The organism is Ruegeria sp. CI8, assembly GCF_056536865.1.
Window position 1 is genome coordinate 2,073,896 of record NZ_JBQFQL010000001.1, and the last position, 55,185, is coordinate 2,129,080.

Sequence of the window (55,185 nt, forward strand, 5' to 3'; positions counted from 1 at the left end):
GTAGACGTCCAGCCCGGCACCGGCGATCTCGCCCGCCCGGATCATCCGCGTCAACGCGTTTTCGTCCAACACCTCGCCCCGCGACGTGTTCACGATGACCGCCGTCGGCTTCATCAGCTTTAGACGTCGCGCGTTCATCAGATGAAATGACGACGGCGTTGATGGGCAGTTGATCGAGATCACGTCCATACGCGCCACCATCTGATCGAGGCTTTCCCAATAGGTCGCCTCAAGATCCTGTTCTATTTCGGGACGCAACCGGCGGCGGTTGTGGTAGTGGACCTGCATTCCGAAGGCCCGGGCGCGGCGCGCGACGGCCTGTCCGATCCGCCCCATACCCAGAATGCCCAGACGCCGGCCTCCTATCCGCCCGCCAAGGAATGCCGTCGGCGCCCAGCCGGTCCAGTCCCCCTTTTGCATAACCGACAGACCCTCGGGAATCCGACGGGTTACGGCAAGGATCAGCGCCATCGTCATGTCGGCGGTATCGTCGGTCAGAACACCCGGCGTGTTCGAGACCAGGATGCCGCGCTGACGGGCCGTCGCGACATCGATATGGTCGACACCGGCGCCATAATTCGCAATCAGCCTCAGCCGCTCTCCGGCTTGGCCCAAAACACCCGCGTCGATCGTGTCCGTGATCGTTGGAACCAGCACATCGGCCTGTTTGACCGCCTCGACCAACTCGTCGCGCGTCATCGGTGTGTCGGTGTCCCGCAAACGGACGTCGAACAACTCGCTCAAACGTGTCTCGACCACTTCGGGCAACCGTCGCGTTACAACAACACTCAGACGTTCTCTTGGCACTTCAGCCCTCCTACCGCTTTGCATTCCGATGCGCGTCATGGCATCGTGGCGCAGGATCAGCCGGGGCACAAGAACCCCATGGGCATCGCTCCAACCTTTTTTGAAACACGGCAGACAGGCAAATCAGCGGGCAGGCAGTGAGTGCTTTCTTGAGGGCGAAACGCCCAGTTCTGGCATTTCTAATCACGCTTCTGTTCCTGACAGGCGCAATCGCGCACGCGCAGGAAAAACGCGGGCAGGTGACGAACCTGCCTTTGCCGCGCTACGTGTCGATGAAGGCGGCCGAGGCGAACGTACGCCGCGGTCCTTCGCTGACTCATCGTGTTGACTGGGTGTTCAAGCGACGCGGCATGCCACTTCAGGTGACGGCCGAATATGGCAACTGGCGCAAGGTTCAGGATCGCGACGGGGCCGGCGGATGGGTCCACTACGCTCTGTTGTCAGGTGTCCGCACGGTTCTGATTGAATCGGACATGCTGCCGGTCTACGCCAGCCCCGATCCCAAATCCCCGGTCAACGCTCATTTCGAAACAGGCGTCGTGGCCCGCTTGGGTACCTGCACGGTGGATTGGTGCCGCATTTCGGCCGGTGGCTATCGCGGCTGGACCCTCAAAAGCAATCTTTGGGGCGTGGAGCCCGACGAAATCCGGGAATGAGACCCCTGCTCAGGCCGTCTCACGGATGAAGGCAAGAACCGTTTCCGCAAGTTCCTGGGGCACGTCCTCCTGAAGGAAGTGACCGGCTTTCGGCAGCACAACATGGTTCTGTCCCGCCGCACCAGGGCAAAGTTTCTGAAAAACCCCGTTCACCCCGGCCATGACCCTGTCCTCAGCGCCAAAAGCCGTCAGGACAGGAGTTTGCAGACCGCGGATAACGTTCCAAGCCTGTCGGTTCGGTTCAGACTCGGGATCGTCGGGGCGGTCAGGCACCAACATCGGAAACTGTCGCGCCCCGGCCTTGTAACGATCGTCAGGGAACGGCGCATCATAGGCGGCGACCTCGGCCTCGGTCAGCTTTGAAACCGTTCCACCGTAGACGATGCGCCCGGCGCGGAAATCCGGCACCTCCTGGCTGAACTGTCGCCAGGCGGCAAACGCCTCGCCCAAGGGCTGGTCCCCGGTTGGCAAGGCCGTGTTGGCAACAACGACCCGGGCGAACCTGTCTGGCATCTCGGCCCACAGGCGCAACCCGATCAATCCGCCCCAGTCCTGACAGACCAGGGTGATGTCCCGCAGATCGAGTTGACGCAGAACCTCACCCATCCAGAAGACATGCCGTGCATAGGTATAGTCGTCGCGGTCGACGGGTTTGTCGGATCTGCCGAAACCCACAAGGTCCGAAGCGATGACCCGGTGACCCGCGGCAGCGACTGGCGGGATCATGTGACGGTACAGATAAGACCAACTGGGCTCGCCGTGCATCATCAGTACTGGCGCTGCCGCGCGCGGCCCCTCGTCCAGATAGTGGACCCGCAACGCGCCGCCTTCAGTATCATCCACCTCAAGGTAGTTGGGTGCGAAATCATAGTCGGGCAAATTTTGGAACCTTTCGTCCGGTGTACGCAACGCCTTCATACTCTGATCTCCCATGGTTTTTTGACAGGCTAGCATTCCTGGCCCGCGACGATAGGGTGAACGTCACGACGCGACAAACCGGAGCCGCCATGAAAGCCGTCACCTACCAGACATTTGGGCCCGCCGCCGATGTTCTGTCCATTCAAGAACTACCGGATACACCCCCGGGCCCGGGCGAAGTGACCGTTGCGCTGGCCTATTCCGGAGTGAACCCTTCGGACGTGAAGGCACGTGCGGGGGCACGGCCCGGGATCACCAAACCGCCTTTCCCGGTGATTGTGCCGCACAGCGACGGATCAGGTGTCATCTCGGCTGTCGGGCCTGGGGTTCCGGACTCGCGGGTGGGTCAAAGGGTCTGGATCTGGAACGGCCAGTGGGGTCGTGCGTTCGGGACGGCCGCAACCCAAATCACCCTGCCCTCGGAACAGGCTGTTCACATGCCCGACACGGTCGCGCTGCAAACCGGTGCCGTCCTCGGCATTCCCGGCCTGACCGCCAGCCACACCGTGTTTTCCGGAGGCCCGGTATCGGGTAAAACCCTGCTTGTTCACGGCGGTGCAGGAACGGTCGGATTCCTTGCCGTCCAGTTGGCCAAATGGGGCGGAGCAAAGGTGATGGCAACAGCCGGTCCACGCAACTTCGAACGTGTGACAAAGGCCGGAGCCGATGCGGTACTGGATTACACGGCGCCCGATTTGCCCACACAGATCCTGGACGCCAATCAAGGGCTTCCGGTCGATCGCATCGTCGATGTGGAGTTTGGCCAAAACGTCGAAACCAACGTTGCAGTTATCGCCGAAAGCGGAAGAATCAATGCGTATGGCTCGGCCCAGAATATGACGCCGACGCTTCCGTTTTACCCGCTCATGTTCAAATCGGTGACGTTGGAAATGGTTCTGGTGTATCTGCTGCCGGCCGAACTGCGCAACGAAGCGGTCGCGAACCTGCACCAAGCGCTGACCGATGGCGCGCTGAACTGCCCGATCCAAAAGGTCTACTTGATGGAAGAATGCGCCGCCGCACACCGCGCGGTCGAGGCCGGAAACCGAACCGGAGCGGTGCTGTTGGAGACCAAATAGATCGCCCGCAAAAAAATTTTCACGTGTTTCGATTTTTTGCGGGAAAGCACTTGAACACCGTCACCAACAATCGTAGATAGCCGCTCACCGTTGGGGTGTAGCCAAGTGGTAAGGCAGCGGTTTTTGGTACCGTGTATCGTAGGTTCGAATCCTACCACCCCAGCCACTAAATCTTTGAAATTGCAGATATACTGATATGGCTTCTGAGAGCTTTACAGCGTCAGCGGTGGCTTGATCAGTGCATGACATCGAAGACCCAAGCTCGGCGGCAGTTCCCATCCTCAGGAGATGCTTGCCCGGTAGGTCTACGTTTTGGATGCGTAGGTGGTACCAGTGTTCATCGAGTTGCTGAGAAGCTCTTTGCGCTCGGGACTTTGCGACCGCCGCTGATCTTGTCCGTAGCGAGAATTATGTTTTTCCGGTGGTATTGTGGTGATCGAGGTCTTTCGGGACCCGTCGTGTGAAGTAGAAAACCCCTGCTTTCACAAATGAGAATGGGACGGTTTTGTTCTCCAGTATGTACTTCGCCCTTGGCCAGCTCCAGTTAAAGCTGAAGGGAAACAGTAGCTTACCTGTTGGGAATGGTGCCCGGGGGCGGAATCGAACCACCGACACGAGGATTTTCAATCCACTGCTCTACCCCTGAGCTACCCGGGCACGGGAACGGCGTTTGCCGTTGGGTGCAGGCCTTCTATGACTTGCCAAACGCGGTGTCCAGAGGCTTTTTCAGATTTTTTCAGTGCGGGCGATCCTTGATTTCGACGGCATCCTGAATCTCATCATCAAGGTCATCCTCGCGCTGCGACGGAACCGCATAGGAGCCGTTCAGCCACTTGGCCAGATCGATATCGGCGCAGCGTTTCGAACAAAACGGACGAAACTGTTTGACCGAATCTTCTCCGCAGATCGGGCAGCTCATCTCAGGACCTCCGACAAAGGGATGCGGCCGCGTTTACGTTGCAACTCGTAGTGGCCCAGCGGCGTCCAGCCGGCAAGGATCGTTTCTTCGCTGTCAGCCCTGAAGGCAGCGCGGAGTGCGGATTCGAACCCGCGCCGGTCCTTTTTGGGCATTGGCGCAAGGTCCAGCGTGATCTGCCCGCCCAGCCCGCGCACGCGAAGGGCGCGCGGCAGTTCCTTGGCGCAGGCGAAATTGGCCTTTGTCCCCGCAGCCAGCGAGCCATCCGAACCGGTGTTCACATCCACGGCCACCAAAGCCCGGGTTAGTTCGACATACATATGCGCCCCACCCGCCAAAGGATGGGATGCGCCACGTGCGGCGTCCAGCGCCTCGAGCACGCCATGGTCCGCGAAACCGCCCGCCTGGGTCGAGACCTCGGCCGGCTCCACCCATTCGCGCCAGGCGAGGACATGCGGTCCGTCGCCCTCGGACAGCGTTTCCGGCGCGTTTCCGGTGTCGTTCACGACCTGCTCGGCCAGCGCTCGCATGGCGGCGATGTCTTCGGCGATCTCATCGGCATCCGCGCCCTGGCAACCGGAGCGCAGGATCAGACCGAAGGGGCTGCCGTCCATCTGCTCATGCGCGATCACCAGCAGCCGGTCGCGCTCCTCATCATCGCGGATCGAGCGGGAGATGTTCAGCCCGGGCGCGTCCGGCGTGACGATGGCATAGCGGCTTTTGAACAGGATGCGGTTCGTCACCGGCAGGGCTTTGCCCGGTTCGGCATAGCCCGTGACCTGCACCAACAGCATCTCACCCGGCGCCAGTCCCTTGACCTGCCGAAGGAAAGCCGGACCATCCGGCGTTGTCAGGAACATCCCGCCCTGCCCTTTGATCGCCCGCTCGGCCCGGGCCCGGTAGATCGTACCCGGGGCAGGCGCATCGGCAGCGATCAGGAAATCATCCAGTTTGCCATCCACCATCAGGGCCGCGGCTTCGCGGCCTTGAATGTGATCCAGAATGATCGTTCGACCTTTCATGATGCCTCGCAATACAGGGGGTAACCGATGCCTTGCAACAGTCCTGCGGTTTCAGACAAAGGCAGCCCGACGATACCGGTGAACGAGCCCGAGATCCAAGGAATGAAGGCGCCCGCGGGCCCTTGGATGGCATAGGCACCGGCTTTGCCCTGCCAATCGTCGGTAGCGAGATAGGCGTTGATTTCCACGTCCGAAAGACGCTTGACCTTGACCTGGCTGACGACGTCACGCTGCAATACCCGATCGCCGCGACGCACCGCGACCGAGGTGATCACACGGTGGCGACGTCCTGAAAGGGCATGCAGAAATTCGGCTGCCTGTCCCGCATCTTCGGGCTTGCCCAATATGCGTCGACCCAGCGCAACCGTCGTGTCGGCGCACAGGACGATATCGTCCGGGGCCGCCTTCACGGCATGCACCTTCTCGCGGGTGATGCGCGCGCAATACGGCAGCGGAAGCTCGCCCCTTTGGGGGTCTTCGTCGATGTCGGGGGCAGAAATGGCGTCGGGCTGCACGCCAAGCTGAGCCAGCAGGTCCAGCCGTCTGGGGCTGCCCGATCCTAGAATGAACGCCATTGCGGCAGGCGTTACTTGAAGCGGTAGTTGATCCGACCCTTGGTCAGATCATAGGGGGTCATCTCGACCTGAACCTTGTCGCCGGCCAGAACACGGATGCGGTTTTTGCGCATCTTGCCTGCCGTATGTGCGATGATCTCATGGCCGTTTTCCAGCTCGACCCGAAACGTCGCATTAGGCAGGAGTTCCTTCACGACACCGGGAAATTCGAGCGTATCTTCCTTGGCCATGTTGTCTCCATCTTTGCGTTGCCCTGCAGAATCCGCAGGTGGCGCTTAAATGAGCCTATTTCGGCCTTATTTCAAGGGTGGAATCACTTAAAGGCGCGACATTGTGACCGATTCGACTCGGGGCGTCTGCTCGTTCCAGTGGGATCGGTTCAGGACATGGCCATCCGCCCGAACCTCGGCGATCGCCGACAGATCGACGTCTGCGTAGGTCCAGCCGGGCTGGTTGAGCACGCCTTCCGACAGCACGCCGGTTTGTGGAAAGCCCTTGTCCGGCGGGCCGAAAACGCCTCCGGTCCCAGTGTTTGCGTCTACGGACTGAGACCATTCATTGTTACCCACCAGCGACGCCATGACCGTAACGCATTGATTCTCCAATGCACGCGCCATCGCGCCGATACGGACCCGCCAATAGCCCGACAGGGCCTCGGTGCAGGACGGCACAAGGATCACGTCGGCCTCTGACAGGGCGCGGCCCAGCAGAGGAAACTCGCTGTCATAGCAGATCAGAACGCCGATCCGGCCCAGCGCCGTCTCGAAGATCTTCGACGGTCCGCCCGGCGCGATGTCCCAATCTTCGCGCTCGAACCGGGTCATGATCTGCTTGTCCTGATGATCCTGCGCGCCTGAGGGGGCGTAGAATTCGGCGCGGTTCACCGGGCGGCCTGGGCCGGCCCGAACCGGGGCGGACGCACCCAGAATGTACACATTGTATTCGGCCGAGAGGCGTCGATGCAGGATTTGTACATCTTCCATCCGCTCGGATACCGCCTGGATCGAGCGTTCGAGATCCCCCGCAACCTCGGCCCCGGCCAGCGTCGAAAGCTCCATCGCGCCGTACTCGGGAAACACCAGCAGTTCAGCCCCCTGCCCTGCGGCCTGCGAAACCCAAGCGTCCAGCTTGTCTTCGTACTGCGCCCAGCTGTCCAGCCAGTCGAGATTGTAGGCGGCGGTGGCGATTTTCATGATGCGTGTTCCAATGCTGTTCTTGCGAAGAAGTAAATAGCCGTTGTTGACCGGTGTACAGGCCAATCGGGCTGCGCCCTGCAACAGAAACTTTTGGTTCGATGCATAGCCTTGCAAAGCGAGGGTCCGGGCCGGGAGAGCGCCGGACCCGCACCCAATCTGGACATTGCCGATCGGCCATGCGCACTGTGACCCATGTCGCTGATCGATGACCTGGAGCTCATTCTGGAGACTGTCCTGCCAAACGACCCCAGCTTTTGGCGGATCGAAAGGGCGGCGATAGACAGCTGTGTCAGCGACAGTCGGCGATACGCACTTGAGGGCTCGGTCGAGGCATTTCTGCTGTCGGCGATGCGCCTTGTGGCACTTCCCAACAACGGGCACACAAGGCTGATCCCAAATGATGCCATCTCGGTGTTGCCTCTGCGGTTCGTGAGCGTGGGGCGTTCCGTCCAAGTCCTTGGATCGGCATCAAGGGTGATCGCCCCACAAGGCAAGCTGCTGGCAGTCAATGGCGCAGCTGTAAGCGAAATCGAGGCCGCGGCGGACAAATTTCTGGCGGGAACGCGCCAGAGGAAGCGGGTCATCGGTCCGATTATCCTGGCTTGGCCGCACGCGTTGGAACGGCTGGGATTTTCGTCCGACGACGGTATGACCGAGTATCACGTGCAGGACGAAAACGGGCAGACAACCAATCTGAAAGTAGCAAATGGAAACACCGTTCCTGCGTCGACGCTCTACCCGAGAAACGAGCACGGCAAAGCCGATCCAGCATGGGAACCCGAGAGCTTTGTGGAGATTGAGGATTGGCAGGCACTTGGGCTTTCAATTCAACTGCCGAGCTTCTTTGACCCAGGCAAAGATGCGCTGCGCAAAGCCATATCCGAGGCAGCGGATCGCGTGCGCGCTTGCTCTGACAAAACACTCTTTTTTGACGTTCGCGGAAACACCGGCGGTGATTTTCTTCTGACGATGCCTTTGATCGACGCAATCGCGCAAAGCGCAAGTCAGCGGGTCGTCGTACTTGTCGATAAATTCACGTTCTCCGCCGCGATCGTGTTTGTCGCCATCCTCAAGCATCGCTTGGGTGACAGGCTCAAACTCATCGGGGAAGAAATGGGAGACGGACTGACGTTCTTTGCCGAAGGTGGGTTGCTTGACTTGCCAGCGAGCGGAGCGGTCGTTCGATACTCCTCCGCATTTCACGATTGGAGGACGGGAACGTCTGACGAAACGACACCGCCCGAAATCGCGCGGCAAATCGTGCCCGTGGGAGAATTGAACCTGGATCGGGAATGTGTCGCAGGACCATTGGGCGCTGGAGCACGAGGAGCGTTCTATCGACGGATCCTCGAAGATTGTCGCGGCTAGACGAACGGCTGTCGGCGCGCGTGCCAGCGGGCACACACAACGCGTTGCGGCGGGTTCACAAATCCCTGATCCAGAACTGCAACGGTTTGAGGGTTTCCGAGTCCTCGCCCAGGTCCTTCCACGAAAATCGGGCGATCACGCCGGGCAGGGGCGCATAGCCCCGCGCGCGCCAGAACGGGTCGAGCGGCCGATAGTCGGCCGGCTGCATCGGGTGGTCGCCCGGACGCTGCACGCCGCAAAAGGCACATTTGGCAAAGCCCAAGTCCCTCGCGTGACCCTCGCGCAGGTCAAAGAACGCATGTCCGACGCCCTGCCCCCGATAGGCGGGCAGCAGTACGGATTCGGCGCAATAGAAGATCTGCGAAAGGTCCAGCCCGGTGCCGTCGAAAGCGGCAGCGAAATCCTCGGCATGGTCAGCCAGCGGCGCGCCGGTCGCGGCTCCGACCAGCCGGTCGCCGTCAAAGGCGCCGACGACGATCGCCTGGTCGCTGTCGCGGTAGGATTGCAGGTATTCGCGCTCGTAGTCCAGATCGCCGTCATAGAGATAGGGCCAGTCCCGGAACACCGCGATGCGTAGGCGCGCCACGTCGTCCAGCGCCGCCTCGAGCGCCGGCCCCGTCAGCGCGCGGACCTTCGTGACCTCAGCCACCCGACACCTGTTTCACCCAGTCAGCAAGATTGTAATAGGTGGTCACGCGGGTGATCTTGCCGTCCTTGAGGTCAAAGAACGACCCGGCGGGCAGGCGGTAGGACTGGCCCGAGGCCGCGGGCAGGCCGGCATCGGTTTCCAGATAGGTGCCGTTAACGATGTATTCAGCGGCCGCGCGGGTGCTGCCCTGGGCCTCGAAGATCACCATGTCGGTCAGGGTCTCGCGATAGCAGCGGTTCATATGCGCGCAGAATTCGGCGAATTTCTCTTTGCCTACGCGGATCTTGCCTTCGTTCACGTGATGGGCCACGTCATCGGACAGGCAGGCCAGCATGCCGGTGACATCCCCGGCGTTGAAGGCATCGAAATAGGCTTGTACGGTCTGGGTCATGCGATCTCCGTAGGTTCCCCCCAACGATCCTTCAGGTGTTTGATGATCTGATCGCGGGTCTGGCGATAGTGGTGTAGCTTTTCCTCGCGCGTCTCGCCCAGTCCGGTAGGGTCCATTATTGGCCAATAATCGACATCGAGGTGAAAAACCCGCGTCAGCTCCAGCGCTTTGCGCTGGCTGGCAGGCGACAGGGCCACGATCAGGTCGAATGATCCCAGGTCATCCCCCCATTCCTGCATCTCGTCGAACGACCGCGACCGGTGGCGTGACAGTTCCACGTCGATCTCTTGGCAGACGGCGATGCTGAACCCGTCGATTTCCAGGTCGTTGTGTACCCCGGCCGACTGCACATATGTGCCCGTGCCGTAGAATTTCTTCATGATGCCTTCGGCCATGGGCGAGCGCACCGCGTTGTGGTCGCAGCAGAACAGGACCGAATGCGGCAGAGGCTTCACCCGTCAGCCTCCGAAATGAAGCACGCAGATCAGCGTGAACAGGCGGCGGGCGGTGTCTGTGTCGATCTCGGCCTTGCCCTCGAGCCGTTCCTGCAGAACCCGGCTGCCTTCGTTATGGATGCCGCGCCGGGCCATATCGATGGTTTCGATCTGGCTGGGCGGCAGGGTCTTGACCGCATCGAAATAGCTTTCGCAGATCTGGAAGTAGTCCTTGACCACCTGCCGGAACGGACCCAGTGACAGGTGGAACTCGGCGGCTTTCTGACTGTCTTCGGTGGTGACGTCGAACACCAGCCGCTTGTCGCGGATCGACAGTTGCACATGATAGGGGCCGTCGGGCACCAGCCGGTCGTCACGTTTGGGCAGGGCAAACGAGTTTTCCTCGAGCAGGTCATAGATCGCAACCTTGCGCTCCTGCTCGATCTCGGGCGTGGGCGGTGGCAGGTTTCGATCGTCCAGTTCGATATGCGAAATGCGGGTCATGGTCATCGACTTCCGTTCAGGTCAGGCCAGACCTAGCGCACCTATGCCCGAGGGACAACGCGGGAAACGGGCCGGACGCAAGGTCAGATGGCCGTCAACCGTTCAGCCGCTTGAGCCGCGCGCCCACGGATAACCCGTGCGCCTCCAGGCTTTCCGACCGCGCCAGTTGCTCGGCCGCCGGCCCGATAGCACGGAGGGCCTCGGGGGTCATGTGGCTGAGCGTGGTGCGTTTGAGGAAATCCATCACGCTGAGCCCCGACGAAAACCGGGCCGAGCGTGCGGTGGGCAGCACATGGTTCGGCCCGCCGACATAGTCGCCGATGGCCTCGGGCGTGTACTGACCCAGGAAAATAGCGCCGGCGTGGATGGTCTTGCGGCTCAGCGCCGCCGGATCGGCCACGCACAGTTCCAGGTGTTCAGGAGCGATGCGGTTCGACAGCGCGGCGGCCTCGTTCAAGTCGCGCACGGTGATCACCGCACCATAGTCGCGCCAGCTGGCCCCGGCGATCGCGCGTCGTTCGAGCGTCTCCAGCCGTTTTTCCACCGCCTCGGCCACCGCGCGGCCGAAACCGGCATCATTGGTGATCAGGATCGACTGGGCGCTTTCGTCATGCTCGGCCTGGCTGAGCAGGTCCAGCGCGATCCAGTCGGGGTCGTTGTCCTTGTCCGCGATCACCAGGATCTCGGAGGGGCCGGCGATCATGTCGATGCCCACCTTGCCGAACACCCGCCTTTTGGCCGCCGCCACGAAGGCGTTGCCCGGTCCAGTGATCTTGTCCACCGGCGCGATCGTGTCGGTGCCATAGGCCAGAGCGGCAATCGCCTGAGCGCCGCCGATGCGATAGATCTCGTCGACGCCAGACAGGCGCGCGGCCAGCAGCACCAGCGGGTTGACCTGCCCGTCCGGCGTGGGCACCGCGATGGCCAGCCGCTCGACCCCGGCCACCTTTGCGGGAATGGCATTCATCAGCACCGAGGACGGATAGGAGGCCAACCCGCCCGGCACGTAAAGCCCCGCGGCAGAGACCGCCGACCAGCGCCAGCCCAAGGTCGCGCCCGCCTCGTCGGTCCATTCCTGATCCTGCGGCATCTGGCGCTCGTGATAGGCGCGGATGCGCGCGGCGGCCAGTTCCAGCGCCGCGCGGTCATCGTCGCTGACGGTCGCGATGGCCTGCGTCACCTCGGCGGCGCTGAAGGCCAGCGTGTCCGGCGACAGCTCCAGCCGGTCGAATTTCGCGGTCAGCTCGATCACGGCGGCATCGCCACGCGACCGCACATCGGCGATGATCTGCGCCACGACGGCGTCGACATCGGGGCTGTCTTCGCGTTTGGCGGACAGAAGGGCTTGGAAACCGGTTTCGAAATCGGCGGATGTCGTGTCGAGGAAAACGGGCATTTGCGTACTCCGGGGCGTTTGAACGGGTCTTATCGCCCGCCGGGGCGGGCCTCAACCCTCAGCCCGAGGGGTGCAGCGATTTGCGCAGGGGAAATTGGGGAATGCCGTTCCAGTCCGCGGGCTCCCCCGCCGTGACCCAACCGTTCCGGCGATAGAAGCCCAGCGCGGTCTTGGTTGACATCAAATGAACAGTGGTGGCCCCGGACAGGGCCAGTTCAGACTCGAGCCGGGACAGCAGCGCGGCACCGACTCTCTGCCCTGCGTGGTCAGGATCGACATAAAGCAGCGAAATCTCGGCCGGTGCGCGCAGCCCACCGACGGCGGCCACATGCCCGTTCCGCTCGGCCAGCCAGATCTGGGCGCCCGACGTGATCCAGTTGCGAACGGTCTGCGGGTCCTTGTTGGCAGTCCACGCTGCGATCTTGTCTGGCTGATTTCCGTGGTCGGCCTCACACAGTCGGGTGATGGAGCGGACCAGAACCTGACTCACCCCAAACACGTCGAACACGGTGGCCCGGCGCAGCGACACGCCGGCCTGCCCCGGAGACAGCGCCTGCGAAATGCCACGCTTGTTCTGCATGTCAGTCCGGGTGCCGAGGGGCCTTGCCCGAAGGCGCACGATAGGGGCGGGTCACATCTTTGAGCTTTGCCTCTACAGCTTCCACCGTCAAACGGATCGCGCCATCTCCGGCCAGCACAAGCAGCACGTCGCCCGTGCCATCTTCCGAAGGGTGGAACTCGATATCAAGAACCGAGAGGATCAGGTCCTTGTCGGATCGATCAACCCCTTGGCTGGACACCGACAGGACCGAGTCGAATACCAGCAGCGACTGCACCCGCTCGAATTCCCGACCACGGCGCTCGGCTGCTTCCTTGTCCTCCCACCGGAACCGGTTGAGCAGCAAGGCAAAGCGGCGGCGGGTTGGTTGCCAGGTCATTTCGCTGACCGGAAAAACCGCATCCTGCGTCAGCGTTGCGATCACCTTGAGGTCCTCGGCATCCAATGCGCCAAGGTTCAGCGGCGCCTCGCGCCCGTCTTCGAATGTTGCGTCTGCCATCAGCCCTTGATCCGTTCTATTTTCGCGCCCACGCCTTCCAGCTTGCGGACCACATGCTCATATCCGCGGTCCAGATGATAGACCCGGCTGACGGTTGTTTCGCCCTCGGCCGCCAACCCGGCCAGGATCAGCGAGACCGAGGCCCGCAGATCGGTGGCCATGACTGGCGCACCCTTAAGACGCTCGACCCCGGTCACCGTCGCGGTGCCGCCATGCACCTCGATCTGCGCGCCCATGCGCACCAGTTCAGGGGCGTGCATGAAGCGGTTCTCGAAAATCCGCTCCTCCAGCACCGAGGTTCCCTCGGCCGTGCACATCAGCGCCATCATTTGCGCCTGCAGATCGGTAGGAAAGCCCGGGAACGGCTCGGTCACCACGTCCACGGCGCGCACCCGGCCATTCCTGCGAGAGACCTTCAGACCCTGTTTCGTCTCGGCGACATCCACCCCGGCGGCCGTCAGCTTCTCGACGAAGGATTCGACCAGTGACAGGCGGCCGCCCAGCAGTTCGACCTCACCGCCGCAAACGGCGGGGGCCAGCATGTAGGTACCCAGCTCGATCCGATCGGTGACCACCTGGTGCGTGGCCCCGTGCAGGCGGTCGACACCCTGGATCTCAATGGTCGAGGTGCCCTCGCCGTCAATCTGCGCGCCCATGCTGCGCAGGCATTGAATCAGATCCACGATCTCGGGCTCGCGTGCGGCGTTTTTCAGAACCGTGGTGCCCTTGGCCAGCGTCGCGGCCATGACGATGTTCTCGGTGGCACCCACTGAGGCAAAGCGCATTTCATGCACGGCGCCCTTCAATCCACCTGGCGCCTTGGCGTGCAGGTAGCCGTCCTTCAACTCGATTTCGGCACCCAGTGCTTCCAGCCCCTCGACATGCAGGTCCATCGGCCGCGCCCCGATGGCACAGCCGCCCGGCAGCGACACCACGGCCTGCCCGAAACGCGCCAATAGCGGCCCCAGAACAAGGTTCGAGGCCCGCATTTTGCGCACGATCTCGTAATCGGCCGTGTGACTGGTCAGATCATGGCTGGACATCGCCAGAACCTGCCCGTCCTGCAGGGCCGACACCTCGGCCCCCAGCGACTGCAGCAGCGCGGTCATGGTCTTGATGTCACTCAGACGCGGCGCGTTGGTCAGCGTCAGCGGATCTTCGCTGAGCAACGTGGCCGGCATCAGCGTCAGACAGGCATTCTTGGCCCCCGCGATCGGAATTTGGCCGTGAAGCGGCCCGTTGCCCGTTACCAGAATCGAATCCATCTGCTCTTAGTCCTTGTGCTGTCCCAGCCGGTCATCCTGTGCGCTGCGCGCCTTGGCCTGCGCCTTGCGCCGCGCCAGGTTTGCCTTGAGGGCAGCCTTGAGCCGATCTTCGCGCGCGGATCCGGATTGTCCGTGTTTTTTGGGTGATTTTTTCTCTGCCATGATCTTTCTCTACAGGAGGCGAAAAAAACCGTCCAGAGACCCTTGCGCCCCGTTTCGTTTGAGTCTAATCACCCGCCCACAGCGCTGCTGTAGCTCAGAGGTAGAGCACTCCCTTGGTAAGGGAGAGGTCGAGAGTTCAATTCTCTCCAGCAGCACCATCCAAACCCCAAAACTCACCCAAAAATCCCTTACAAAACAAGGACTTTGGCTTTCCCCCTGATCCCGGTTTTTCCGAAAATCCGCTTTCACCGTATTTTGTGAAACGCATAAAAGCGCGGTGAAGTGCGCGAAACTGCACGGAAAATGCGTGCAAAATCCGTGCACATTTCACTCGTGAAATACGTACTGTTTATTATACAGAATCAATGAATTGTGGATCCGATGCAAAGCAAAGCGCCCAAAAAAGGGGTAGGCCTTATTGGGTGTCAGCTTCAAAAAAGTGTTTGCGAATTAGATCTTTCAGTCTCGCATGAAGAGCGATAACTCTCGCGATGAACATACTTTATTGATTGGAAAAGAAAATCGATGGTCCTGCATGTCAAAGCTATGGCGCAGTACTTGACTGACGAAGTCGAAAAAATGCGAGACAGAGACTACACCGCTATACAAATCGTGAAATCTGTCAAAGGGCGCCCGCCCGGCGGATACTCAAAACGGCTGACGTACAAAGGGCGCACCTACACAATTGGCCCCGACACACCCGAGCAAGGTTGTGCTCTTTGGTCGGCATGGGCTGCAAACTTCATACGAAGCAGTCTGGATCATCCTGAAGAGGAAGTTGTCTTAGTTCCGGTTCCCAATTCTTCGGCAGTGTTCGATGGTGAAGGGTTTCGAACTTTTGAACTAGCCGCCCAAGTCGCGGAGGCGGTCGGTGGTAACGTTCAAGCCTATGACGAGCTTCGCTGGAAAGAGCAAAAAACTCCCTCGAGCAAAGGTGGTTCTCGCCTAGCTTACGACTTGTATCCTAATTTGACCTTCGAACAAAAAGGGGCAGCGGGAGCCGACCGAATCTTGATCGATGATGTTCTCACCAGCGGTGGCCACCTTCAAGCCTGTGCTGCAAGACTTCGCGAAAAATCTTTAAAAGTTAAAGGGGCTCTAGTTTGTGGACGCACAACGCATGCACAACTAACCAACCCGTACAATGTCCCAGTTGAACAACTTCCAGACTTTGACCCCAAAGACCCTTTTGGCTTCGGAGGTATTTCCGATGATTTTGAGATTTGATTTCTATCAGCGATAAGATCAGTCAGGGAATATTCGTCTAGCTACGAATAAGCCTATTATGGGCACGCCCGGGAATCGCTTTGACAAAACTTCGTGCATTGCTCGGAAATGCGTTCCGGTCGTCAGCATGTCGTCAACCACTCCAATTTGTTTGGGCGCTGGGTTCGTTAGTTCTTCGGCTATCGAATATGCAGAAGACAGCTCTTCCACTGTGACACGCGCGCCTGCACCGCGTGCGTGATTTGCCACCATCGACCCAGTTTGCACGACGAGGTTGCGCACATCTTGTCCCTGCCTAATCAACCGGCAGATTCTCTCCATACGATCGTCGTAAGCAGGATCTGCAACGTCCTTGGATGGCGGCACTGGGACAAGCGTGGCCTCATCCAGCCATTCTGGATTCAGCGAACCACGAAATTCTGCAGCACACTGAATAATCGCTCGCTCCTTGTACTGCTTGACGGCCGGGCTGCTAGTAACCGGCTTTTTCAAATTGGAAATAAGGTTGTTAGTATCACTGAAATCGTAGTTTCGACCCGAAGTCTTTTCTCGCAAATAGAGACACCTGTCGCCTATACGAATACGAGAATGAGCGTCTCTTGTTGCGTCATCGATTTCTGAAAGACGAATAGGTGGGTTAGTCAATTGCGTTCCATATGTCGTCTGGCGTTTTGACGCGGATGGCGCCTTGTGCTTCAAATCTGGCGGGCCAGTTAATGTCTTCTCGTTGGAAGCAGCTTTCCAGAATGAATAGTTTGCGCCCTTGATGTAACGCCGCCCTAGCTTGTGTCAGCGTACCCGAAGTTTCCCCTGCCTCGACAATGATTGTTCCAATAGTCAAGGCAGACATAGTGGCGTTTCGTTCCGGGAAGTACTGCCTCTTGTTGCGGAAAGGCTCTTCCGAGTATCGTACAACTGGTACCTGTGAAATAAGCAGATGCTCTCTGGCAATACGATCTTGAAGAGCTCTATTTTCCTTAGGATAATACTCTCCAAGAGGTGTGCCTATCACGCCGATAGTAGTACCCCCCGCTTCGATCGCTGCACTGTGCGCAGCTTGATCAATACCGGTTGCGAGACCCGATACCACGGCATAGTCTCTCTTGACCAATTCTCTTGCCAAACGTGCGGCTCTTTTTTGGCCGTTTTCGGAAGCTTTTCGGCTTCCAACGACGCAAAATCCAGGCTTTTCTGAAAGCTCCCAGGTGCCTTGATAATAAAGCATTTCTACTGGATTTCGAGCATCTCGCAGTTTTAGCGGATACTCTCCCGCGTGATGAATCCGTACTCCGAACGGGTTTACGCCACGATCCTTGAGCATACTCATAACTCGGCGCGCCATATCGTCTGCTTCGGCACGGGGAACAAAGTCAGACGGGAGCGCCGTTTTGTCATTCCGGAAAAGATCGGCCATCTTCTTCCACGACATCCCTTGTCGCGTCCAAAGGGCCTCGTATGCGCCCATTTCTCGCATCGGTGAAATAGAGTTGAGGCTTACCTCGCTGGTATCTAAGGCAAGCCTATTCATAGCTTACGTGCACCGAGACGCATTACACTGCTTCTTCCCATTTTTTTTCTGTTCTCCTGTATCGTTGTACGCGGGGTTTGCTCAGCAATGCAACTCTGACGGAGTGAATAACGATAAGCCTGTCCCTTCTTATGCGCATGCGACCTGTCCGAGGACATCGCTGCTCTTCTTCAGAACAAATTTACACACATTTCAGCGGCAAGTTCGCGTCGGTTGATTGAAAACCTCGAAAAAGTCAGACGGTTAAAATCACCGCATTTTGCTCGATCTAACCTAAAAGGGTTGACGAGATCCGTGCAAAATCCGTGCAGCCCACCCAACCTTTTCAATTAAGTATTTGTAATATAAAGATAATTTTCCGTTCGGTCTTTCCATTGGTAAGGGAGAGGTCGAGAGTTCAATTCTCTCCAGCAGCACCATATTCCAGTTTTTACCCGGATTCCGCTGCACGACGCCTCGATATCTTTGCAGGCGCAACTTCCCCGACGTCAACCACGCATGGCCGGAAATCACACACATCTGACACCTTCCCGCAATACTAATGCCAATATTGCAATACATAGCGGATCAATCCTGCCGATCCGTTTGATGGTGTTTTTTTAACGAGGGGGTACTTCGGTAGGACCAGGGGTGAGGCCGAAGCGCCGAATTCAAGACCGGGGCTTCCGGTCCTCCCCCGCCGATTTCACAATTCTACCCGCCCCGCAGTCGCTGCATCAGATAGACTTCGGCACCTTCGGGAATAGGTTCGGACAGACCCGCTGCAATGATCCTGCCATTGACGGCAACGGACACGCCCGCGTCGATCGGGGCCTGCAGTTGCGGATGAAGGCGCACCAGTTCGCGCAGCAGCTCGCCGGTTGTCGCAGCCTGAACCTGCACCACTTCCTGGCCCCCGGTCAGCGACCGGAGACCGGACCAGAGATGGACCTCAACCATTGCCCTTGAGCGCAGCCAGAATGCGCGGCGGCGACATCGGCAGTCGCCGCATCCGCACGCCCGCTGCGTTCGAAACCGCATTCGCGATGGCCGCCAGCGGTGGCACGATGCCGGTTTCACCCACGCCACGCACGCCGAACGGGTGGCCCGGGTTGGGCACCTCGACGATCACCGTGTCGATCATCGGCAGGTCGCTGGCCACAGGGATACGGTAGTCGAGGAACACCGGATTCTGCAGCCGGCCATCCTCGCCGTAGATGTATTCCTCGTTCAGCGCCCAGCCGATGCCCTGCGCCGCGCCGCCCTGGAACTGGCCCTCGACATAAGCCGGGTGGATCGCCTTGCCTGCGTCCTGGATGACCGTGTAGCGGGTGATCGAGGTCTTGCCGGTTTCGGGATCGACCTCGGCATCGACGATATGGGTGCCGAAGGACACGCCGGCGCCTTCGGGGGTCGCCTCGAAATGGCCCGAGATCGGCCCACCTGTGCGCCCCATGTCGGCGGTGATCTCGGCCAGCGGCAGCGGGTCGAAATCGCCCGCGTTGGGGCCGGACGGCACCGCGCAGCCGTTTTCCCATTTCACCGCGTCCACGGGGATGCCCCATTTGGCCGCCGCGCGTTCGCACAGTTTCTCGACCGCGTGCTGCGCCGCCTTGATCGTGGCCAGACCGCTGGCATAGGTCACGCGCGAGCCGTGGCTGACGTCGTTGTAACCCAGCGTGGCGGTGTCGGCGATGGTCACGCGGATGTTCTCGTATGGGATGCCCAGCACCTCGGCCGCCATCAGCGCCATCGATGCGCGCGAGCCGCCGATATCGGGCGTGCCGACCATCAGCTGCGCCGAGCCGTCCTCGGACAGGGCCAGGGACACCGAGGTCTCGCCCCCGTGGTTGAACCAGAACCCGCAGGCGACGCCCCGCCCCTGCCCCGGCTTCAGCGGCGCGGAATAATGCGGGTGGCCCTTGGCGGCCTCGAGCGTCTCGACCAGGCCGATCCGGTCATAGGTGGGGCCATAGCTGGCCTTGGTGCCCTCGCGCGCGGCGTTCTTCAGGCGAACCTCGATCGGGTCGAGGACCAGTTTCTTGCAAAGTTCGTCGATGACGGACTCCACCGCAAACGCCCCCATCGGCGCGCCGGGCGCGCGATAGGCGGCCTGTTTCGGGCGGTTGGACATGACGTCATACCCCACCTGCCGCACGTTGGTCAGGTTGTAGGGCGCAAAGGCGCACATCGCGGTCATGTCGCCCGGCGCGCCCGGAAAGGCACCGCCCTGCAGGCGGAACACGCCCTGGGCGGCGGTGATGGTGCCGTCTTTCTTCATGCCAATCTTGACGTCCATCGAGGCCGAGGCGGTCGGCCCCGTGGCCCGCAGAACCTCGGACCGGGACATCACGATCTTGACCGGACGGTTGGCCTTGCGCGACAGCGCCAGCGCCACCGGTTCGATGAACACGGTGGTCTTGCCGCCGAACCCGCCGCCGATTTCCGATGCGGTCACGCGCAGCTGCGCGGTTTCGATCCCCAGCAATGCCGCGCAGGTTTTCTGCACGATCCAGTGGCCCTGGGTACAGCACCACAGCTCGCCCTTGCCGTCAGCACCCAGCGAGGCAAGGCAGGCGTGCGGTTCGATATAGCCTTGGTGGGTGGCCTCGGTGACGAAGTGATCCTCGATCACCAGATCGGCCTCGGCAAAGCCCGGCTCGACATCGCCGTGGCCGCTTTCGTGATAGCGCACCACGTTGGGGTGCATGCCCTCGGGCACCGAATAATCGGCCGCGCCCTCGCGGATCACCGGAGCGCCGGGCGCCATCGCCTTGTCCACGTCGGTGACGTGGGGCAGCACTTCGTATTCGACCTCGATCAGCTTGAGCGCATCCCGCGCCGCCAGCGCCGAACTGGCCGCAACCGCCGCCACCGCGTGCCCGTCATAGAGCGCCTTTTCCCCGGCCATGACGTTTTCCAGAACGTTCCAGAACTCGCCCTCGAGCCCGGGCTTGAACGGGACATCGGCAAAATCGGCGCGGGTGACCACGGCTTTAACGTCCCGATGCGCCTCGGCCTTCGAGGTGTCGATCCGAACGATCCGCGCATGGGCGTGGGGCGAGCGCAGGATGGCGCCGAACAGCATGCCCGGCGCGGTCACGTCAGCCCCGAACCGGGCGCGGCCGGTGACCTTGTCCAACCCGTCGGGACGGTTCGGGCGGGTGCCCACGAAGGTGAAATGCGACTTGCGATCGTCGAGTGCCATTACGAAGCCTCCCGCAGCTCGGCGGCCGTCTCCAGAACGGCGCGGATGATCTTGTCATAACCCGTGCAGCGGCACAGGTTGCCGGCCAGCCAATAGCGGGCCTCTTCCTCGGTCGGGTCGGGGTTCTTTTCCAGCAGCGCCTTGGCGGCGACCAGAACGCCCGGTGTGCAGACCCCGCATTGCAGCGCGGCATGGTCGATGAACTTGCGCTGCAACGGGTGCAGGGTTTCACCCTCGGCCATGCCTTCGATGGTTTCGATCTGCTTGCCCTCGGCCTCGACCCCCAGCACCAGGCAGGAACAGACGAGCCGCCCGTCCAGCGTGACCGAGCAGGCCCCGCAATCGCCGGTGCCGCAGCCCTCCTTGGCCCCGGTCAGGTTCAGCTTGTCGCGCAGACAGTCCAGCAGGGTTTCGCGCGCGTCGCACAGGTATTCGACCGTGTCGCCGTTGACGGTGGTGGTGACGTGATGTTTGGTCATGCGGTCTCTCCCTTGGCGCGGGTATAGGCGATTTTCGCGGCGCGTTTTGCCAGAACGCCGGCCACTTCGGTGCGGAATTCGATCGTGCCGCGCTTGTCGTCGATGGGTTTACAGGCGGCCGAAGCGGCGGCGGCCAGCGCCGCCAGCGCGGTATCGTCCAGCGTGGTGCCGATGATCGCTTTGGCGCAGTCTTCGACCAGCAGGACGGTGGGTGCCACGGCCCCCAGCGCAACGCGGGCCTCGGTGATCGTGTCGCCATCGACGCGCAGGTTCACGCCCACGCCGACCACGGCGATGTCCATCTCGGTGCGCGGAATGAAGCGCAGATAGGCGTCGCCGCCACTCGCGCCCCGCGCCGGGATGTGCAGAGCCGAGATCAGCTCGCCCTGCGCCAGCGAGGTCTTGCCGGGGCCGGTCGGGATGCCCTCGACCGCTACGACCCGATCGCCATTCGGGCCGGTCACCGTCGCCGTAACCCCTGCGGCCACCATGGCCGGAACCGAGTCGGCGGCGGGCGAGCCGTTGCACAAGTTGCCAACCGGCGTGGCACGGCCCTGGATCTGGGTCGAGCCGATCAGGTCCATTGCCTCGACCACACCGGGCCACTCTCGGCCCAACTGGGGGTGTTCGCTCATCTCGGCACCGGTGACGGCCACGCCCAGCGTCCAGCTGCCATCGGCGTGGCGGGTGATGGCGTGTACGCCGTCGATGGTCTTGATGTCGATCAGGGTGTCGGGGGTCACGATCTCGGACCGCAGTTGCACCAGAACGTCGGTGCCGCCGGCCAGAAACCGCGTGATGCCCGTAGCATGGGCAGCCAGATCCGAAGCTTCGGCAAAGCTGGCGGGGCGGTGATATTGCATGATTGTACCTCGCGCCTGTTGGTCAGGGTTCACTGGGTTTGGGGCGACGTTAGAGCAGCCGCGCGGCGGCGTCCATGGCCCGCGCGACCTATTTTTTCGCCTGAAAATGTCGCTTTCCGACCGGGGTCAGAGGTCGATCTCGACCACCCCGCCCGGCTCGGCCGCGCGGCTCTGGCACAGAATCAGTGCCGATTCCCGCTGTTTGCGCGACAGGACGAAATCGCGATGCTCGACCTCGCCCGCAATCAGCCCGCATTTGCAGACGCCGCAGATGCCGTCGGCGCATTTCACGTCGACATGGATGCCGGCCTCGTTCAGCACCTGCGCCGCGTCTTTGTCGACGGGCACCTCAAGGTCACGCCCTGACCGTGCCAGCCGCAGGGTGAACGGGTGGTTTTCAAAATCGGGCTGCTCGGGCACCGAGAAATACTCCAGATGCCGGGCCTCCTCGGGCCAGCCCTGACATTCGGCAGCCTGCATCACCGCCTCCATGTAGCGGTCCGGACCACAGGTATAGACATGCCGGCCGTCGCGATAGCCCGCCAGGATCGCGTCCAGATCGGCGCGGGTGCCCTCATCCGAGACATGCAGATGCACGCGGTCCGCCCAGGGCGCTGCGGCCAGATCGGCCAGATACCCGGCCTTTTCCCGTGAGGGGACGGAATAATGCAGGTCGAAATCACGGCCCAGCGCGTGCAGGCGATGCGCGAAGGCGATCATCGGGGTGATGCCGATGCCGCCGCCCATCAACAGAGTGCGGGAGGCGGTCTCATCCAGTTCGAAATGGTTGATCGGCTTTGACACGAACACCTTGCGGCCCAGCGTGAAGATCCGGTGCAGCAGGGCCGATCCGCCGCGGCCCTGATCCTCGCGCAGGACCCCGATCTGATAGGTCATGCGGTCGGCCGGGTCTCCGGACATCGAGTATTGCCGCAGGAATTCCGGCGCCACCAGCACATCCAGATGCGCGCCGGCCGTCCAATCCGGCAAGGGCGTACTATCTGGTGTGGAGAACTCGTATTTGGTGACGTCTGCCGTCATCTTCTCAACCTTCGTCACCTCGACCCGGATGACCGGGGCGTCGCCGGCAATCGTGTAGCGATGCACCACCGACACATCGCCCGCAGCCAGACGGGCCTTGTATTCGTCGGCGGTGACCATGGCCTGATAGGCGGCGATCCCGGCCTCGCGGTCCATCGCGAAGGGATAGGGCCAGGGGTGCGGGGCCAGTGGGGCCGGATAGACGGCCAGCGTCTGATCCTCGTATTTCAGGTCCATATCCTTTTGCAGATCGCGCCGGTTCAGCGGGTGCGTGGTGGGGCGATAGCCGCCGTCGGGCTGCAGCTCCAGATCCCACCACCATTTCTTGGTGTCGTTCAGCCCGCCATTGCCCAGCGCATCGTCCAGTTTCGCCAGCGCGGGCGCGGCGACGGGAATGGTCATCGCAGCCCAGCGGAACGGGCGTTCGGCGAACAGCCCTTCCAGGTTCCACGGGCAGGTCTTCATGCAGCGCCCGCACATCGCCCCGCCCGGCGTGGTGATCCGGTAGGTGGCGCATTTCTGGCTGTCGGATTTCCAGATCTCGTAGCCGTTGAACATCAGCTTGGGCCCGGCGGTGATCGCCCCCGAGGGGCATTCGCGGGCGCATTTGTTGCAGCTTTCGCAGAATCGCTGCAGGCCAAAATCGATGGGCTTGTCATGCGCCATCGGCATGTCGGTGGTCACCACGCCCGATTTCAGGCGCGGGCCCAGGAACGGGTTCAGAATGACTTCGCCGATGCGGCTGACCTCGCCCAGCCCCGACAGCAACAGCAGCGGCGGCTGCAGCACTTCGCCATCCATCACCGTATGCGCCTTGGCCTTGTAGCCCAGATTGCGGATCTGACGGGCCAATACCCCACCCAGCAGCGAGAACCGCAGATAGGCGCGCATCGACTGGGCAACGCTGATCCAGTCGTCACCGGATGCGCCCTCCATCGTCTCATAACCCTGGTCGATGATCATGCTGACGGCCTGATCGTGGGGCGGCACGATCTCCTCGCCGGTGGCGTCGTGGGAATACCACGCCCATTCGGGGCAGCGGCTGAGGCCTAAGGCATCGACGCCCAGGAAATAGCTGGCCGCCTTGATGTTCGCCGCGTTGCGCTCGGCATCGGTGGGTCTGGCGACCTCGGCGCTGTCACCGTCCTGCAGCAGGACGAACGCCCCCAGCGCGCGCCGTTGGGCAAAGCTGGGCGCGGATTTTCGGACGTAGTGCCCGCCCTTCGCCGCGTCCTGCAGCGGTTTGCCCATGTCGCCGAACTGCGCCCGCGCAAACATGTCGGCGCGTTTGGGCACGCGGGGCACGTTCGCTTCGTCGATATAGGTGGTCGGGCTGTCCACGCGTTTGAGCGTCTCGAACGGGTGCGCGCCATCGACATAGCGGCGGCGGGCGAAAGGGTCGCGGTTCAGCGCGCTTTTGGCAAAACCCGCGCCCAGCCACCACGCGGGGCCTTGGGTTCTGAACCACGGCTGCCGGTCGCGCGGGGCCAGCGGTCGATCATGGGCGATTTCCAACTCGGTGGTCACGGCGGCCAGCCCGAACCGACGCCCCAGCCAGGGGGCCACGGCGGTTCCATCCTCGGCCCAGACCAACCCGGCTGCGGCGGCAAGGCGCGGCAGATCCACGTCCGAGGACATCACCGAATGCGCCCGCGCGTCATACCCCAACAAGCGGATGTAGTTGGCGATCACCACCGCGTTTTCGGTGGCCAGCAGGCAGGCGCGGTGATCCTGCGCATCCAGGATCCACTCGGCGCCGGGCTCGGCCGGATCGGGGTCGCGGTGATGTTCGTACAGGAACACGATGGCATGGAGATGGGCGGTGATCGGCCCCGGCTGGGCCGCGACGCTGTCGCGCAGGTCGGCCATGATCACGTCGATCCCCGAGGCCAGGGTCTTTGTCTGCCGGGTCTGCAGCGCATGGGCCAGCCGGTCGATATCGGGGTTGCGCCGGGGCTGGTCCAGCAGCGCCTGCGGCGGCAGAGGCCCGCAACCCATCATCGATGCATCGTTGAAATAGCCAAATGCCTTCAGGTGGTTGGCGCGCTCGACCAGATCGCCGGGCATCTCAGCCCGGGCCGGATTGACGAAGCCATCGCGGATGGTGTCCAGCATCGCCTGAAACTCGCCCATCGCGTTGACGATGCTGTCGGGCTGCTCGGGGCGGTCGAAACTCAGCACCGGCATGGGCGCTAGCGCCGACAGATCGGGCAGCGCATCCTGTCGCCGCAGCCGTTCCAGCGGAAAAGGCCCCATGTGAACGGGTCGGTTCTTGTCCGAGAAAAAGCGGATCCCCATCGCGTGCCTCCTGTTGCCAAGCTTCCCCTAGCGCGGCATGAACAGCAATACCATTCATGGCGGATCATAAACGGTATGAAGAAAATTGATTTCACGGATCTGGACGGCAAGGTCCTGCGCACCTTTCTGACGATCCTCGAGGAAAACTCAGTGTCCAAGGCCGCCGACCGCCTGGGCGTCACGCAATCGGCCATCAGCCACACGTTGGCCAAGCTGCGGCAGGTGCTGGGCGATCCGCTGTTCGTGCGGTCGGGCCAGGGGCTGCGCGCGACCGAGCGGGCGCTGGCGCTGAAAGACCCGGTGCAGAGGGTGCTGGACGGTATGCGTGCCCTGACCGACGAGCGGCCCTTTGACCCGCTGTCCGAAGAGATCACCGTCCAGATCGCCACCAACGACATGCCGCGCGAGCTGATCTTTCCGCACTTGCTGCGCGCAGCGCGGGCCGATGGGGTGCGGCTGCGGCTGGGGTTCATGCCCTCGGGCGTGCCCGACCCTGAACTGCTGCGCAGCGACCGGTGCCAGCTGATGCTGACCCCGCTGCCGCCGGACGGCCCCGACATCTTTCAAAAGCTGCTGATGAGCAGCCCGCTGATGGTGTTCTACGACGCCGAACGCCGCGACCCGCCCGCCGACTGGGCCGCCTATTGCACCTCGGACCATGTCGAGGTGCGGTTTCCCGACGGGCGCAACGCGCGGGCGGTGATGCGCGGCGTGGATCAAAGCCAGATCCGCCCGCCCACCGTGACGCTGCCGCATTTCAACGCGATCCCGGCCTTCGTGAAGGGCAGCGACCTGATCTCGACCGACACGGCGCTGATGAAACAGGGGCCTTTGGCGGCACTGGACTGTGCGCCCCTGCCCTTCGATTGTCAGCCGGTGTCGATCTACATGGTCTGGCACCAGCGGTTCGCCAACGATCCCGCCCATCGCTGGCTGCGGGGCCAGATCGCGGCGATTGCCGCCACGCTTCAGGCCTGAGCCCGCAGCCAGTCGCGCATCAGCGCCACCAGATCCGGCTGCCGTGGCTTGCGCGGGGTGACGATATGGAACCCCAGATCATCCAGCAGCACCTGCGCCAGCGGTTGCACCAACCGTCCCGCCGTCAGCTCGGCCGCGACCAGTGGCGCATTGGCCAGCGCAAAGCCCTGCCCGGCCACGGCGGCGTCGATGGCCAGGCTGGTCTGGCTGAAATTCATCATCCTCGGGCGCCCCTGAACGCCGGCGCGTTCCAGAAACAGGGGCCACAGGCCGTGTGAATCGCTCAGCATTACATGCGCCAGCAGGTCCTGCGCCGATGTCACTTGCGCGGCCAGGTCAGGGCTGCCGACGACGACGAATTCGGTGGGGAACAGCGGCTCGGCCACCAGACCGTCGCCAAATGGCGCGCGGCCCTGCCGCACCGCGATGTCCACCCCGTCCGTCTGGAAATCGGCCAGCCGCTCGCGCGCATCGACCTGCACCGAGACATCCGGGTGGTGCGCGGTGAAATCGCCCAGCCGAGGCACCAGCCATTTCGAAGCAAAGCTGGGTGTGACCGACAGGGTGATCTGACGCTGGCCGGACAGGTCTTCGACCGCCTCTTCGATCAGACGGAAAGCGCGGCGCAGGGGCGCGTGGAACCGCCGACCGGCCTCGGTCAGGCGCAGGCCGCGTGGCAGACGGTCGAACAACAGGGTGCCCAGCCGCGCCTCGAGGCCCCGGACCTGCTGGGCAACCGCCCCTTGGGTGACGCCCAGTTCCTGCGCCGCCAGCCTGAAGTTCAGGTGACGGGCTGACGCCTCGAAGGCGCGCAGGGCGTTCAGCGGGGGAAGGGCAGCCATGGAGTCCACACAGTAGATTTTCTACAGCCATAAGGCAGAAGAACTGTTTGGTCAAACGGCCTGCCACGCTTCATCTTAGCGGCAGATTGAAACGGAGAACAAAGATGACGGAAAAAGTGGCTCTGATCACCGCCGGCGGCAGCGGCATGGGCGCGGATGCGGCGCGGCGGCTGGCGGCGGACGGGTTCAAGGTGGGCATCCTGTCCTCGTCCGGCAAAGGCGAGGCGCTGGCCGCCGAGCTGGGCGGCGTGGGCGTGACCGGCTCGAACCAGTCGAATGACGACCTGCAGCGGTTGGTCGATGCGGCGATGTCCCATTGGGGGCGGATCGACGTGCTGGTGAACTCGGCCGGGCATGGCCCGCGCGCGCCGGTGCTGGAGCTGACCGACGAAGACTGGCACCAGGGGATGGACGTCTATTTCCTGAACGCGGTGCGCCCCACAAGGCTGGTGACGCCGATCATGCAGGCGCAGGGCGGCGGGGCGATCATCAACATCTCAACCTTCGCGGCGTTTGAGCCGGACCCGGTATTTCCAACCTCGGGCGTGTTCCGGGCGGGGCTGGCGGCGTTCACCAAGCTGTTCGCCGACAGATATGCCGCCGAGAACATCCGCATGAACAACGTCTTGCCCGGCTTCATCGACAGTCTGCCGGAAAAGGAGGAGTTCAAGGCCAAGATCCCCATGGGCCGCTACGGGCGCAGCTATGACGAAATCGCCTCGCTCATCGCGTTCCTGGCCTCCGAGGGCGGCGGCTACATCACCGGGCAGAACATCCGGGTGGATGGCGGGATCACCCGCTCGGTCTGATTGGTCAGACCCTTGCCTTGACCAGATGCGTCAGCGTCGCGCCGGTCTCAAAGAAGGCGCGGCGCAGGCCTGTCCAGCTTTCGCTGTGCTCAGGCACCGGCGGCAGCGGCAGGCGGGCGGGGTCGCCCGACAGCAGGCTGTCGGCCATCATGCGGCCGAACACCGTGCCCGGCCCGATCCCGCGCCCGGAATAGCCATGCGCCGACAGCGCGTTTGGCCCGATCTGCACCAGCTTCGGGATATGGTCCGAGGTCATGGCGATGCGCCCGTGCCAGCCGTCCTTCAGCGGTTGGTCGGCCAGCGCAGGGAAAATCTGCGCCAGTTTCCACGTGATCCAGCCGCGATGTGCAAAGCTGCCCGCATGGCCCAGATCGCCCATCGCCCCGATCACCAGCCGCCCGACCTGATCCATGCGGAACGAGGTCATGATCAGCCCGCTATCCCAGCAGCCCTCGCCCCCCGGCAGCAGGGTGGCGCGGATGTCCTCGGGCAGTGGGTCGGTGGCGTATTGGAAGTAGTAGACCGGCACATAATCCTGACGGGTGTCGGGCAGTCCTGCATGATAGGCGTTGGTGGCCTGGATCAGCGCCTTGGCCCGCACCAAGCCTTGCGGCGTCTCCAGATGCCATAGCTCGCCATCGCGGCGCAGGGTCTGCACCAGGCTGTTGGCGTGGATCGCCGCCCCGGCCTGCCGCGCTGCGCGGGCGAGGCCTTGCACGTAGGCCAGCGGCTGGATCGTCCCGGCGCGCGGATCGAAGATAGCGCCGTGAAACGCCTTGCTGCCAGTGCGGCGGGCGGTTTCCTGCTCGGACAGCAGTTCGACCGGCGCGCCGTCGGCGGACAGTTGTTGGTGGCGGGTCTGCAGGTCGCGCAGACCTTTTGGCGAATGGGCTAGGTGCAGGGTTCCGGCCTGCACCGGCTCGCAGTCGATGGCGTGGTCACGGATCAGGCGGAACACCTCGGCCGGGGCCTGCGCCAGCAGGGCGATCAACCGGTCGCCCACCTCGCGGCCCAGATGGGCGCGGATCTCGGCCGGCGGAAGCCACAGCCCGGCATTGGCCAGCCCGACATTGCGGCCCGACCCGCCATGGCCGATCTGGTGCGCCTCGAGCAGACAGACCGAGGCCCCCGCCTGCGCCGCGTGCAGCGCCGCCGAGCAACCCGTGTAGCCGCCGCCGATCACGGCGAGGTCCACCGTGGCGGACCCAGTCAGGGGCGGGGCATCCACCCGCTCGCGGCTGGTCTTGGTCCACAGGCTGATTTCCGGATCGGTGGTCATGGGCGGGATGTCCTTGAATGCGCGTGCAGATTTCCCGAGGGCTCAGCCGATGGCAAGAGGTCTTTGATCCTCGCGCCCCAGCGCGATCAGGAACGGGTCCTGTGCCTGCAGGGCCTGAAAGCTGTCCTTGTCGGACATGCCGCGCCAATTGGCCAGCACCAGTGACTGCGCCACCGCGCCGCCCAGCGTGGCGCCGGGGCCGGCAACGATGAACAGGTCGGGCGCGAATTCGCGGGCGGCGGTCTGCACGGCGCGGGTGAAGTCGTAGGGCTCGGTCACCTGATGGCCCAGTGTGTAATCCCACAGGGCGCCCGTGTCGGTGGCCCCCGGCCACCAGATCTTGCCGCGCCCGTCGATCATCGGCAGGTCGGGTTGGGTGAACAACGTGGCGGGCAGTTGGCGGCGGCCCTCCTGCGCCACCGGGGCCTGAAGACGCGTGTGAAAGGCCGCGTGATTGGCCAGCCGCATCGGGAACCGCTCTAGCACCACGGGCTGCGCCGCCTCGAACGCTTTGAGACCGGCCTCGTTGCCGGCCAGAACCAGCATCCCGCCCAAGTCGATCGACAGGGCGAGGTCATGCTCCGGCAGGGCGTTGATGCGCGCCACTTCGGCCAACAGCTCGGCCTTTCGGGCCGGGTCGTCGCGCCAGTCGTCGCCGGTGAAGGGATAGACCAGTTGCCCGCCGATCAGGTGGGTTTGCATCAGCGTGCCCATGGTGTTGACCACCCGGAACCCGTTTTCGGGCGACAGCGCCCCCGCGGCGGCCAGCGCGATATACCAGCCCATCGAGTTGCCGGTGACGGCCACCACCTCGATATCCTCGGACAGCGCCTGCGCATCGGCCAGCGCCGCGGCGTAGATCAGCGGCGAGGCCACGTCGCCGCGCGAATATTTGCTGACCGAGAATCGCTGCGCGCCGTCCAGCGCGGTCACCGCCTCTTGGCCCGTTTCGGCGCGGATGGCGTCGAATTCGCGGAACAACTCCATCCGGTTCGAATGGTGACGGTGCAGATAGCCCAGCTCGGGCTTGTTGTAGGTGCCCCGGCCGGGGCAGATCACGACGGCGGTACGGGTCATTTTGCGGCTCCGGTCAAGGTCAGGGCGGCGGCCACGATCCCCTCGCGCGAGGGCAGCGGCGCGGCATAGGCGGGGCCGGTGGCGATGAAGCAATCCTCGGCCACCACGCGGGCGGTGGGCAGGTCGGTTTGTTCGGCAATGAGCGTCATCAGGGCCTCGGACTGGCTGCCGGTGCGGCGGCATTCATCGACGATCAGGACGTGCTTGCAGCCCCTGGTGGCCTCCAGCAGCGCCTGTTCCGGTAGCGGCGCCAGCCAGCGCATGTCGATGATGCGGGTCTTGAGGCCCGCCGCTGCCAGTTCGGGCAGCGCCTGTTTCGACAGGTAATGGCCGTTGCCGTAAGTCACGATCGCCAGATCGGTGCCGTCGCCATGCACGCCGACCTCGCCCAGCGCGATGCGTTCGTCGGACGCGGGATAGCGGGTCATCCACGCGCCGTCCTGCGCCTGATGCAGGTCGCGCATCGGGTAGAGCGCGATGGGTTCCAGGAACACCACCACCCGCTGCTCCTCGCGCGCACGGCGCACGCATTCGCGCAGCATCCGCGCCGCGTCCGCCCCGGTCGAGGGGCAGGCGATGATGACGCCCGGAATGTCGCGCAGCACCGCCAGCGAGTTGTCGTTGTGGAAATGCCCGCCAAAGCCTTTCTGGTAGCCCAGCCCCGCGATCCGCACGACCATCGGGTTGGTGAACTGCCCGTTCGAGAAGAAGGGCAGCGTGGCGGCCTCGCCCCGGATCTGGTCCTCGGCATTGTGCAGATAGGCGAGGAACTGGATCTCGGGGATCGGGACAAAGCCGTTGTGGGCCATGCCGATGGCAAGGCCAAGGATGGACTGTTCGTCCAGCAGCGTGTCGATCACCCGGTCGGGGCCGAAACGCGCCTGCAGCTTCTGCGTCACGCCATAGACGCCGCCCTTGCGGCCCACATCCTCGCCCATGCAGACGATCTCGCCATGTTCCAGCATCAGGTCGGTCAGCGCCCAGTTGATCAGGCGGGCCATCGGCTGCGGGTCGTCCATCGCGCGCAGGTCGCTGCCGAAGGCGGCGGCGCGGGCCTCGGCGCTGGGACCGTTGGTAGGCTTGCAGGGGCGTTTCGGCGGGATCAGGCTGGCCGCGACCTCGGCGGCAGTGGCCAGATGCGGGCGGGTGGCGGCCTTGGCCGCGATGCGGTCAGTGCGGGCGCAGGTCTGCTCATAGATCGTCAGCGCCTGATCGGGCGGCAGCGCCCCGGCCTGATCCAGCAGGCGCACCGAATGCAGCAGCGGATCGTTGGCCTCGTCGGCCTCGACCTCGGCGCGGCTGAGATAGGTGGTGGGCACATCCGCCCCCGCGTGGCCGTAAAGGCGCACGGTTTTCAGGTGCAGGAAGGCCGGTTTGCGCCGGGTGCGGACATAGTCGGCCGCCTGCTGCGCCACCGCGAAGGTTTCGTAGATGTCCAGCCCGTTGGCCTGGAAATACCTGATGCCCGGACGATGCTCCATCGATGCCTGGATCCAGCCCTTGGGCGTCTTGACCGAGATTCCAATGCCGTTGTCCTCGCAGACAAAGAGCAGCGGCAGCGGGATCGACTGCACGCTGGTCCAGCCGGCGGTGTTGATCGCCCCCTGTGCGGTGGAGTGGTTGGCCGAAGCGTCGCCAAAGGAACACATGGCGATGCCGTCCTCGGGCAGTTGCCGGTGCTCGGGGTCGTGCCGCCGCGCCGCGCCCAGGCTATAGGCCGCGCCTACCGCCTTGGGCAGGTGGCTGGCGATGGTCGAAGTCTGCGGCGGGATCATCAGCGCCTTGGAGCCCAGCACCTTGTGTCGCCCGCCCGAGGTCGGGTCCTCCTCGGAACAGGCGAAACTCAGCAGCATGTCCCAGGCGATCTGCTGGCCGGGCACCTGCTCGGCCCGGGCGATCTGAAAGGCGGCGTCGCGATAGTGCAGAAAGGCGATGTCGGTCGGGCGCAGGGCATGGGCCACGGCGGCCATGCCTTCGTGCCCCGACGAGCCGATGGTGTAGAACCCCTGCCCCGCCTTCTGCATCGCCCGGCTGGTGCGGTCCAGCGCGCGGCTGAGGACCTGAGAGCGGAACAGCGAGACCGCCTCGGGCGCAGTCAGGCCCGGGCGCGGCGACGCGCCTGCGGGCAGGTCGCGGTTGGCGACGCGGGTCAGGAAGTTTTCGTGAACGATCTGGGCGCGATCCATCTGGGGTCCCCGGTCAGGTCAGAGTTGGGCCGTGGCGTCGGTGATCCGCCGCAGGCCTTGGGTCAGGCTATCGGTGTCATAGGCAAAGGAAAGCCGAAAATGCCCCGGCATGCCGAAGGCCCGCCCCGGTACCACCGCGACGCCCTCGTGATCCAGCAGATGGCGGCAGAACTCGGGGTCCGACGGCATCGCAGCGGGCGTCTGCGGAAAGACGTAGAAGGCGCCGCCGGGCACCGGGCAGTCCAACCCGGCGGCGTTCAGGCCCGCCACGACCAGATCACGGCGCGTGCGCATGGCCTCGCGGCGTTCGGCCAACAGATCCTGCGGGCCGGTCAGCGCGGCCAGTGCTGCCGCCTGCGCGATGGAACAGGCACCCGAGGTGATCTGCCCCTGCACCGCCGCCATCGCCTTGATCAGCGGCGCGGGGCCGATCCCCCAGCCGATGCGCCAGCCGGTCATCGAATAGGCCTTGGACACGCCATTCACCGTCAGCGTGCGGTCGGCCAGCGCCGGAACCGCCTGGGTAAAGGGCGTGAAGGGCACATAGGCGAGGTGCTGATAGATCTCGTCCGAGGTTACCCAGACCTGCGGGTGCTGTTCCAACACAACGCCCAGCGCCTGCAATTCGGCCTCAGAGTAAACCGCCCCGGTCGGGTTCGACGGTGTGTTCAACAGCAGCCAGCGGGTACGCGGGGTGATCGCCGCCTCCAACTGTTCGGGGGTCAGCTTGAAGGCCTGATCGCGCGGACAATCCAGCACGACCGGCACACCGCCCGCCAGTTTCACCATGTCGGCATAGCTGGTCCAGAAAGGCGCGTTGGTGATGACCTCATCGCCCGAATCGAGCGTCGCGAGGAACGCGCCGGCCAGCACCTGCTTGGCCCCGGTCGAGACGATGACCTGCGCCGGCTCGACCCCGGCCTGTTCCGCGATAGCGGCACGCAGGGCCGGCGTTCCGGCGGTGGCGGGGTATCGGGTCTGGCCTTCCAGCGCCGCCTTGTGGGCGGCCTCGACCACGTGCGGCGGCGTGGGAAAGTCGGGCTCACCGGTGCTGAGCGCGATCACGTCCACACCCTGCGCACGCAACTGCGCGGCCCGTTCCGAGATTTGGACGATCTCGGACAATTCGATCCCGTCGAGTCTCCCTGCCCGCCGAAATCCGCTCGAACTGTTCTGAATGGTCATGATCGCCCCGCTGCACTTTTCTACCGCCGCGCCTTTTTGCTATTGGATTGGGGGATCCACCAGTGATATTCCCTCCAGAAGCCATGAGGAAAAGTCATATGCTGGCGCCGCGTCGATTTCTGCCGTCCATTTCTTCCCTGTTGGCGCTCGAAGCCGTCGACCGCCTGGGCAGCGCCTCAGCAGCTGCCGATGAACTCTCGCTCACCCAAAGCGCAGTCAGTCGCCAGTTGAAGGCCGTCGAAGAACAACTGGGCGTCGCGCTGATCCAGCGCGACCAAATGCGCCTGCAGCTCACACCCGCTGGCAAGGAATACGTGGAAACCGCCCGAACAGCGCTGCAGCAACTGGCGCAGGCCTCACTGAAGCTGAAGGCCAACCCTTCCGGCGGTTCTTTGCAACTGTCGATCCTGCCCGCCTTCGGTATGCACTGGCTGGCGCCACGGCTTCAGGATTTCGCGCAACGCCACCCCGAAGTGACGATGAACCTCAGCACACGGCTCAAGCCATTCGACTTCGGCACCGAACCCTTCGACGCAGCCATCCACTTCGGCCAGCGCGACTGGGCCGGGGTGAACTATCTGCCGATCATGTGCGAAGAGGTTCTGCCGGTCTGCGCGCCAGCCCTGCTGCCAGCCGAAGCCCCGAACGCTAAATGGCTGGTCGACGCACCACTGCTGCATCTGGATACCCGGCCCGATGCGTGGGAACGCTGGTTCGCCGCGCAAAGCACCCCTGTCGAGGGCGTCCGAGGCATGCTGTTCGACCAGTTCTCGACCATGATCCAGGCTACGATCCATGGGTTGGGCGTAGCACTGCTGCCCAGCTACCTGATTTCATCCGAGCTCGAGGCCGGCCGGTTGGTTCCGGCCTGTGCAGCTCCGCCGGTCAGCCTGGGCGACTACTATCTTGTCTGGCCGCAAAATCGCACGGAACCGGCCCCTCTTGTCTCGTTTCGCGCATGGCTGCAGGGGCAGCTGCCTTAGCCGATCCGCCTCCGCCGCGGCCGAGCATCGCTCGGGCGCGGCCGGCCCCAACCGGAGGAGGCGGCCCGCAAGGGCCGTTGACGACGGGCGGGAGCGCCCGGTCAGACGTCGATCGAGCGGGCGATGAGTTCCTTCATCACCTCGTTGGTGCCGCCATAGATCATCTGCACCCGCGCATCCGCGTAAAGCCGCGCGATCGGGTATTCCATCATGAAGCCATAGCCGCCGAACAGCTGCAGGCATTCGTGCATGATCTCGTTTTGCACCTCGGAGCCCCAGTATTTCACCATCGAGGCCGTGGCCGCGTCCAGCTGACCGGCCTCCAGCTTGCCGATGCAGTCATTGACGAAGCTGCGCAGCACCTCGGCCTTGGTCTTGCATTCCGCCAGCTTGAAGCGAGTGTTCTGGAAATCCATGACCCGTTGGCCGAACGCCTTGCGCTCTCGAGTGTATTTGACCGTTTCAGCGATGGCGAAGTCGATCGCGCCCAGCGCCATGATGCCGATGGTCAGACGTTCCCACGGCAGTTGCTTCATCAGCTGATAGAAGCCCTGCCCCTCCTCGGAGCCCAGCAGGTTGGTCATCGGCACCTTCACGTCCTCGAAGAACAGCTCAGCCGTGTCATTGGCCTTCATGCCCAGCTTCTTGAGGTTGCGGCCTCGGCGGAAGCCCTCGGCCCCTTCGGTCTCGACCGCGATCAGCGACACGCCCTTGGAACCCAGCGACTTGTCTGTCTTGGCAGCCACGATGATCAGGTCGGCGGTCTGGCCGTTGGTGATGAAGATCTTGGACCCGTTCATCCGGTAGGAATTGCCATCCTTTTCGGCTGTGGTGCGGATCGCCTGGACGTCCGAGCCGGTGCCCGGTTCGGTCATGGCCAGCGCGCCGACCATCTCGCCCGAGGCCAGTTTGGGCAGCCATTTGCTCTTTTGATCCTCGCTGCCATAGGCGGTGATGTAGTGGGTCACGATCGACTGGATGCCATAGCCCCAGCCCGCATCCCCGCGCGAGGTCTGCTCATAGATCGTGACCGCATCAAAACCCATGCCGCCGCCGACGCCACCGAATTCCTCGGGGATGGCCCCGGCCATCAGCCCGGTTTCCCCTGCCTTCCGCCAGAAATCACGATCGACCACGCCCTGCTCGGCCCAGGCTTCGATGTTGTGCACCAACTCATCATCCATGAACCGTCCGGCCATTTCGGCAAACATGCGGTGTTCGTCAGTGACCCAGGAAGCGGTCGAGGTAAAAAGCGACATGATTGGTTCTCCGGAATTCTGTTGGCGAAAAGGGTAGCTTTCGCCGCCGATTCCGCCAATCCGGGTGACGCCGCGTCGGTTTGCGCTGCTACGCAACGTCCTTTGGCGTCAATGCCCTACGCGGTGCCGGGCGCCGGGCGGCGGCGGCGTTTCCGGGGCGCCGGCGAAACACTGGGCGATGGCCATCCACTCCTGCGTGACCGACCCCTGCACCGACAGGCCGGTGTCAGCCACGTTCCGGGTCTGGGTCACCACGCGGGCGAAATCGATGGCCAGCCCTTCGATCAGGTCGGGACCGGGCGCGCCGAATTCCCACAGCGCCCCCGACGGCGCGATCAGGCGCAGATGGGGTGCCACCGGTGGCACCGGGCGGCCATGTACCGTGTAGGTCCAGCCAAAGGTGTTCACCCCCAGCACGACGATGTTGCGGATCCGATCGGTCTCGGGCCGGGTCAGGCCAAGAATGTCGAATACCTCCTGCCCATGCGCCCAGGTCTCCATCTGCCGGGCGGTCATCGAGGACCGCACCGACATGTCCGGCCCTACCCATTTGACCCGCGCCTTGGGGTCCAGAAGGGCCCAGTCATAGGCCATGCGGGTGTACAGATCGCGCCAGGCCAGCCGCAGGTCATGGCCCCGCTCGGGGATCACGGCGTTTTCCGTGGCGCGAAAGCCTTCGGCCTGAATGCGCGGCATCACCTGCTGCACCCTTGCGCCGAACGCATCAGGGTCACGCTGCGACAGGTCGGCCATCTGGTTCCAGAAATGCAGGTGCACCAGCACGTCGTCGATGGTCCAGGCCTTGAATTGGGTCACGGTGCCCCAATCGACGGCACCAAGACCCTCAAGGGCATGGTCGAGAACTTGGCATTCTTCAAAGAAATCCGCAGCTTGATCCATGACACTCCTGCTCTCTGCGCATGGATCCACTAAAGCGGGTTTCGGCCGGTCAGGCCAGTGCGTTCTGCAAAAGGACCTGCGCGGCCTCTTTCGCATCGCGCGCCGGATCGCAGCTGTGCAGCAGCACGGCGGTGACGATCGCACCCTCTTTCAACAGCAGCAGCTGGCAGGCCAGCTTGTCCGGGTCCCGCGCGCCGGCCTTGCGACACAGGTCGGTGAAATATTCCAGCAGCAGGCGCTTGTGCTCTCCGGCCTGCACATGGATCGGGTGGTCGGGATCCTGGTATTCGGCCCCCGCCTTGATGAACATGCAGCCGCGGAAATTGTCCTCGCGGAACCATTCGCCCAGCGCATCGAACGCGGCCAGCAATTGATCGGCGGGGGTGTCGGCCAGCTCCTCGATCCGGCGCACGAACCAGTTGCGGAAATTCTCGTCCCGCAGGCGCAGCACCGCCAGGATCAGCTCCTCCTTGGTGCGGAAATGCTTGTACATCGAGGTCTTGGACACGCCGGTTTCGACCACCAGCCGGTCCATTCCGGTGGCGTGAAACCCGTCGCGGTAAAACACCTGCAGTGCTTTGCGGACCAGCTCGTCCCGTTTGTTCGGACGCATGATTCGGCTCCCTCATGTACAGATCAGTACATAATGCCTTTGCCGCGCAGGCGCAATTCACACCGATGAAGACACTGTTTTTAGGTCTTATTTTCCATGACAAAGGCCAGAACGAAAAACTTTTTTTGACCCAAGGGTTGAAAAAATTAACCGATCTGTACACCTTATCAGCACAGTTTACTGATCTGTACACCCAAAGGATTTGACCGATGCGACGCCGCGCCAGCCCATTTCCCGCAAGCTATGTTCCCTTCCTTCTGACCGTGGCCCTACTGGCCGCCACCCTCGCCTGAAGGCCCTGACCATGCCGCGCCCTCCCCTGCCCCCGTTCACGACGCAGACCGCCATCGAAAAGGTCCGCCAGGCCGAAGACGCCTGGAACAGCCGCAACCCCGACATCGTGACCCCGGCCTATACCGAGGACAGCCAGTGGCGGAACCGGTCCGAGTTCCTGACCGGCCACGCCCAGATCCACGCCTTTCTGACCCGCAAATGGCGCACGGAACTGGACTATCGCCTGATCAAGGAGCTGTGGGCCTGTGACGGGAACCGCATCGCGGTGCGCTATGCCTATGAGTGGCATGACGACAGCGGCCAGTGGTTCCGCTCCTACGGTAACGAGAACTGGGAGTTCGCCGCCGATGGCCGGATGGCCTAGCGACATACGTCCTTGAACGATCTGCCGATCACCGACGCCCAGCGCCTGTTTCACTGGCCCCTGGGGCCACGGCCCGCCGACCATCCCGGCCTGTCCGATCTGAACCTGTGAAAGGAGGCACCCCATGCCCCGCGCCTTTTCCGAACTGACCTTCACTCCCGCCGTCCGCGCCCATCAAGAGCGGATGGGGTCCGCCGCCTCCTACGCCAAGTTCATCGACGGCGGCCCGCAGCAGGGTCACCTGATCGGCCCCACCGAGCAGGCCTTCATCGAGGCGCGCGACTGGTTCTATCAATCCACCGTGTCCGAGACCGGATGGCCCTATGTCCAGTATCGCGGCGGCCCGGCGGGGTTTCTGAAGGTGCTGGACGACCGGACCATCGGCTATGCCGATTTCACGGGCAACAAACAGTATATCTCGCGCGGGAATCTGGACGGCAATGACCGGATCGCGCTGATCCTTATGGACTATGCCAACCAGCGCAGGCTCAAGATCCTGGGCCGCGTGGACTTTCGCGAAGGGGCCGAGGCCGCGCGCGACCTTTTCCCTGACGCGGCCGAGGCCGAACGCGCGGCGATCATCCATGTCGCGGCGCTGGACTGGAACTGCCCGCGCCACATCACCCCTCGCTTCACCGAGGCCGAGCTGCGCCCGCATCTGAACGCGCTTGGCCGCCAATTGGCCCAGCTGCAGGCCGAGAACGACCAACTGAAGCAGGCCCTGGCCCGAAAGGCCTGAGCCACCCCCAAGACCCCGAACCCGTCAGCAACAGGAGTATCAATGCCATGCTACGCGCGATTACCAACACCCTCGCCACCCTGACCGCCGGATCGGTCTTTGCCGTTTCGGTCGTGACCGTCGGCTTCTACCTCTCGCCCGAGGCCGTGCGCGCCGCCGAGCCCGACCCGTTTCAGACCCAGTTCCGGGCACAGACCATCGAAGCGATGCAGAGCGCTTATCCCGTGCTCACCCCCTACACAGAATCCAAGGCGCAACCAAAGCCCGAGTCTTCACCCAAGCTGCCGACAAACTGACAATTGAGGACCGAAATCTTGAATCCCCGCGCGTCTCGGGCACCGCCCGCGCTATCGACTGAGCCGAGCGCGGCCCGAGTGCACCATTGCCTCGATCCCCGCGGCGCAGAATTCGACCAATTGGTCGATCCCGGACAGATCGCCCCCCTGTGACAGTGCCTGCACCCGCCAGGCGCTGTTGAGATGCGCCAGCATCGCCGAGACCGAATAGACCTGGCCAGTGGCCAAAAGCGCCGGGACGGCCTGCGGATACAGTGCGGCGATCTCACGGATGAAGAGCTGAGCGGTGGGGTCGAAACACTCGGCCGCAATATGGCGCCAGCGCGGATCGACCGACACATGCGCCACCAGCCGCCCGTAGGCCATCCAGCCCGGGCCGCCGGATTCGGCAAGACTGACATAGGGGCGGATGAAACAGTCCAAAATACCTCGCAGGGTCAGAGGGCCTTGCGCACGTTGATCCTCCAGCGCCTGCATCCGGATCCGGGCAAGCTCGTCGGCTCGGCGTGCGACGGTCTGGAAGAACAGCTCTTCCTTGCCGCCGCCATGGTGGTGGACCAAACTCACCTGCACCCCGGCGCGCGTGGCGATGTCGCGGATCGAGGCGCCCTCGAATCCCCGTTCGGCAAACAGCGCCTCGGCCGCGTCCAAAATCCGCGCCTTGGTTTCCAGCGACCGGGCCGACGGCGCCCTTTGCCTATGTTTTTCAATGTATTTCGCGCTCATGTTTTTCATCTTGCCTTATTTTGGACGATCGTTCAAGTTAAGCGCCACGAGCAGGGGAGGGTTCATGACACAAGCGCGCAAGGCATATGCCTTGATCGGCGCAGGTCCGATGGGGCTGGCGGCGGCCAAGGTGCTGAAGGAACAGGGCATCCCGTTCCAGGGGTTCGAGCTGCATTCCGATGTGGGCGGGTTGTGGGATATCGATGCGCCACGGTCGACCATGTACGAATCCGCGCATCTGATCTCATCCAAGTCGATGACCGAATTTGCCGATTTCCCGATGGGCGACGACGTGGCCGAATACCCGTCGCACCGGCAGATGCGCGACTATTTCCGGGCCTTTGCCGATCATTTCGGACTGCGCGATCACTACAGGTTCAATGCCGAGGTGATCGACGCGTCGCCGCTGGGTACGCCGGGCGATGGTTGGCGGCTGACCTGGCGGGACGACCAGGGAACGCATAGCGGTGAGTTTGCCGGGGTGCTGATCGCGAACGGTACCCTGTCGGAGCCCAACATGCCCGATTTTCCCGGCAAGTTCGACGGCGAGTTGATCCACGCCTCGCAGTACCGCTATCCCAGCCAGTTCGACGGCAAGCGGGTGCTGGTCGTGGGCGCGGGCAATTCCGGGTGCGACATTGCGGTGGACGCCATCCATCACGCCGCGCAGTGCGACCTTTCGATGCGGCGGGGATACTATTTCGTGCCGAAATACGTCTTTGGCAAACCCGCCGACACGCTGGGCGGGATGATCCGCCTGCCGATGTGGCTAAAGCGCCGGATCGACGGGATGATCCTGCGCTGGTTCGTGGGCGACCCGCAGAAATACGGCTTTCCCAAGCCCGACTACAAACTGTACGAAAGCCACCCGGTGGTGAATTCACTGGTGCTCTATCACGCGGGCCACGGCGATCTGCGCATTCGCCCCGATATCGACCGGATCGAGGGCCGCACCGTTCACTTCAAGGACGGCAGCGCCAGCGACTATGACATGATCCTGGCCGCGACCGGGTACAAGCTGCATTACCCGTTCATCGACCCGAACCTGCTGAACTGGCAGGGCGATGCGCCGCATCTGTACCTGAACGCCATGCATCCCGAACGCGACGATCTGTTCGTTCTGGGCATGATCGAGGCCACCGGGCTGGGCTGGCAAGGACGCCACGAGCAGGCCGAAATGGTGGCGCGCTATATCAAGGGTCTTCAGTCCGGCTGCCCCGTGGCCGCGGCGCTGAAGGCGGAGAAACAAAAAGACTATCAGCGCGCCACCGGAGGCATGCAGTACCTGAACCTGCCCCGCATGGCCTATTACGTGGACAAGGCGACCTATCGCAAGGCGGTGACGGATTGGATCGCGCGGTTTCGGAAAGCCCGCGCATGACCGGAATCGACGAGATCACGCTGAATTTCAGCCCCGGCTCGCTGACCCTGCTGAATGCGATCCTGGCGATCGTGATGTTTTCGATCGCCATCGACCTGTCGCCACGCGACTTCGACCGGCTGCGGCGCGCGCCCAAGCCTGTGGTGGTGGGGCTGGCCTCGCAATTCCTGGTGCTACCGGCGCTGACCTTCCTGCTGGTCTGGCTGACCGAGCCGCGCCCCTCGATCGCATTGGGGCTGATCCTGGTGGCGGCCTGTCCGGGGGGCAATATCTCGAATTTCATCACCCATCGGGCGGGCGGAAACGCGGCGCTTTCGGTGTCGATGACCGCCTTCGCCACCATCGGGGCCATCGTGATGACCCCGTTCAACATCGCACTGTGGGGCGGGCTGTACCCGCCGACCCGCGCGATTCTGCAGCAGACCCAGATCGACCCGGTGCAAATCGCCATCATCGTCGGGCTGATGCTGATCCTGCCGCTGGTGCTGGGGGTGACCCTGAACCAGAAGCGCCCCGCCCTGACGGCGCGGCTGCGCGGGCCGCTGCAGATCCTGTCCATGGCCATTTTCGTGGCTTTCATCGTGCTCGCCCTGGCGGCCAACTGGAGTTTCTTCCTGGGCTACGCCGGGGCGGTCGCCGGGCTTGTGATCGCTCACAACGCACTGGCACTGGGGGGCGGTTGGGTTGTGGCCACTCTGACCCGGCTGTCCCCCTTTGACCGGCGTGCAATCACGATCGAGACCGGCATCCAGAATTCGGGCCTTGGACTGGTGCTGATCTTCGCCTTTTTCAACGGCTTGGGCGGCATGGCCGTGGTGGCCGCCTTCTGGGGGATCTGGCATGCCATCTCGGGGCTGGCGCTGGCGCAGCTGATGGCCCGGACCGAGGCTGCCCGATGACCCGCATCCTGATCACCGGCGCTGCGGGTTTGGTCGGCCGCGCCCTGCTGGACGAGTTGAGCGACCATGAGGTGTTTGCCACCGACCTGCGCCGCCCGGACACGCTGCCGGACGAGGTTCCGTTTCTGCAAATGGATGTCACCACGGGCGACCCGGCCCGGGTGATCGCCAAGGTGAAGCCCGAGGTGATCGTGCATCTGGCCTCGATCGTCACGCCGCCGCCGGGCATGCCACGGGCCGAGGCCCATGCGGTGGATGTGGGCGGCACGCGCAAGGTGGTCGATGCCGCGCTGGCCCATGGCGTACGGCGGCTTGTCGTCACCTCATCGGGTGCGGCCTATGGCTATCACGCGGACAACCCGGTGCCGCTGCGCGAAACCGATCCGGTGCGCGGCAACCCCGAGTTTCCCTATTCCGACCACAAGCGGCAGGTCGAGGAATTGCTGGCCGAGGTCCGAACCGCCGCGCCGCAGCTGGAACAGGTGGTGCTTCGGGTGGGCACGGTGCTGGGCGACGGCACCGACAACCAGATCACCGCCCTGTTCCGCAAGCCCCGCCTGCTGGCGGTGGCGGGCAGCGACAGCCCCTTCGTGTTCATCTGGACCCGCGATCTGGCCCGCATCCTGAAACGCGCGGCCACCGACGGGCCGCCGGGAGTGTACAACGTGGCCGGGGATGGCGCGCTGGGCGTCGACGATCTGGCCCGCGCGTTGGACAAACCCGTGCTGCGCCTGCCGGCCTGGGCACTCAAGGCGGCGCTGGCCGTGGCCCGCCCCCTAGGCCTGTCGCGCTACGGGCCCGAACAGGTGCGGTTCCTGCAATACCGACCGGTTCTTGACAATACCGCGCTGAAAACCGTGTTCGGCTATGTCCCGCAGAAGACCAGCGCCGAGGTGTTCGACCTTTGGAAAAGGAGTGTGGGCCTGTGAAGACTGCGGTGATCTCGGGCGGGGCCGGCGGGCTGGGTCAGGCGCTCTCGGCCGCGCTGCAAGAGCGTGGATGGCGCGTGGTCCTGCTGGATCTGAAGGTGGATGGGGTGCAGAACACCGCCAATCAGATGGCGATTGCCTGTGATCTGACCGATCCGGATCAACTGGCGCGCGCCGTCAACGATACGCTTGCGCATTGCGGCAGCATCGATCTGGTCGTCTACAACGCCGGGATCACCCAGATCTGCGGGTTCGATCAGTCCGACGACACCAGCCACCGCAAGGTGTTCGAGATCAACTATTTCGCGGCCGTCTCGATGGCCCGCGCCTTTCTGCCCGCGCTGCGCCGGTCGCGCGGGGCGCATCTGGCGATCTCGTCGGTGGCGGGATTTGCGCCCCTGTATCACCGCACGGCCTATGCGGCCTCGAAACACGCGCTGGAAGGTTTCTTCAAATCACTGCGGTCCGAAGAACGGCCCCATGGCGTGCGGGTGCATATCGCGGCGCCCTCATTCGTGGCGACCAACCCGGGCCGGGCCGAGCGGCAGCCCGATGGCACCGCACGCCCCGGATCGGCCAGCGACGGCATGGACGAGATGACCCCCGAGGCGGCCGCCCGCGTGATCCTGCAAGGGCTGGATCGCGGGCGGCCCGTCATCCCGGTGGGCCGGGTGGCGCGGCTGGCCTGGTGGCTGAACCGGCTGGCCCCACGCCTGTACCAACGCTTGATGGAGCGCAATATCAGCGGCGCGTGACGCGCGGCCATTATTTGCGGCCTGTCTCCCGGTGCGGGGTTGCCCTTTGGGCGCGGCTTTGCTTTGTCTCTGGCAAGCATTCCGGCCAGTGGGCGTTTTCTGCCTTGGACCGGTCACAGGGAGGATCTCGAAAATGGCGAAAGTTGCATTCCTTGGCCTGGGCGTCATGGGCTATCCGATGGCCGGGCATCTGCAGGCGGCTGGGCATGAGGTGACCGTCTACAACCGCACCGCGGCCAAGGCGGAGAAATGGGTATCGCAGCATGGTGGCCAGATGGCGACCACGCCGCGCGCTGCCGCCGAAGGGGCCGCGTTCGTGATGGCCTGCGTCGGCAACGACGACGATCTGCGCATGGTCTGCACCGGCGAGGACGGCGCGTTCGACGGCATGGCGGAAGGCTCGGTTTTCGTTGACCACACCACCGTTTCGGCCAAGGTCACGCGTGAGCTGTATGCGGAGGCCAAGGCGCGCGGGATCTCTTTTGTCGATGCGCCGATCTCGGGCGGTCAGGCCGGGGCCGAGAATGGGGTTCTGTCGATTATGTGCGGCGGCGATAAGGCCACCTATGACCGGGCCGAGCCGGTCATGCAGGTCTATGCCAAGATCTGCCGCCGCATCGGAGACAGCGGCGCGGGCCAGATGACCAAAATGTGCAACCAGATCGCCATCGCAGGGCTGGTGCAGGGCCTGAGCGAAGCGCTGCATTTTGCCGAGAATGCCGGGCTGGACGGGCGCGCGGTGGTCGAGGTGATCAGCCAGGGCGCCGCCGGAAGCTGGCAGATGTCGAACCGGTACGAGACCATGCTGGACGACCATTTCGACCATGGTTTTGCAGTGGACTGGATGCGCAAGGACCTTGGCATCTGCCTGGATACGGCGGACGAGACCGGGGCCTCGCTGCCGGTGACCGCGCTGGTCGATCAGTTCTACAAAGATGTTCAGAAGATGGGCGGCGCCCGCTGGGACACCTCGTCACTGATCAAACGCCTGCGGGCATTGGGATAAAACGGGGGGGCCGTCTGCCCCCCATCGCGCCGCGGCGCGATTCCTCCCGAGGATATTTTTGGCCAGATGAAAAGGGCTCCGGCGCGCACGGGGCGGAAGTTGGAATGAATGATGTCAGTGCATTTTGGGCGGCCGCGCTGCGGCAGGTCTGGGGGCTGGACGCCCGGCTCTCGCGGCTGGATGGCGAGTATGACCTGAATTTCCTGGTGCAAGCCACCAATGGGCAGGATTATGTTCTGAAGGTCATGCGGGCCGGGTGTGACCCGCAATTGGTGGATCTGCAGATCAAGGCGTTGGAGCATATCGCGGCCGAGGCCCCCGGGCTGCCGTTTCCCAAGGTGATCCCCGGGCTGGACGGCGGTTTGCTGCCGCAGATCGACGACGACGCGGGACGGCCGCGGCTGGCGTGGCTGTTGGAGCGGCTGCCGGGCCGCTGCTATGCCAAGACGGCGCCGAAATCCGAGGACCTGATCCTGAAACTGGGCCGGGTATTGGGGGCGACCGATCGGGCGCTGGAGCGGTTTTCGCATCCCGGCCTGGAGCGCCCGGGTTTCAAATGGGACCTGACCCGGGCCGGCTGGATCGCTGACAAGCTGGATGCGGTTGCCGACCCCGATCGTGCGGCCCTTCTGCGCGAGATTTGTGCACAGTTCGATGCCGTCTCGGGCAGGCTGGCCGAGCTGCCCCGGCAGGCCATCCACAACGACGTGAATGACTACAACATCCTGGTCGAAGGTGAGCTGTCGGAGCGCCGGCAGGTCTCGGGCCTGATCGACTTGGGCGACATGTGCGCCGTGCCGCGGGTATGCGAACTGGCGATCGCAGGGGCGTATGTGGTGCTGGATCACCCCCGCCCTAAACGGGCACTGGCCGCGCTGGTGCGGGGCTATCACGCCGCAAACCGGCTGCGCCTGCAGGAAGTGGACCTGATCTGGCCCCTGCTGCGGATGCGGCTGGCCGTGTCGGTCGTAAACTCCACGCTGATGGCCGCCGAAAACCCGGACGACCCGTATGTGACCATCAGCCAGGCACCGGCCTGGCGGTTTCTCGAGGATGGTTCCGTCAATGGCGAACTGATGTCGGCGCGGCTGCGGGCGGTCTGCGGGCTGCCCGTCACCGACGGGGCCGAGCGCATTCACGCGTACCTGTCCGAACATCGTGGTCAGTTTGCGCAGCTGTTGGGACAAGATCTGTCGGACGTTCCGATGGGTTCGCTGTCGGTCGAAAACTCGACCTGGCCGCAGAACCCGTTTCACATGCCGCTGGACGAGGCCGCGCGGGTGGGCGCGGAATTCGGCGACGGGTTGTGGCTGGGCTATTACAACGAACCGCGCCTGATCTATGCCGAGCCTGCCTTCCGCAAAGGTCCGTGGAAAGCGTCGGACCGGCGCACGGTGCATCTGGCGGTGGATGTGTTCGCGCCGGCGGGGACGCCTTTGCTGGCGCCGCTGAGCGGTCGGGTCGAGGCGGTCGAGAACCGGGCGAACCATCTGGACTATGGCGGCGTGGTGATCCTGCATCACGAAACCCCCGAGGGTGACGCGTTCTATACGCTGTACGGGCATCTGGACCCCGAGGTCTGTGACCGGTTGAAACCCGGAGACCCGGTGGCGCAGGGGGCGGCATTCGCCCGGCTGGGCGATGCCGGCCAGAACGGCGGCTGGGCGCCGCATGTGCATTTCCAGCTGGCCCTGACCACGGCCGGCATGCAGGCCGACTGGCCCGGCGTCGCCGACCCGGACGAGCTGGACCTGTGGCATGCGGTCTGCCCGAACCCGGCGGCCCTGCTGAACCTGCCGGACGAGAAGGTCTATTATCGCCCGACCGACAAGGCCGAGATCCTGAACAAACGGCGGGCGCATTTCGGCGGCAACCTGAGCCTGACCTATGACGACCCGGTAATGCTGGTGCGCGGCTGGAAACACCACCTGTTTGACGAATGGGGGCGACCCTATCTGGACGCCTACAACAACGTGCCGCATGTGGGGCACGCGCATCCGCGCATTCAGGCCGTGGCGGCGGATCAGCTGAAGCGGATGAATTCGAACACCCGATATCTGCATCCGGCGCAGATCGAGTTTGCCGACAAGCTGCTGTCGAAACTGCCCGATCACCTGCAGGTGTGCTTCTTCGTCAACTCGGGCACCGAGGCCAACGAGCTGGCCCTGCGCCTGGCGCGGACGCATAGCGGGGCCAAGGGCATGGTGACGCCCGATCACGGCTATCACGGCAACACCAACGCGGCGGTGGCCATTTCCGCCTACAAATTCAACAAGCCCGGCGGCGTGGGCCAGGCCGATTGGGTCGAACTGGTCGAGGTGGCCGACGATTATCGCGGCCGGTTCAAACGTGACGACCCCGACCGCGCGCAGAAATATGCCGACCTCGTGGACGACGCGATTGCAGCCCTGCAGCGCAAGGGGCATGGGGTGGCCGGATTCATCGCCGAGACCTTCCCCTCGGTCGGGGGTCAGATCATCCCGCCAAAAGGCTATCTGCCAGCGGTTTACGAAAAGATCCGCGCCGCCGGCGGCGTCTGCATCGCCGACGAGGTGCAGACGGGCCTGGGTCGGCTGGGCGAGTACTATTTCGGCTTCGAACATCAGGGCGCGTCCCCCGATATCGTGGTTCTGGGCAAGCCCATCGGCAACGGCCACCCCCTGGGCGTGCTGGTCACCACGCGCGAGATCGCCGACAGTTTCGACAACGGGATCGAGTTCTTCTCGACCTTCGGCGGCTCGACCCTGTCCTGCCGGATCGGCAAAGAGGTGCTGGACATCGTCGATGACGAGGGTCTGCAGGAGAATGCCCGCGTGATGGGCGCACGGCTGATGGAAGGTCTGCGCGTGATCGAAGCCGAGTTCGCCTGCGTGGGTGATGTGCGGGGCATGGGGCTGTTTCTGGGGGTCGAACTGATCAACCCCGACGGCTCGGAAGGCACCGAGATCTGCCGATACGTCAAGAACCGCATGCGCGACCACCGCATCCTGATCGGCAGCGAGGGGCCGAAGGACAACATCCTGAAGATCCGCCCGCCTTTGACCATCGAGGCCGAAGATGTGGACATGATCCTGTGGGCGCTGCGGTCTGTGTTGGCCGAGGTGGGCGACTATGCCCCTGCCCCGGTGTGCGACCACAGCCATCACCATGACGGGTGCGGCTGCTGCTGAGAAACGCCCCAGCCGAATTCGGCCAGGGCACTGAACCGCGCTGTCAGTGCAGCACGGCCGAGGGGGTCTGATGGCCGGTGGTCGGCAGTGGAACGGCGGAGGTCATGCGCCGCAGGGCCAGCCCGAACTCTTCGGACAGTGACGCCAGCGCGGGCGCGAAATCGGGGCGTACGATCAAGGCGGCCAGCATCATCGCATCCTCGCGCGCCCCTTCCGAGGCCGCGGCGATCATCTGCGCGAAACAGCTTTCGTCCGCGCCCAGACAGGCGCAGCCCAGCCCGTGCCGGATCAAGGGGCGGCGGGCGTGATGGGCGCACAGGCTGCACAGACGATCCAGCGCCAGCATGGCCAGCTGCCCATGATCGGCGCCCAGCGCGATGTCGAAGTCATGTGCGGCGTCGGCACGGCCGGCGGCCCCGTCACTCCACATCCGCAGGTACATGACGGCGCCAGCCTCGATCGGGGTCAGATCGGCCAGCCGTCCGACCGGGGCGCCGCCCCGGGTCGATGCGCCGCTCATTTTGTCAGGATCAATTTACCCGCGCGGGTGATGCGCAGGGTATACAGCTGGTCGCCCAGTTCGATATGGGCCAGGTTGCCGCCCTGCGTCAGGTCCTCGGCCTTGTGGGCCGGCAGCATCGAAACGGCATAGGCTTGGGTCGGATTCGGGTTCTGCGCGTTCATCGGGTCATCTCCGGTTGTGTTCAGGCAAAGCGCCTTTTCCGTTCAACTTTCATGAATCTGGCTGGCCCGGAACCGGGTTGGCTGCGTGTCTTCATGCTTAATCTGATAAAAATACTAAGGTATGTCAAGTGCCGGTTTCCTGCTATTCGCACACCGAACCATTGCGCCCTTGCGGCAGGCCCGTTAGGCCGGGTCTCGGCACTTAGAGACGGGAGCGGAGATGACGGCGGCAATCGTGTTTGATCTGGATGGCACGCTGGTGGACAGCCTGGCCGACATTGCGGCAGCAGCGAACCGGATGCTGGCCGATCAGGGCTATGCGCCCCTGCCCGAAGAAACGATCCGGGGATTCGTCGGCAATGGTCTGCCAAAACTGGTTGAGCGCGTGATCCTCCACTGCGGACTGAGCATTGAGCGCCATTCCGAACTGACACAGGTCACGCTGAACCATTACAGCCAGGCATCAAGTGCGATCACCAGGCCTTATCCAGGTGTCAAAGACGCTCTGCGACGGCTGCGGGCTGCAAATATCGCGCTAGGGGTCTGCACCAACAAACCGGAAGCGCCCGCGCAGCATATCCTTGAGGTTCTGGATCTGGCGCAGTTCTTCGACGTGGTGATCGGCGGAGATACAGTGAAATCCCGCAAACCCGACCCCGCCCACCTGACCGCCACTTTCGAGGCACTGGGCACAAACGACGCGCGTGTCTTTGTGGGCGACAGCGAAGTGGACGCAGAAACGGCCCAACGTGCCCAAGTCCCATTTCTGCTGTATTCGGAAGGGTATCGGAAGTCGCCGGTCTCGGAACTTCCTCATTTGGCCAGCTTCGACGATTATTCGCGCCTCCCCGACCTGGCAATGCGCATCACAGGCTTATCTGGCACCGTGCTCTAAGGCTTTGGCTGCCAAGCGATTCAACTTTTTTGGGGGTTTTTGAGGGGCCGGCTGAGGGGGTAGGTAGCCAGCCCCTCTTCGGGGAAAGTGGTAGGCCAAGTTTGACCTTGGTTAATCAGACAATAGCCCAGCCCACCTATGCCCGAAATTGGGGGTTTCCCGTAGAGAGCCATTTTTTCGAAAAATTCGCCGAAAATCCTTTGCTGACGTCCAGCGCCTGATCACTCAGGCCCCGAACCATCGGCCGGGTGCGGCGAGGTTGGGCTCGCTTTGTCCAAAAGCGTCTCGTACATGTGCGGATAGACGAAGCGAGCAGCCGCACGGGCGATCACCAGTTCCTCGTTGGTGGGGATGACCATGACCTGAACCCGGGACAGCGGTGTCGAGATAATCCGGGCGTGGTCCGTATTGGCATCATGGTCCAGTTCAATCCCCAACCACCCCATATTGACGCAAATCCTTTCGCGCACCAGCGTAGAATTCTCGCCAATCCCACCAGTGAACACCACCGCATCCAGCCCACCCAGCACAGCCGCAAGGGCACCGAGTTCACGCCTTGCACGGAAATTGAAATAGCTGATGGCCCGGCGCGCGCTGCCGCTGTCGGACTTTTCCAGCGTGCGCATGTCGCTGGACAGACCAGACAGACCCAGCAGGCCGGATTTACGATACAGAAGTTCGGTGATCTCATCCACGCTCATGCCCTTCTGGTCCATGAGGTAGAGAACGACACCGGGGTCCAACTGGCCGCATCGGGTTCCCATAGGCAGACCGTCTATGGCCGAAAACCCCATACTGGAACCGACCGAGCGGCCGTGGATCATACCGCACATCGACGCGCCGTTGCCCAGATGCGCCACGATGACCCGGCCGCCATGCAGCAGCGGCGCGGTCTTGGCCAGATGACCCGAGATGTATTCGTAGCTGAGGCCGTGAAACCCATAGCGGCGAACGCCCTTGTCATAATACTCGGTCGGCAAGGCAAACGTATCATTGACCCAGGGGTGACTGCGGTGAAAGGCGGTGTCGAAACAGGCAACCTGCACCGCATCGGGGAACCGCTCGACCGAGGCACGAACGCCGCTGAGGTTGTAGGGTTGATGCAATGGCGCAAACGGCGAGAGTTCGTCAAGCGCTGCAAGGCTTTCAGGTGTCAGCAAGATCGGTTGATCGTGGTCAGGACCACCGTGAACGATGCGGTGGCCGACGGCTGCAATATTGGCCGCGGGAAATTGCTGGACGATCAGGTCCAGAACATGGTTCAGGGCCTCGTTATGATCGGCAATCCCGTCTGCCACATCACCGCCCAACGTGCGGCCATCCGAGGTTTTGGCACGGATGGTCGCGCCAGCGGTGCCGATGCGGTCCACGATTCCGGTGCAGATTGCAACCGGGTCATCGGATGGCAACGAAAACAGCCCGAACTTCAGAGACGACGAGCCTGCGTTCAGCGTGATGACATGGCTCATGACCGCCCCCCGGCAATGCGGGCGGCGTGCAGGGCAGCCACGGCGCAGGATGCCAAACGCGCCTTGTCGTCATCCGCGCGGCTGTTCAGGATGATCGGCACCTTCGCCCCCAGAACCACCCCTGCCGCTTCGGCGTTGGCGATATATGTCAGCTGTTTGGCCAGCATGTTGCCCGCATCCAGGTTCGGAACCACAAGTATGTCGGCCTGTCCGGCCACTGGCGAGACGATCCCCTTGATCCGTGCTGCGGCCATGCTGACCGCATTGTCCATGGCCAGCGGACCGTCGACCAAGCCTCCTTTGATCTGGCCCCGTTCAGCCATTTTGGACAGCAACGCCGCGTCGATCGAGGACCGAATGGCCGGGTTCACCGTCTCGACCGCCGACAATACGCCGACCTTGGGCGTTTCCATCCCGATCGAGATCGCCAGATCAATCGCGTTCTGGGTAATGTCGATCTTGGTTTGCAGATCGGGCTCGATATTGATCGCGGCGTCGGTCACCAGCAGCGGGTGCGGTTGCCCGGGCACGTCCATGACGAAAACATGGGTAAAGCGCCGGCCCGCGCGCAATCCCTGATCCTTCCGCAATGCGGCCCTCAGCAGATCATCGGTGTGCAGATGCCCCTTCATCAGCGCCCCGGCCCGGCCTTCGACCACAAGGTCGACGGCGATGCGGGCGGCTTCGCTGTGCTCTTCCGCGACGACAATCTCGAAACCATCCAGCTTTTCGCCCAGTTCCTGCGCCGCCTGCCCGATCAGGTCCGGGCGACCGACAAGTATCGGCTCAATGATCGTTTCCCGCGCAGCCAGGATCGCGCCGCCCAACGAGTTCGGGTCCTCCGGCGCGACGACGGCGGTCGGGATGGGATCCAGCGGCCGGGATTTCTCCAGCAAGGCGTCGAAGTGACGGTGCCGCTGAACGATCAGGCCGGGAACCTCGATTTCACGGAACGACAGCGCGCGGTCCGGGGCGATTACCACGGCCTTGCCGCTGACGATGACCGCGTCATCCCTGCAACGGGTGACGGTGGTATCCAAGACCACCTCGCGGTTTGCACGCTTTTCCGTGACGACCACGCGCGCCAAAAGCTCGTCCCCGGCCATGGCACGGCCCACGAAGTCGAACTGTTGCGATTTGTAAAGCGTCCCGGCCCCGGGAAGGATGTTCCCCAGAACCGCCGAGATCAGCGCGCCCACGAACAGCGATGGCGCCACCGCTTCGGGCCGGTCGTCTCCATCCCCGTCCTCATGGGCCAGGTGCAGCGGGTTGTGATTGCCCGAATTCGCGGCGAAGGCATAAAAGTCATCCTCGGTGCACAGACGCTTCAGTTCGGCCGTGTCCCCGATGTTGAGTTGATCATAGGGTTTGTTGTGATACTGCATCTGGTTCAACCTGCGAATGCTGCGCGCCGAACGCGGCCATGCAAGGGCCGAGCGACCGGAGCTGTGTTGCCCGGAACCTGATGGATTGCACGCGAAATGTCCAACTCATACCCGGGCACGTCACGTCATATTGGCGCGCAGGAAGACCTTGCACGAGCGATGCAACAAGACGTTGACAGCCAGCCGGTTTTTTGGGCGCGCGGGCCATCTGGCTTCGAAAAAGGCGATGGAACGCGGCACAATCAAGCGCCAGAGTTGAACGGGATACCGCTGGTTGGTAAATCTGAGCGACCTTGGATGCCGGTACACATACCATGATCGCCCCACAGCGATTGCCCCCCACCAGCGGCGTCCCGACGAGCACTAGCGAGGCCGAACCGTTCCCTTGTCGACCGAGTTGCAGAATACGCTGATCCTGTCCGCGGTCGTGGTGGTCCTGGCCATTCTGGTTTGGCCGCGTGTCGCCGATTCCCGGATGTGGCGAGCTTCGATCACCCCGTTGGCGTCGATCATCGGCAGCGGGTTCCTTGTTCTTGGTCCAATCCTGGACGTCAGTTTTGGCGATCTGGCCCCGCTGGCCATGCTTGGCCTCTGCGCAGCGGCCTGGGGGTTCGGAAGTGCAATTCGATACAACATCCGCGACATTGCGCACAGGCACGACCGCGGCGCCGGTATCGAGCGGGCCGAAAGGGTCGCGTCGGCAAGCCTGGCTTTTGCCTACTTCATTTCGGTCGCCTACTACCTGAACCTGTTCGGCTCGTTTGGCGTGAGCTTGACCCAGGCGGATGACGCGTTTCATGCCCGCCTTGTGACCTCGGGGGTGCTTGTGCTGATCCTTTTCGTTGGCTGCACCCGGGGTTTTTCCGCGCTGGAACGGTTGGAGCAGATTTCAGTCGGCCTGAAACTGGCAATCATCGCCGGGCTGCTTGTCGGACTTGCCACGTATTTCGCCGAGCAATACAGCCACGATGCGCTTGTCTTTGACCCGCCGGCCGAGCGCGGCTCGCACGCGTTCATGTTGTTGGCGGGCCTGATCGTAACAGTGCAGGGATTTGAAACCTCGCGTTACCTCGGCCACGCCTATGATGCGGAAACCCGCATTCGCTCCATGCGGTGGGCCCAGTTGATCGCAAGCGCGGTTTACCTGGCCTATATCGGCCTGTTGACCTATTCGGTCGAACCGGGCGGCTTGGTTCTGGACGAAACGGCGATCATTGACCTGATGCAGGTCGTCGCCCCGATACTGCCTGTTCTTCTGGTTATTGCGGCCCTGTCGGCCCAGTTCAGCGCCGCCGTCGCGGATACCAGCGGGTCCGGTGGACTGCTGTCCGAGATTTCAGGCGGGCGCGTCTCTGAACGGACCGCCTATACCGTTCTGGTTGGCGTCGGGTTGATACTGACCTGGACATCGAATGTCTTTGAAATCATCAGCTATGCGTCGCGCGCCTTTGCAGTCTATTACGCGCTGCAGGCCGGGATCGCGGCCCGGTCGGCGTCTCAGCAAAATCTGCCCTTCCGCGCGTTGGTGTTTGCACTGTTCTGCATTCTTGGTGCAGCAATCGCGGTATTCGGATTGCCCGTCGAATGACGCTCTGACCTTACCCAGCCAAAAACCGACCCACAGACTCCGTGTCAGCCGCGTCCCGCGATCAGATCGCTGGCCTTCTCACCGATCATGATGGCGGGCGCATTGGTGTTTCCGCTGACGATTTCCGGCATGATCGAGCAATCTGCAACGCGCAACCCCTCGATCCCTTTTACCTTCAAATCAGGTCCGACAACGGCCGCGTCGGTCGTACCCATCGCGCAGGTTCCGGTCGGATGATAGATCGACACTGAATTCGAACGCGCCCAGTCCAACGTCCCCTCATAGTCATCGCAGGACAGATCCGCCGTCGGTCGGAACTCCTCGGAGATCTTTGAGGCCAACGGATTGTGGCGCGCAATATTGCGAGCGATGTTGACGCCAGCGACGATCGTTCGGCAATCGGTCTCTGTCGACAGATAATTCGGGATGATTTTGACATAGCTGGCGGGGTCCGGTCCATCCAACCGCAACTCTCCACGGCTTTCCGGCCTGAGTTGGCAGACTGACATCGTGAAGGCCGAAAACGGGTGCACGCCTTCACCCGGGCTGTCCGCCGACCAGGGCTGGACGTGAAATTGGATGTCCGGGGTTTGAACATCAGGACGGGTCTTCATGAAACCGGTTGCCAGACTGGCCGCCATGGTCATGGGACCGGCCCGGAACAACGCGTATTTCAGCGCGATGCGGGCCTGGTTGAACAGGCTCCGCACTTCATCGTTCAGGGTCGGCTCGTTGCACTTGAATACCAGGCGCGCCTGCAGGTGGTCTTGCAGGCCCTTGCCGACGTTCGGCAAGGCGTGAACGGGCTCGATTCCGTTTGCCTTCAGATGATCGGGATCACCAATGCCCGACAGCATCAGGATCTGCGGAGAGTTGATTGCCCCCCCGGACAGGATGACCTCGCGCCGGGCCTTCACCGTTTTGGTTTCGCCCGACCGATCGCGGTAGACGACGCCTGTTGCGCGCTTGCCGTCCATGGCAACCCGCGTCACCAGCGCGCGCGTGATGATCGTCAGGTTCTGCCGGTTGCGGATGGGCTTGAGATAGGCGACGGCCGCACTGCAACGACGACCGTTGCGCGTAGTCAGCTGAAAATACCCGACGCCCTCCTGGTTGGCGCCGTTGTAGTCGGGATTGAACGGGTAGCCTGCGGCCTGCGCCGCGGCGACCCAGGCATCGCAGATCGGGCGCTGTATGCGCATATTGGAGACGGACAGCGGGCCACCTACGCCGTGATACTCATCCTCTCCACGCTCTTGATCTTCGCTGCGTTTGAACAGGGGCAAAACATCGTCCCAGCCCCAGCCAACATTACCCATCTGGCGCCAGCGGTCATAGTCCTCTTTCTGCCCGCGAACATAGAGAAGCCCGTTCAACGAGGACGACCCGCCCAATACTTTTCCGCGCGGCCAATCAATGGAACGCCCATTCAGGCCCGGGTCAGGCTCGGTGCGATAACACCAATCGACCGAGGG

54 protein-coding genes, 3 tRNA genes and 2 pseudogenes (2 of these 59 only partly in view) are annotated in these 55,185 nt (G+C 63.3%); 20 read left to right on the top strand and 39 right to left on the bottom strand.

Going from position 1 to position 55,185, the window contains the following annotated elements:
• Positions 1-807 carry the 5' portion of a 2-hydroxyacid dehydrogenase gene (locus ACR0DA_RS10225; protein WP_170337463.1) on the bottom strand. Its footprint begins 180 nt before the window's first position, so the window shows 807 of its 987 coding nt (coding positions 1-807); it begins with the start codon at positions 805-807; its stop codon lies beyond the left edge, outside the window.
• Between the two features lie 182 nt (positions 808-989).
• Between ACR0DA_RS10225 and ACR0DA_RS10230 the strand changes: the two genes are divergently transcribed.
• A complete protein-coding gene (locus ACR0DA_RS10230; RefSeq protein WP_260066315.1) occupies positions 990-1,463 on the top strand; it encodes an SH3 domain-containing protein in 474 nt (157 codons plus the stop codon).
• Between the two features lie 9 nt (positions 1,464-1,472).
• Here ACR0DA_RS10230 and ACR0DA_RS10235 read toward each other — a convergent pair whose 3' ends face one another.
• Positions 1,473-2,381 (bottom strand): haloalkane dehalogenase, encoded by a 909-nt coding sequence (locus ACR0DA_RS10235; RefSeq protein WP_480753828.1) that lies wholly within the window; start codon positions 2,379-2,381, stop codon positions 1,473-1,475.
• An 89-nt stretch (positions 2,382-2,470) separates the two neighbouring features.
• Here ACR0DA_RS10235 and ACR0DA_RS10240 point away from each other — a divergent pair, with 89 nt between their 5' ends.
• Together ACR0DA_RS10240 and ACR0DA_RS10245 are read left to right on the top strand one after the other, a co-directional pair.
• Entirely contained in the window at positions 2,471-3,460 is a 990-nt protein-coding gene (locus ACR0DA_RS10240) for an NADPH:quinone reductase (protein WP_480753829.1), read from the top strand.
• A 91-nt stretch (positions 3,461-3,551) separates the two neighbouring features.
• Positions 3,552-3,626 (top strand) — tRNA-Gln (locus ACR0DA_RS10245).
• Between the two features lie 164 nt (positions 3,627-3,790).
• On the opposite strand, the pseudogene ACR0DA_RS10250 reads toward ACR0DA_RS10245, so the two are convergent.
• The 7 genes and pseudogenes from ACR0DA_RS10250 to ACR0DA_RS10280 all read right to left on the bottom strand — a co-directional run.
• Positions 3,791-3,856: pseudogene (locus ACR0DA_RS10250) on the bottom strand (hypothetical protein); the annotation flags it as partial.
• 186 nt (positions 3,857-4,042) lie between these two features.
• Positions 4,043-4,117 (bottom strand) — tRNA-Phe (locus ACR0DA_RS10255).
• Positions 4,118-4,196: 79 nt separating this feature from the next.
• A complete protein-coding gene (locus ACR0DA_RS10260) occupies positions 4,197-4,379 on the bottom strand; it encodes a DNA gyrase inhibitor YacG (RefSeq protein ID WP_480753831.1) in 183 nt (60 codons plus the stop codon).
• Positions 4,376-5,398 carry a ribonuclease E/G gene (locus ACR0DA_RS10265; RefSeq protein ID WP_480753833.1) on the bottom strand — a complete coding sequence of 341 codons (1,023 nt, stop codon included), beginning with the start codon at positions 5,396-5,398 and terminating at the stop codon, positions 4,376-4,378. The genes ACR0DA_RS10260 and ACR0DA_RS10265 overlap by 4 nt, the downstream gene beginning before the upstream one ends.
• Positions 5,395-5,973: a Maf family protein gene (locus tag ACR0DA_RS10270; RefSeq protein ID WP_480753835.1), complete on the bottom strand. Its 579-nt coding sequence runs from the start codon at positions 5,971-5,973 to the stop codon at positions 5,395-5,397. The genes ACR0DA_RS10265 and ACR0DA_RS10270 overlap by 4 nt, the downstream gene beginning before the upstream one ends.
• An 11-nt stretch (positions 5,974-5,984) precedes the next feature.
• A complete protein-coding gene (gene infA / locus ACR0DA_RS10275; RefSeq protein ID WP_005978431.1) occupies positions 5,985-6,203 on the bottom strand; it encodes a translation initiation factor IF-1 in 219 nt (72 codons plus the stop codon).
• A gap of 87 nt (positions 6,204-6,290) precedes the next feature.
• Positions 6,291-7,166 (bottom strand): carbon-nitrogen hydrolase family protein, encoded by an 876-nt coding sequence (locus ACR0DA_RS10280; protein ID WP_170601551.1) that lies wholly within the window; start codon positions 7,164-7,166, stop codon positions 6,291-6,293.
• A gap of 195 nt (positions 7,167-7,361) precedes the next feature.
• Between ACR0DA_RS10280 and ACR0DA_RS10285 the strand changes: the two genes are divergently transcribed.
• Complete coding sequence (locus ACR0DA_RS10285; protein WP_480753836.1) at positions 7,362-8,537, top strand: S41 family peptidase; 1,176 nt, start codon at positions 7,362-7,364, stop codon at positions 8,535-8,537.
• Positions 8,538-8,592: 55 nt separating this feature from the next.
• Here ACR0DA_RS10285 and ACR0DA_RS10290 read toward each other — a convergent pair whose 3' ends face one another.
• From ACR0DA_RS10290 to ACR0DA_RS10330, 9 genes are all read right to left on the bottom strand, one after another.
• Positions 8,593-9,186 (bottom strand): GNAT family N-acetyltransferase, encoded by a 594-nt coding sequence (locus ACR0DA_RS10290; protein ID WP_170601546.1) that lies wholly within the window; start codon positions 9,184-9,186, stop codon positions 8,593-8,595.
• The gene (locus ACR0DA_RS10295) at positions 9,179-9,577 is read right to left on the bottom strand and encodes a ketosteroid isomerase-related protein (RefSeq protein ID WP_170362805.1); all 399 of its coding nucleotides are present in this window, start codon (positions 9,575-9,577) and stop codon (positions 9,179-9,181) included. Before ACR0DA_RS10295 ends, ACR0DA_RS10290 begins: the two co-directional genes overlap by 8 nt.
• Complete coding sequence (locus ACR0DA_RS10300) at positions 9,574-10,032, bottom strand: arsenate-mycothiol transferase ArsC (protein ID WP_170358064.1); 459 nt, start codon at positions 10,030-10,032, stop codon at positions 9,574-9,576. The genes ACR0DA_RS10295 and ACR0DA_RS10300 overlap by 4 nt, the downstream gene beginning before the upstream one ends.
• A 3-nt stretch (positions 10,033-10,035) precedes the next feature.
• A complete protein-coding gene (locus ACR0DA_RS10305; RefSeq protein ID WP_093962859.1) occupies positions 10,036-10,515 on the bottom strand; it encodes a UPF0262 family protein in 480 nt (159 codons plus the stop codon).
• A 94-nt stretch (positions 10,516-10,609) separates the two neighbouring features.
• Positions 10,610-11,911 carry a histidinol dehydrogenase gene (gene hisD, locus ACR0DA_RS10310; RefSeq protein WP_480753837.1) on the bottom strand — a complete coding sequence of 434 codons (1,302 nt, stop codon included), beginning with the start codon at positions 11,909-11,911 and terminating at the stop codon, positions 10,610-10,612.
• Positions 11,912-11,969: 58 nt separating this feature from the next.
• On the bottom strand, positions 11,970-12,491 hold the full coding sequence (locus ACR0DA_RS10315; RefSeq protein WP_480753839.1) for a GNAT family N-acetyltransferase: 522 nt from the start codon (positions 12,489-12,491) through the stop codon (positions 11,970-11,972).
• A gap of 1 nt (position 12,492) precedes the next feature.
• Positions 12,493-12,969 (bottom strand): DUF2948 family protein, encoded by a 477-nt coding sequence (locus ACR0DA_RS10320; RefSeq protein ID WP_480753840.1) that lies wholly within the window; start codon positions 12,967-12,969, stop codon positions 12,493-12,495.
• Positions 12,969-14,234, bottom strand: coding sequence for a UDP-N-acetylglucosamine 1-carboxyvinyltransferase (gene murA / locus ACR0DA_RS10325; RefSeq protein WP_480633503.1), 1,266 nt, complete (start codon positions 14,232-14,234; stop codon positions 12,969-12,971). Before murA ends, ACR0DA_RS10320 begins: the two co-directional genes overlap by 1 nt.
• Before the next feature lie 6 nt (positions 14,235-14,240).
• Positions 14,241-14,396 (bottom strand): hypothetical protein, encoded by a 156-nt coding sequence (locus tag ACR0DA_RS10330; RefSeq protein WP_170447007.1) that lies wholly within the window; start codon positions 14,394-14,396, stop codon positions 14,241-14,243.
• A gap of 83 nt (positions 14,397-14,479) precedes the next feature.
• Between ACR0DA_RS10330 and ACR0DA_RS10335 the strand changes: the two genes are divergently transcribed.
• Positions 14,480-14,554 (top strand) — tRNA-Thr (locus ACR0DA_RS10335).
• A 367-nt stretch (positions 14,555-14,921) separates the two neighbouring features.
• Positions 14,922-15,623, top strand: a complete 702-nt coding sequence (locus tag ACR0DA_RS10340; protein WP_480753842.1) for a phosphoribosyltransferase — start codon at positions 14,922-14,924, stop codon at positions 15,621-15,623.
• Positions 15,624-15,641: 18 nt separating this feature from the next.
• On the opposite strand, the gene ACR0DA_RS10345 is transcribed toward ACR0DA_RS10340, so the two are convergent.
• From ACR0DA_RS10345 to ACR0DA_RS10375, 7 genes are all read right to left on the bottom strand, one after another.
• Positions 15,642-16,178: a hypothetical protein gene (locus ACR0DA_RS10345; RefSeq protein ID WP_480753844.1), complete on the bottom strand. Its 537-nt coding sequence runs from the start codon at positions 16,176-16,178 to the stop codon at positions 15,642-15,644.
• Positions 16,179-16,260: 82 nt separating this feature from the next.
• Positions 16,261-17,151, bottom strand: a complete 891-nt coding sequence (locus ACR0DA_RS10350; RefSeq protein WP_170648407.1) for a DNA-processing protein DprA — start codon at positions 17,149-17,151, stop codon at positions 16,261-16,263.
• A 693-nt stretch (positions 17,152-17,844) separates the two neighbouring features.
• Positions 17,845-18,090 carry a MoaD/ThiS family protein gene (locus ACR0DA_RS10355; RefSeq protein ID WP_040633350.1) on the bottom strand — a complete coding sequence of 82 codons (246 nt, stop codon included), beginning with the start codon at positions 18,088-18,090 and terminating at the stop codon, positions 17,845-17,847.
• Positions 18,083-20,338: a xanthine dehydrogenase family protein molybdopterin-binding subunit gene (locus ACR0DA_RS10360; RefSeq protein ID WP_480753846.1), complete on the bottom strand. Its 2,256-nt coding sequence runs from the start codon at positions 20,336-20,338 to the stop codon at positions 18,083-18,085. Before ACR0DA_RS10360 ends, ACR0DA_RS10355 begins: the two co-directional genes overlap by 8 nt.
• Complete coding sequence (locus tag ACR0DA_RS10365; protein WP_170368885.1) at positions 20,338-20,817, bottom strand: (2Fe-2S)-binding protein; 480 nt, start codon at positions 20,815-20,817, stop codon at positions 20,338-20,340. The genes ACR0DA_RS10360 and ACR0DA_RS10365 overlap by 1 nt, the downstream gene beginning before the upstream one ends.
• Positions 20,814-21,680, bottom strand: a complete 867-nt coding sequence (locus ACR0DA_RS10370; RefSeq protein ID WP_480753848.1) for an FAD binding domain-containing protein — start codon at positions 21,678-21,680, stop codon at positions 20,814-20,816. Before ACR0DA_RS10370 ends, ACR0DA_RS10365 begins: the two co-directional genes overlap by 4 nt.
• A gap of 126 nt (positions 21,681-21,806) precedes the next feature.
• A complete protein-coding gene (locus tag ACR0DA_RS10375) occupies positions 21,807-25,019 on the bottom strand; it encodes a reductive dehalogenase (RefSeq protein ID WP_480753849.1) in 3,213 nt (1,070 codons plus the stop codon).
• A gap of 75 nt (positions 25,020-25,094) precedes the next feature.
• On the opposite strand from ACR0DA_RS10375, the gene ACR0DA_RS10380 reads away from it, so the two are divergent.
• The gene (locus ACR0DA_RS10380; RefSeq protein WP_170509677.1) at positions 25,095-25,997 is read left to right on the top strand and encodes a LysR family transcriptional regulator; all 903 of its coding nucleotides are present in this window, start codon (positions 25,095-25,097) and stop codon (positions 25,995-25,997) included.
• Here ACR0DA_RS10380 and ACR0DA_RS10385 read toward each other — a convergent pair.
• Positions 25,988-26,839: a LysR substrate-binding domain-containing protein gene (locus ACR0DA_RS10385; RefSeq protein ID WP_170443662.1), complete on the bottom strand. Its 852-nt coding sequence runs from the start codon at positions 26,837-26,839 to the stop codon at positions 25,988-25,990. The genes ACR0DA_RS10380 and ACR0DA_RS10385 overlap by 10 nt on opposite strands.
• Positions 26,840-26,943: 104 nt before the next feature.
• Between ACR0DA_RS10385 and ACR0DA_RS10390 the strand changes: the two genes are divergently transcribed.
• The gene (locus tag ACR0DA_RS10390) at positions 26,944-27,648 is read left to right on the top strand and encodes an SDR family oxidoreductase (protein WP_480753851.1); all 705 of its coding nucleotides are present in this window, start codon (positions 26,944-26,946) and stop codon (positions 27,646-27,648) included.
• A 4-nt stretch (positions 27,649-27,652) separates the two neighbouring features.
• On the opposite strand, the gene ACR0DA_RS10395 is transcribed toward ACR0DA_RS10390, so the two are convergent.
• From ACR0DA_RS10395 to ACR0DA_RS10410, 4 genes are read right to left on the bottom strand one after another with little or no spacing between them, the layout of a single operon-like run.
• Complete coding sequence (locus tag ACR0DA_RS10395) at positions 27,653-28,927, bottom strand: NAD(P)/FAD-dependent oxidoreductase (protein ID WP_480753852.1); 1,275 nt, start codon at positions 28,925-28,927, stop codon at positions 27,653-27,655.
• 42 nt (positions 28,928-28,969) lie between these two features.
• Positions 28,970-30,004: an ACP S-malonyltransferase gene (locus ACR0DA_RS10400; protein WP_170370944.1), complete on the bottom strand. Its 1,035-nt coding sequence runs from the start codon at positions 30,002-30,004 to the stop codon at positions 28,970-28,972.
• Entirely contained in the window at positions 30,001-32,190 is a 2,190-nt protein-coding gene (locus tag ACR0DA_RS10405; protein WP_480753854.1) for a dehydrogenase E1 component subunit alpha/beta, read from the bottom strand. Before ACR0DA_RS10405 ends, ACR0DA_RS10400 begins: the two co-directional genes overlap by 4 nt.
• An 18-nt stretch (positions 32,191-32,208) precedes the next feature.
• The gene (locus tag ACR0DA_RS10410; protein ID WP_480753855.1) at positions 32,209-33,375 is read right to left on the bottom strand and encodes a pyridoxal phosphate-dependent aminotransferase; all 1,167 of its coding nucleotides are present in this window, start codon (positions 33,373-33,375) and stop codon (positions 32,209-32,211) included.
• Positions 33,376-33,473: 98 nt separating this feature from the next.
• Here ACR0DA_RS10410 and ACR0DA_RS10415 point away from each other — a divergent pair, with 98 nt between their 5' ends.
• Positions 33,474-34,358, top strand: a complete 885-nt coding sequence (locus ACR0DA_RS10415; RefSeq protein WP_480753857.1) for a LysR substrate-binding domain-containing protein — start codon at positions 33,474-33,476, stop codon at positions 34,356-34,358.
• 101 nt (positions 34,359-34,459) lie between these two features.
• Here ACR0DA_RS10415 and ACR0DA_RS10420 read toward each other — a convergent pair whose 3' ends face one another.
• From ACR0DA_RS10420 to ACR0DA_RS10430, 3 genes are all read right to left on the bottom strand, one after another.
• Positions 34,460-35,617 (bottom strand): acyl-CoA dehydrogenase family protein, encoded by a 1,158-nt coding sequence (locus ACR0DA_RS10420; RefSeq protein WP_480753859.1) that lies wholly within the window; start codon positions 35,615-35,617, stop codon positions 34,460-34,462.
• A gap of 108 nt (positions 35,618-35,725) precedes the next feature.
• Positions 35,726-36,517, bottom strand: coding sequence for a TIGR03084 family metal-binding protein (locus ACR0DA_RS10425; protein WP_170601507.1), 792 nt, complete (start codon positions 36,515-36,517; stop codon positions 35,726-35,728).
• Between the two features lie 49 nt (positions 36,518-36,566).
• On the bottom strand, positions 36,567-37,130 hold the full coding sequence (locus tag ACR0DA_RS10430; RefSeq protein WP_005978507.1) for a TetR/AcrR family transcriptional regulator: 564 nt from the start codon (positions 37,128-37,130) through the stop codon (positions 36,567-36,569).
• A gap of 304 nt (positions 37,131-37,434) precedes the next feature.
• Here ACR0DA_RS10430 and ACR0DA_RS10435 point away from each other — a divergent pair.
• The 3 genes and pseudogenes from ACR0DA_RS10435 to ACR0DA_RS10445 all read left to right on the top strand — a co-directional run bounded on the left by ACR0DA_RS10435 (position 37,435) and on the right by ACR0DA_RS10445 (position 38,823).
• Positions 37,435-37,899, top strand: a pseudogene (locus tag ACR0DA_RS10435) (nuclear transport factor 2 family protein).
• Positions 37,900-37,912: 13 nt separating this feature from the next.
• Positions 37,913-38,527 (top strand): pyridoxamine 5'-phosphate oxidase family protein, encoded by a 615-nt coding sequence (locus ACR0DA_RS10440; protein WP_480753861.1) that lies wholly within the window; start codon positions 37,913-37,915, stop codon positions 38,525-38,527.
• A gap of 47 nt (positions 38,528-38,574) precedes the next feature.
• Positions 38,575-38,823, top strand: a complete 249-nt coding sequence (locus ACR0DA_RS10445; RefSeq protein WP_174819685.1) for a hypothetical protein — start codon at positions 38,575-38,577, stop codon at positions 38,821-38,823.
• A gap of 51 nt (positions 38,824-38,874) precedes the next feature.
• Here ACR0DA_RS10445 and ACR0DA_RS10450 read toward each other — a convergent pair whose 3' ends face one another.
• Positions 38,875-39,549, bottom strand: a complete 675-nt coding sequence (locus ACR0DA_RS10450) for a TetR/AcrR family transcriptional regulator (protein ID WP_480753862.1) — start codon at positions 39,547-39,549, stop codon at positions 38,875-38,877.
• A 64-nt stretch (positions 39,550-39,613) separates the two neighbouring features.
• Between ACR0DA_RS10450 and ACR0DA_RS10455 the strand changes: the two genes are divergently transcribed.
• The 6 genes from ACR0DA_RS10455 (at position 39,614) to ACR0DA_RS10480 (ending at position 47,689) form a co-directional block, all read left to right on the top strand.
• Complete coding sequence (locus tag ACR0DA_RS10455) at positions 39,614-40,930, top strand: flavin-containing monooxygenase (protein ID WP_480753864.1); 1,317 nt, start codon at positions 39,614-39,616, stop codon at positions 40,928-40,930.
• Positions 40,927-41,829: a bile acid:sodium symporter family protein gene (locus ACR0DA_RS10460; protein ID WP_170337661.1), complete on the top strand. Its 903-nt coding sequence runs from the start codon at positions 40,927-40,929 to the stop codon at positions 41,827-41,829. The genes ACR0DA_RS10455 and ACR0DA_RS10460 overlap by 4 nt, the downstream gene beginning before the upstream one ends.
• A complete protein-coding gene (locus tag ACR0DA_RS10465; RefSeq protein WP_480753866.1) occupies positions 41,826-42,758 on the top strand; it encodes an SDR family oxidoreductase in 933 nt (310 codons plus the stop codon). The genes ACR0DA_RS10460 and ACR0DA_RS10465 overlap by 4 nt, the downstream gene beginning before the upstream one ends.
• A complete protein-coding gene (locus ACR0DA_RS10470) occupies positions 42,755-43,513 on the top strand; it encodes an SDR family NAD(P)-dependent oxidoreductase (protein ID WP_480753868.1) in 759 nt (252 codons plus the stop codon). Before ACR0DA_RS10465 ends, ACR0DA_RS10470 begins: the two co-directional genes overlap by 4 nt.
• Positions 43,514-43,646: 133 nt before the next feature.
• Positions 43,647-44,519 carry an NAD(P)-dependent oxidoreductase gene (locus ACR0DA_RS10475; protein ID WP_480753869.1) on the top strand — a complete coding sequence of 291 codons (873 nt, stop codon included), beginning with the start codon at positions 43,647-43,649 and terminating at the stop codon, positions 44,517-44,519.
• Positions 44,520-44,623: 104 nt separating this feature from the next.
• Complete coding sequence (locus tag ACR0DA_RS10480) at positions 44,624-47,689, top strand: aminotransferase class III-fold pyridoxal phosphate-dependent enzyme (protein WP_480753870.1); 3,066 nt, start codon at positions 44,624-44,626, stop codon at positions 47,687-47,689.
• A gap of 43 nt (positions 47,690-47,732) precedes the next feature.
• On the opposite strand, the gene ACR0DA_RS10485 is transcribed toward ACR0DA_RS10480, so the two are convergent.
• Together ACR0DA_RS10485 and hemP are read right to left on the bottom strand one after the other, a co-directional pair.
• A complete protein-coding gene (locus ACR0DA_RS10485; RefSeq protein ID WP_170337651.1) occupies positions 47,733-48,209 on the bottom strand; it encodes a hypothetical protein in 477 nt (158 codons plus the stop codon).
• Positions 48,206-48,373: a hemin uptake protein HemP gene (hemP, locus tag ACR0DA_RS10490; RefSeq protein ID WP_005978533.1), complete on the bottom strand. Its 168-nt coding sequence runs from the start codon at positions 48,371-48,373 to the stop codon at positions 48,206-48,208. Before hemP ends, ACR0DA_RS10485 begins: the two co-directional genes overlap by 4 nt.
• A 220-nt stretch (positions 48,374-48,593) precedes the next feature.
• Here hemP and gph point away from each other — a divergent pair, with 220 nt between their 5' ends.
• On the top strand, positions 48,594-49,268 hold the full coding sequence (gene gph, locus ACR0DA_RS10495) for a phosphoglycolate phosphatase (protein ID WP_170435452.1): 675 nt from the start codon (positions 48,594-48,596) through the stop codon (positions 49,266-49,268).
• Between the two features lie 221 nt (positions 49,269-49,489).
• Here the strand turns inward: gph and ACR0DA_RS10500 are convergent, their stop codons facing one another.
• Both ACR0DA_RS10500 and ACR0DA_RS10505 read right to left on the bottom strand, forming a co-directional pair.
• Positions 49,490-50,737 (bottom strand): acetate/propionate family kinase, encoded by a 1,248-nt coding sequence (locus ACR0DA_RS10500; protein ID WP_480753872.1) that lies wholly within the window; start codon positions 50,735-50,737, stop codon positions 49,490-49,492.
• Positions 50,734-52,122: a bifunctional enoyl-CoA hydratase/phosphate acetyltransferase gene (locus ACR0DA_RS10505; protein ID WP_480753874.1), complete on the bottom strand. Its 1,389-nt coding sequence runs from the start codon at positions 52,120-52,122 to the stop codon at positions 50,734-50,736. The genes ACR0DA_RS10500 and ACR0DA_RS10505 overlap by 4 nt, the downstream gene beginning before the upstream one ends.
• A 385-nt stretch (positions 52,123-52,507) precedes the next feature.
• Between ACR0DA_RS10505 and ACR0DA_RS10510 the strand changes: the two genes are divergently transcribed.
• Positions 52,508-53,710, top strand: coding sequence for an APC family permease (locus ACR0DA_RS10510; RefSeq protein ID WP_480753875.1), 1,203 nt, complete (start codon positions 52,508-52,510; stop codon positions 53,708-53,710).
• A 44-nt stretch (positions 53,711-53,754) separates the two neighbouring features.
• On the opposite strand, the gene ACR0DA_RS10515 is transcribed toward ACR0DA_RS10510, so the two are convergent.
• On the bottom strand, positions 53,755-55,185 hold the 3' portion of the coding sequence (locus ACR0DA_RS10515; RefSeq protein WP_170462349.1) for a GMC family oxidoreductase. 165 nt of this gene lie beyond the right edge of the window; 1,431 of the gene's 1,596 nt are visible here — the last part of the coding sequence; its start codon lies beyond the right edge, outside the window; its stop codon occupies positions 53,755-53,757.

Coding starts and splice junctions, on each gene's coding strand:
- ACR0DA_RS10235 (WP_480753828.1), bottom strand. CDS start 2,381: ATGAAGGCGTTGCGTACACCGGACGAAAGGTTCCAAAATTTGCCCGAC.
- ACR0DA_RS10240 (WP_480753829.1), top strand. CDS start 2,471: ATGAAAGCCGTCACCTACCAGACATTTGGGCCCGCCGCCGATGTTCTG.
- ACR0DA_RS10260 (WP_480753831.1), bottom strand. CDS start 4,379: ATGAGCTGCCCGATCTGCGGAGAAGATTCGGTCAAACAGTTTCGTCCG.
- ACR0DA_RS10265 (WP_480753833.1), bottom strand. CDS start 5,398: ATGAAAGGTCGAACGATCATTCTGGATCACATTCAAGGCCGCGAAGCC.
- ACR0DA_RS10270 (WP_480753835.1), bottom strand. CDS start 5,973: ATGGCGTTCATTCTAGGATCGGGCAGCCCCAGACGGCTGGACCTGCTG.
- infA (WP_005978431.1), bottom strand. CDS start 6,203: ATGGCCAAGGAAGATACGCTCGAATTTCCCGGTGTCGTGAAGGAACTC.
- ACR0DA_RS10280 (WP_170601551.1), bottom strand. CDS start 7,166: ATGAAAATCGCCACCGCCGCCTACAATCTCGACTGGCTGGACAGCTGG.
- ACR0DA_RS10285 (WP_480753836.1), top strand. CDS start 7,362: ATGTCGCTGATCGATGACCTGGAGCTCATTCTGGAGACTGTCCTGCCA.
- ACR0DA_RS10295 (WP_170362805.1), bottom strand. CDS start 9,577: ATGACCCAGACCGTACAAGCCTATTTCGATGCCTTCAACGCCGGGGAT.
- ACR0DA_RS10305 (WP_093962859.1), bottom strand. CDS start 10,515: ATGACCCGCATTTCGCATATCGAACTGGACGATCGAAACCTGCCACCG.
- hisD (WP_480753837.1), bottom strand. CDS start 11,911: ATGCCCGTTTTCCTCGACACGACATCCGCCGATTTCGAAACCGGTTTC.
- ACR0DA_RS10315 (WP_480753839.1), bottom strand. CDS start 12,491: ATGCAGAACAAGCGTGGCATTTCGCAGGCGCTGTCTCCGGGGCAGGCC.
- ACR0DA_RS10320 (WP_480753840.1), bottom strand. CDS start 12,969: ATGGCAGACGCAACATTCGAAGACGGGCGCGAGGCGCCGCTGAACCTT.
- murA (WP_480633503.1), bottom strand. CDS start 14,234: ATGGATTCGATTCTGGTAACGGGCAACGGGCCGCTTCACGGCCAAATT.
- ACR0DA_RS10330 (WP_170447007.1), bottom strand. CDS start 14,396: ATGGCAGAGAAAAAATCACCCAAAAAACACGGACAATCCGGATCCGCG.
- ACR0DA_RS10340 (WP_480753842.1), top strand. CDS start 14,922: ATGGTCCTGCATGTCAAAGCTATGGCGCAGTACTTGACTGACGAAGTC.
- ACR0DA_RS10350 (WP_170648407.1), bottom strand. CDS start 17,151: ATGAATAGGCTTGCCTTAGATACCAGCGAGGTAAGCCTCAACTCTATT.
- ACR0DA_RS10355 (WP_040633350.1), bottom strand. CDS start 18,090: ATGGTTGAGGTCCATCTCTGGTCCGGTCTCCGGTCGCTGACCGGGGGC.
- ACR0DA_RS10360 (WP_480753846.1), bottom strand. CDS start 20,338: ATGGCACTCGACGATCGCAAGTCGCATTTCACCTTCGTGGGCACCCGC.
- ACR0DA_RS10365 (WP_170368885.1), bottom strand. CDS start 20,817: ATGACCAAACATCACGTCACCACCACCGTCAACGGCGACACGGTCGAA.
- ACR0DA_RS10370 (WP_480753848.1), bottom strand. CDS start 21,680: ATGCAATATCACCGCCCCGCCAGCTTTGCCGAAGCTTCGGATCTGGCT.
- ACR0DA_RS10375 (WP_480753849.1), bottom strand. CDS start 25,019: ATGGGGATCCGCTTTTTCTCGGACAAGAACCGACCCGTTCACATGGGG.
- ACR0DA_RS10380 (WP_170509677.1), top strand. CDS start 25,095: ATGAAGAAAATTGATTTCACGGATCTGGACGGCAAGGTCCTGCGCACC.
- ACR0DA_RS10385 (WP_170443662.1), bottom strand. CDS start 26,839: ATGGCTGCCCTTCCCCCGCTGAACGCCCTGCGCGCCTTCGAGGCGTCA.
- ACR0DA_RS10390 (WP_480753851.1), top strand. CDS start 26,944: ATGACGGAAAAAGTGGCTCTGATCACCGCCGGCGGCAGCGGCATGGGC.
- ACR0DA_RS10395 (WP_480753852.1), bottom strand. CDS start 28,927: ATGACCACCGATCCGGAAATCAGCCTGTGGACCAAGACCAGCCGCGAG.
- ACR0DA_RS10400 (WP_170370944.1), bottom strand. CDS start 30,004: ATGACCCGTACCGCCGTCGTGATCTGCCCCGGCCGGGGCACCTACAAC.
- ACR0DA_RS10405 (WP_480753854.1), bottom strand. CDS start 32,190: ATGGATCGCGCCCAGATCGTTCACGAAAACTTCCTGACCCGCGTCGCC.
- ACR0DA_RS10410 (WP_480753855.1), bottom strand. CDS start 33,375: ATGACCATTCAGAACAGTTCGAGCGGATTTCGGCGGGCAGGGAGACTC.
- ACR0DA_RS10415 (WP_480753857.1), top strand. CDS start 33,474: ATGCTGGCGCCGCGTCGATTTCTGCCGTCCATTTCTTCCCTGTTGGCG.
- ACR0DA_RS10420 (WP_480753859.1), bottom strand. CDS start 35,617: ATGTCGCTTTTTACCTCGACCGCTTCCTGGGTCACTGACGAACACCGC.
- ACR0DA_RS10425 (WP_170601507.1), bottom strand. CDS start 36,517: ATGGATCAAGCTGCGGATTTCTTTGAAGAATGCCAAGTTCTCGACCAT.
- ACR0DA_RS10430 (WP_005978507.1), bottom strand. CDS start 37,130: ATGCGTCCGAACAAACGGGACGAGCTGGTCCGCAAAGCACTGCAGGTG.
- ACR0DA_RS10440 (WP_480753861.1), top strand. CDS start 37,913: ATGCCCCGCGCCTTTTCCGAACTGACCTTCACTCCCGCCGTCCGCGCC.
- ACR0DA_RS10445 (WP_174819685.1), top strand. CDS start 38,575: ATGCTACGCGCGATTACCAACACCCTCGCCACCCTGACCGCCGGATCG.
- ACR0DA_RS10450 (WP_480753862.1), bottom strand. CDS start 39,549: ATGAGCGCGAAATACATTGAAAAACATAGGCAAAGGGCGCCGTCGGCC.
- ACR0DA_RS10455 (WP_480753864.1), top strand. CDS start 39,614: ATGACACAAGCGCGCAAGGCATATGCCTTGATCGGCGCAGGTCCGATG.
- ACR0DA_RS10460 (WP_170337661.1), top strand. CDS start 40,927: ATGACCGGAATCGACGAGATCACGCTGAATTTCAGCCCCGGCTCGCTG.
- ACR0DA_RS10465 (WP_480753866.1), top strand. CDS start 41,826: ATGACCCGCATCCTGATCACCGGCGCTGCGGGTTTGGTCGGCCGCGCC.
- ACR0DA_RS10475 (WP_480753869.1), top strand. CDS start 43,647: ATGGCGAAAGTTGCATTCCTTGGCCTGGGCGTCATGGGCTATCCGATG.
- ACR0DA_RS10480 (WP_480753870.1), top strand. CDS start 44,624: ATGAATGATGTCAGTGCATTTTGGGCGGCCGCGCTGCGGCAGGTCTGG.
- ACR0DA_RS10485 (WP_170337651.1), bottom strand. CDS start 48,209: ATGAGCGGCGCATCGACCCGGGGCGGCGCCCCGGTCGGACGGCTGGCC.
- hemP (WP_005978533.1), bottom strand. CDS start 48,373: ATGAACGCGCAGAACCCGAATCCGACCCAAGCCTATGCCGTTTCGATG.
- gph (WP_170435452.1), top strand. CDS start 48,594: ATGACGGCGGCAATCGTGTTTGATCTGGATGGCACGCTGGTGGACAGC.
- ACR0DA_RS10500 (WP_480753872.1), bottom strand. CDS start 50,737: ATGAGCCATGTCATCACGCTGAACGCAGGCTCGTCGTCTCTGAAGTTC.
- ACR0DA_RS10505 (WP_480753874.1), bottom strand. CDS start 52,122: ATGCAGTATCACAACAAACCCTATGATCAACTCAACATCGGGGACACG.